Here is a 57,671-nt window from a genome sequence, read left to right as displayed (position 1 = left end):
TAAAATGGGACCCAGTAAACGAACTAAAGCAGAAAATTTAGAAGTGCCGATTATTTCAGAGCAAGATTTTTTAAATATGGTTTAAGCCAACTAAAATCAATTCAATAATTCTAGTTTCTGGCTTCTAACCATTTATCGACTCTTCGCTTTGCGTTCAACTTAATATTCATGTAATAAAAATTAATATCAGCAATATGGTAGTTTTTTGTTCTTAATAAAAAACTCCAAGGAAATGTTGGTTTGTTGGCCCATAATACGCCATTGTGAATTTGTGCATCCACACGGCGTGGTAAAACTTTATCAAAATTGCGTAATACGGCTCCCTTATTTCTAACTTTAGAAACATAGGTTGTATCAAGTGTCCAGTTCAATGGATTGGTAACTAAAATATCATCTCCGATTGGCCTATCATCAGGAATATATCCACTTTTGAATGTACGCCACGAAATGATACAATTTAGACCCTCAGGATCTTCACATGGCCAGATTCGCTCAAAATAATTTTTGGGAACCGGTATCCCAATTAAATATGCGGCAACTAATTGTTGTTGCAAAGGCGTGCCATCAAAGAACTCTTTAATTAAAGGCCCGCCATGTGTTGTTCCTTGGCTATGACTAGCTATTATTATGGGTCTACCATTGTTGTAATATTTTAAGTAATGCTCGAAGGCATTTTTTACATCGGAATAGGCTAAAGCGAATGCTTTCTTCGCTGATGCTTTATCATCAGTTGTATAACTAACTAAATGTGCCTGCCTATAGCGTGGAGCAAATACTCTGCCAGCGGCATTAAATGCACTTGCCTGAAATTTGATAGTTGAGTTATCCACTCGATTATTTAACACGGAATCGGAAATACTTGGATTCCATGCCAAATTCTTCCCTTTGTTATTATAAATAGTTGGGTGAATAAAAAAAACATCAGCGGCTAAATTAAGAGCTGGTGCCGCATCTGAACCTGGAATTAAATCAGAATTATCTCTTTTATCAGGATGGGCGGCCCAATGCGCTAGATTACCATAGTCAATACCTTCTGGAGCTGTGTTTTCAAAGGTAGTAGTAGGTCCGTATGATTTACAGGACGACAAGCAAATGATTAAAAACAAAAAAACAAATAGGAGGTATTTATTCATAATGTCTAATTTAGAAAAAGATATGATAACGAACACTACAAGACGGTTTTGGTTTTTATTCTTATCGAGTTTTGCCTTCTTAGTGCGCCATCGGTATTTTAAAAAATGGTTTTGGATACCACTAGTGATTATAATCATTGGTTTTTTTATTCCACAAAACATGATTATTCCGGTTCAAGGCGCAACAGTTAATGATTGGGCAAAAGACTCTTTTTGGGCGTATCCGTGGGGTAGTTCAATAACCCATAAGGGTATTGATATTTTTGCTGATCGAAGTACACCAGTTTTGGCCTCAACAAACGGAATAGTAATCTATACTTCTGAAGGTGGAAAAGGAGGGAAGTCCGTTATGGTGCTTGGCCCTAAATGGCGTTTTCATTATTATGCTCATTTAAACGAAGTACAAGCCTTCACTTTTCAACCATTAAAAAGAGGAACTGTTTTAGGCACAGTAGGTGATACCGGAAATGCCAAAGGAAAACCACCACATTTACATTATGCAATTACCACTCCGTTTCCATACTTGGGTTTAAAGGATAAAGAAGCTGTTCAAGGTTGGAAAAAAATGTTTTACTTAAATCCAGATTCTTGGCTTAGACTATAACCTCATATGATGATTCCTAGCAATTTTGATGCATTTAAAACTACCTTAAACAATCGTAAACCAGCAATGGATTGGCCACTTTGGTTAAAATCATTATGGTATGCAGCAAAACAAGAATGGGATGCTTCTCATGATATAGCTCAAGACTTAGATACTACAGAAGGTAGTTGGATTCATGCTCATTTACACCGAGTAGAAGGTGATAAGTTCAATGCACAATATTGGTATTCACAGGCCAGAAAACCATATTGTGATGACTCAATTGAAAATGAAATTAGACAAATCTTTGAAGATTTGTCAACTACTTCTTAAAACGACCTAGTTTTTATTGAAATGCCATTTGCAATTTTTCTTTACCTCCAATAATTGGTAATTCCAAATGTGTTTTATCCAAATCTAGAGTCAGTTCGGTACCTGGTTCAGGATGCAGGGTAAACTCTTTGTCACTACTAAAAACAAGCAGCCCTATTTGTTGACCTAAAGGTATAATTTGATCATCTGGCATTAGTTCAAAAGTCATTTGATAAAACTCTCCAGGTTTTAAAGGTTCGCTTTCAGTCAATGATTTATAGTTTTGGAGGTCAGCCCAACCACGAGTAATGATATTATCTGTTATTTTGGCTTTAGAATCTTCGTTCCATGGCAAAGATACCAACCAAACAGATAAATTTGCAGCTGGTTTATTACTTGATATATTAACCGTTATTTTCGGAACACCGGAAATATGAAGTTCTTGTTTTAATTTTGGGCTAACATATAGTAAACGATTTTCCGAACTCGCAAGCTGCGCCAAATCCTCTCCTGCAATTGTATAATTATCAATTAAGGTTTCATTTCCTTGGGCATTTTTTTTATCAAAATTTAGTATGCCGCTTGAGTTACCTCCTTTAGTCAAATTAAGCTGAACGAAATCAGCCTCTGGATTAGGAAAGTCAGGATAAGAAGTTGGATTACTTTGCGTATCGTTTTCGCGAACAATCCATGATTTTGGGTCTTTTTCTACCCCATTCTCTATACCGTGAAGGTACCTAGTAAACCATCGATTCATTAGAGTAATAGGTGGCGGTCCACCATGTCCGTTTTGATGATAATATGTTTGCACGGATAAGCCTTTCTCTTTCGCAGCTTTATAAATACGGTAACTATGCTCAGGCATTACATTCCAATCATTAAAACCGTGAGACATTAAAAGGGCTGCTTTCATAGGTTTCATATCATTTAAGTAATCACGACCAGCCCAGAAATCATTGTAATCCCCAGTAATTCTATCCATACCATTTTTCATCTCGGTATCGCGAACTGTTTTATTGTTGTAGGGTCTTTTGTCTTCAGCCCCACTGTGAATAAAATCATATAGAACATCAATATCTTCTCCTAAATACCCACCCGGAGAACGAACCAATCCATTAGAACGATAATAGTGATAATAAGATGTATTTGGTGCAATGGGTATAATTGCTTCAAGGCCATCAACACCAGTTGTGGCCGCAGCCAGCGGTATTGTACCGTTATAAGATGTGCCGGTCATGCCGACTTTACCAGTGGACCAATATGCTTCAATAGTTTCACTACCATAAGGTTCTGTATACCCTTTTGCTCTACCATTCAGCCAATCGATAACTGCTTTTGGAGCAAGCGATTCATTATCACCACCTACTGTTGGCGACCCTTGCGATAGGCCTGTACCAGGTGATGAGGAGTGCACAACAATATAACCTCTTGGCACCCATTTTTTAATATGTGAGTTCGAAATAATTGGGCGTTCACCACGTCGAGTAACCTCCGCATGAACTCTTGGTTTAGGCATTTCACCTAGTTCATGATTAACATCCCAAAACAAGCCTTCAATATTCGGGGCAACTCCAGCGAAATAAGGACTAGAAACGTATATTATTGGAAGCTTTAATCCTTCAGATTCGGTTTGTTCAGGTCTAGTGACAGAAACATGCATTCTATCTAACTTACCATCGCCATCTGTATCAAATTCTGTTTCTACAAATAAATCATGACGCAACCAACTTGAAGGATTTGAAAAGGCTTCCACTATTTGTGCTTCACCATCTTTAAAAATTGGAGTTGCTGTTGATGTTTGCCCTAGAATCAGAAAAAAGGGACTAAGCAATAGGATAAATAAAAAGAGATTTTTTTTCATGTTTAATTATTGAATTAAATAAAAATAATGAAAACTAGGGTGTCAACTAAAAATATTACCATCAATAAGATAAAAACTCATCGTTCAAACCAAATTTATGCATTGAAGATATAAACCTAACCCTAATTACTGAAGTTGCGAGATTTAAGTGGAGCGTGCCATTGTTTGGTTTAAACCATGGTATTCATGGTTTAGATTAAATCTGAAACTAGACAGAGACGCTTATTCCGTCTGCAGTTATATTTTTATTTTGGTCAAAATAGAAATCAATTCTTCCTAAATTGAGACCATAACAACCTACTTGGTTCACCAAAACGGGCATTCCATCAGCATTGGTTTTAACGGTTGGTTTATCTAAAAATGTATGGGTATGCCCTCCAATTATTAAATTGGTGTAGCTTGTTTTTGTTGCTAAAGTTACGTCATCAGGTCTATTTGCATTACCCTGATAATCATAGCCTAAATGCGATAAACATATAATAATATCACATTGTTCATCTTCCTTAAGCAAACGTTCCATATCTAAAGCCACATCATATGGCTGTTCGTATTCAGTTTCTTTGTATAACTTTTTAGTAACCAAACCATCTAAGGCAATACCAAGTCCGTAAACACCAATTTTAATATCGTCAACCAAATAGGTTTGGTATGGCTTTACAAAACCATCCATAACGGTATTCTTAAAGTTGTAGTTTGCAGAAAGCAATTCAAATTTAGCATGTGGTGTTTGAGCTAAAAGACCATCTATCCCATTATCAAAATCATGATTACCGATGGTAGCAGCATCATATTTTAACATGCTCATTAATTTGAATTCAAGTTCACCACCATAAAAATTAAAATATGGAGTACCTTGAAATATATCACCAGCATCGAATAGAAGGGTATTCGGATTTTCATTTCTGATCTGTTCTACCAGATTAGCTCTTCTTGCTAAGCCACCTAAATTAGCAAACCTTGCATGGTCACTCGGAAAAGGGTCAATATGGCTATGAACATCGTTAGTGTGTAGAATGGTTATTTGCTTTGAACTATTGCCCTTGCAAGAACTCAAGCTTAAACCGCCAAGGCCGAGAAAAGCTCCGGTTGCTGTTGTTTTAGAAATAAAAGAACGTCTTTTCATTTTAATTTAATTGTATGAAACGGTCGTCAACAGATACGGAAATAGTATCCATTTTTTTAAAATAATCAATTATAGAATTACGAACCAAATAATCTAGGTTAGTGACTGAAGACCGATTCTTGAAGAACCCCATATCATCTCCACCCTGAACTAAGTAATCATTCGTTGCTACATAATAGGTTTGATTTTCGTTAAATCGAGCACCATTTATTTCAATCTTCAAATAGTTATATTGATTGTCAAGCTTCAATTTAGTGTTAGCAACCGGATGAGCTCTGCCAGATTTCGCAAGAAAAGTAAGTAAATGTTTGACTGAAGTGCCACTCATTTCAACAACGACAATACTATTTTCAAAAGGCATAATTTGATAAGCAGTTCGTGCATTGACCTTACCTTTAGAAATTATTGATCGGATTCCTCCATGATTAAGAACAACAAAATCTATTTCTTGGCCAGTTCTTGTTTTGAAAATTGGATTAGCTTGTGCTAATACTGCATCAGCCATAAAATTACCTGCTGATGTATTTCTTTTACCATCATCTTTTACTAAATCACTGGTGACATAAGATAAAGTACTGTCTAAAACGGTATTTATGCGTTCCCGATACGGAGCTATAAAATTGGCAATTGAATCGTTGGTAGTTATTGAGGGGGTAATAGGGAGTTCTTTGGCAACTATTTGATGAGGATTCTCAACATTATCTACACATGAAGAAAACACAATTGTTATAATTATAACAAAATGTTGAATTTTTAAATTCATATTCTAATTTATCTTCGTTACCTAGTAAGTTAGGATATTAATTACATTTGCAAAAATGCATATTAGTAAATGATATTTCGAGCTATACAAGATAAATTTAAAGTTAAGTCTAGTCTTAAATACTTGGAAGACGAACTGGCAAAACCAAAGGTTCCAGCCAATCGCGAAAAAGGTATAAAGACAATTGCTTGTATTGTTGATATGGATAACTTTCCAAATGCAGATCATTTTAATGAGCTAAGGAAAGATTTTGGGTTACCACCCAATGCTATTCAAATTATAGGCTACAAGCGGGGCCACGATAAAAATACTCCATTTTCAATTCAGTTTTTTACTGATAAAGATATGGGTTGGAACGGTTCGATTGAGAACAGTCATGTAGCTGAATTTGTAAGTAGAGAATATGATTTATTAATCAATTACTACAAAGAAGACAGATTAATGCTGAAGTTACTAACAGCAAAGATTTATGCAAGACTTCGTGTTGGATTTACTGGAGTAGACAGTAAAATTAACGACTTGATGTTCAGTACAGATTTGAAAGACTTTAAAATGTTTAAATCAGAATTAAACAAGTATTTAAAGGTATTTAAAGAAATAGCATAATGGATAGTTTTATTGGTACTGGGGTTGCTCTTGTTACCCCTTTTGATAGCAGAGGAAATGTAGACGTTAGTTCATTGACTAACCTGGTGGAATATCAAATTGCAAATGGTATTGATTATTTGGTGGTATTAGGCACAACTGCCGAGGCCGCAACACTTTCTACAAAAGAAAAGAATCTTGTTATGAAAACGGTTTCTTTGGTAAATGCTGGTAGGTTGCCATTAGTTGTTGGTCATGGAGGTAATAATACTCATGATTTAGTACAACAGTTTAAAGAAATAGATTTTTTAGACTATGAAGCTGTATTATCAGTATCACCTGCATATAGTAAACCCACACAAGAGGGAATTTATCAACATTTTAAAGCTCTGTCTTTGGCGACACCCCTGCCAATAATTATGTACAATGTGCCCTCTAGAACAGGAAGTAATATGCTCCCAGAAACAACATTACGTTTAGCAAATGACTTTAATAATATCATTGGCATTAAAGAGGCCTGCGGAGATATGTTGCAATTAGATGAAATATTGAAGCATAAAAATCCAGATTTTCATGTTATTTCTGGTGATGATTTTACGGCCTTAGCTACAGTATTGGCTGGTGGTTCAGGGGTAATATCAGTGCTTGGCCAAGGATTGCCAAAAGAGTTTTCTAAGATGATTGCCTTGGGTTTAAGAGGAGATTCTGAACCGGCATATGAAATTCATCAAACTCTTTTAAATGGAATGCATTTAATTTTTGAAGAAGGAAATCCTGCAGGCATTAAAACTGTTTTACAACTATTAAATATCGCTGACAATAAAGTACGATTACCATTGGTTAAAGCAAGTGAAGATTTGACTAAAAGAATAGTGACTTTTATGAAGACTAAATCTATAGTAAATGCTTAATTGCGTTAAACTTTGCCTAAAATGATTGTTTGTACCCGCTGACTAGGCTAATTTTATTTCTTGTAATAATTTTGAAATCCACTGATAATCACTAATTTTGCAGGATGTTTTTGAAAATGAGGTCTCTTTTTGTAATAGTTATATTCTCTCTCTTCTTTTTAGTTTCATGTAATGAGTATCAAAAGGTGCTTAAAAACACTGACGTAAAGGCGAAATATGATTTAGCTGAAAAGTATTATAATGAAGGCGATTACAAGCGTGCGAAGCGTTTATTTGAACAAATAGCTCCAAAGTATGTTGGAAAGCCTCAAGGTGAAAGGGTAATGTTCTTTTTTGCGAATTCTTATTTTCAATCCGGTGACTATTATCTATCTGGTTATCAATTTGAAAGATTCATCAAGTCTTATTCGCAAAGTGATAAGCTTCAAGAAGCTGTTTATTTAGAAGCCAAAAGTTATTATGAACTATCTCCTAAATATTCTTTAGATCAAACAGATACAGATAAAGCTTTAAGTCGTTTGCAAAACTTTATTAATACTTATCCTGAATCAGAATTTTTTGAAGATGCCAATGCGATGGCTCAAGAGTTAACCATTAAAAAGCAAAAAAAGGAAATTGAAATAGCGAAACAATTCGATAAACTTGGAGAATTTAATTTCCCTATTCTCGTTTCAGCAATAGCAGCTTTAGATAATTTCATTGGTGATAACCCAGGTTCAGTGTACCGTGAAGATGCATTTTTTTACCGTTTGAAGGCGGCAATGAATCTTGCACAGAATAGTATCACAAGCAGACAGCCGGAACGTTACCAAGAGGCAAGAGAGTATTACAACGCGCTTATGAAATCGTATCCTGAAACAAAGTTTTTAAAGAAAGCTGAGAGTTTCAATGACAAAATTAAAAAGGAACTTAATGAGGTTGAAGAGACCTTAACAAAATAATATTAGTAATCTAACGATATGAACGATTTAAAAAACACCAAGGCTTCAGTATCTACTGTAACTCATAACAAAAATGAGTTTGATGAAAAGACTGACAATATTTATGAAGCAATTTCTATTGCTTCTAAAAGAGCTATTCAAATTAACTCTGAAATTAAAAAAGAGCTGTTAGAAAAATTAGAAGAGTTTGCTACTTATAGCGATAGCTTAGAAGAGGTTTTCGAAAACAAAGAACAAATAGAGGTTTCTAAATTTTACGAAAAACTTCCTAAACCTCATGCGCTTGCCGTTCATGAATGGTTAGAAGATAAAATATATTATAGAAATACAGAGAAAGACGCATAAATGTTGAGCGGAAAAAACATCCTTTTGGGTATTACCGGGGGGATTGCTGCTTACAAAACCACCTTTCTTGTTCGTTTATTGATAAAAGCTGGTGCTGAGGTCAAAATTGTTATGACCCAAAGCGCCAGCTCTTTTGTTTCTCCACTCACATTAGCTACGCTTTCCAAGAATCCAGTATTGATGGATTTTATAAATAAAGATGACGGTAGCCTTTCATGGAATAATCATGTTGAGTTAGGTCTTTGGGCTGATGTTATGTTAATTGCGCCAGCGACCGCTAATTCATTATCTAAAATGGCCAACGGCATTTGTGATAATCTCTTGATGGCAACATATCTATCTGCAAAATGTTCTGTTTATTTTGCTCCGGCAATGGACTTAGATATGTATAGGCATCCATCCACTAAAGCATCCTTTGAAAAGCTAAAAACCTTTAAAAATATTATGATTCCTGCTGAATCAGGGGAACTTGCCAGTGGATTAGAGGGTGAAGGACGTATGGCTGAACCAGAAAATATTGTTTCTTTTCTAAAAAACCATCTGGCAACTGGTCTCCCATTATCTAAAAAAAAGGTTTTAATTACAGCTGGTCCTACGCATGAAGCAATAGACCCAGTCAGGTTTCTCGGCAATAGGGCAACCGGGTCTATGGGTTTTGAGCTTGCAGAAAGAGCAGCTGATTTGGGTGCTGAAGTAATTTTAATAACAGGCCCTACAACCTTAGAACTGGCTAACAAAACAATAGCGCTAATACGAGTAACTTCAGCTGAAGAAATGTATTTAGCAGTACATACTCATTTTGAAAAGATGCATGTGGTTATTAGTGCAGCTGCAGTTGCTGATTATAGGCCAAAGACGGTTGCAGAACAAAAAATAAAGAAAAAAGGTGATGGAGATTTAAATCTGGAACTTGAGAGAACAAAAGATATTTTAAAATCTATGGGTGAGATCAAAACCAATCAGTTTTTAGTTGGCTTTGCTCTAGAAACCGAAAATGAGTTAGATAACGCCAAGAATAAACTTCAAAAGAAAAATCTGGACGCTATTGTTTTAAACTCGCTCCAAGATAAGGGAGCAGGTTTTGGTCAAGGAACTAATAAAGTCACTTTCATAGACAAGAATTTAAATGTAAATGCGTTTGACTTAAAGACCAAGAGTGAAGTAGCAATAGATATTTGGCAAGAAATTATTTCTTTAAGCAATGCATAGGTTATTAACGTTTATCATTTTTATCTTTTTTTCTGCGACTATAGCGTCACAAGAATTGAACACGACTATAACTGTAAACTCTGATCAAGTAGGTCAAACGAATCAACAAGTATTTAAAACTCTTGAGCGATCATTAAATGATTTTGTAAATAAAAACAAATGGACGGATAGAGTTTATAAGGAGAATGAGAGACTTAACGCCAGAATGTTCATTACAGTTACCAAATATGAGTCTGACCGTTTTGAAGCCAACATTCAATTGCAATCTTCCAGACCAGTATTTAATACTTCATACGAAACCCCAGTTTTTAATTATAAGGACAATTCATTTAATTTTCAATATCAAGAATTTGAACCCTTGGTTTATAACCCGAATTCTTTTGATTCAAATTTAGTTGGTGTTATTTCTTACTACGTTTATATCATGCTTGGTCTAGACGCAGATACCTTTTCTCTTCAAGGTGGTGACGAATATTATCGGAAAGCCCAAAATATAGTTACTCAAGCTCAAGGTACTAACTTTAGTGGCTGGAGTCAAAGTGTAACTGATAATAGAACTCGATTTGATATTGTCGATGATTTGTTATCAAATACTTTTCGTGAATATCGTATTGCCATGTATAATTATCATAGAAAAGGTATGGATGTTCTTGGAGATAATAATAGTACAGGCAAACAAGTTATTGCTGGCAGCATTCGGTTATTTGAAACTTTAATTAAGAGACGTCCAAATGCATTTTTAATTCAAACATTTTTTGATGCCAAGTCTGAAGAAATTCAAAATATATTTTCAGATGGTCCAAAAGTTGATATTGTTAAGTTAAAAGAAAGCCTTAATAGAGTAGCCCCATTTTATTCCAGTACATGGAATGATATAAAGTATTGATGATATAGCAATAGAACCTATATCTTTGCGATTCTAAATTGATTGCATTGCTTACGCACCTTTCCATTAAAAATTACGCATTAATTGACGAATTAAATGTTTCGTTTACTTCTGGTTTTACGACAATAACTGGTGAAACTGGTGCAGGAAAGTCTATACTTCTTGGAGGACTTTCTTTGGTTTTAGGAAAAAGAGCTGATTTGTCTTCTTTAAAAAATAAAGAAGCAAAATGTATTATAGAGGCTGAATTTGCAATTTCAAATTATGGATTGAAATCTTATTTTGAAATTAATGACCTTGACTATGCTGCAACAACTTGGTTACGGAGAGAGATTTTACCAAGTGGTAAATCAAGAGCTTTTGTTAATGACACACCAGTTACGTTAGATATTTTATCTGGGTTAGGTGCACAATTGGTAGATATTCATTCTCAGCATCAAACATTAAGACTTACCGAAAATGATTTTCAATTTAGGGTTATAGACGCGTTAGCTGAAAATCAAAAGCTAATAGAAAAATATACCGTCATATTAGCTAAATATAAAGGGTTTATTAAAGATTTAGAAGAACTTAGAGACTTTGAACGAAATGCTTCTAAAGAGTTAGATTATAATAGTTTTCTTTTAGAAGAATTAGAAAAAGCAACTTTAAAAGATGGTATTCTAGAAGCACTTGAAGAAGAATATGATCAACTTTCGAATGTAGAACGTATTATAGAGTTACTCTCTCAAAGCGGTAAAATTTTGAATGATGAACAAATAGGTTTATTGAGCAGTTCTACTATTTTACAACAGGCTTCACAAAAGCTGAGTGATTATGGTAAACAATTTACCAGTCTTAATGAAAGAGTACAATCAATAGCTATTGAATTGACTGATATTGCTTCAGAACTAGAAAGTCTGCAAGAAGATGTTGAAGCTAATCCAAATCGCTTAGAAGAGGTGAATGGTCAACTACAGTTATTACATGATTTATTTAAAAAACATCAAGTTTCCACGGTTATCGAACTTGAAGAAATTAAAATTGAATTATCAGAAAAGGTTGATAGTTCTTTAAATATTGATGCAAAAATTAAAGAGAAAGAAAATTTACTAGCTAGTGTAACCATTGATTTGAACAAGTTGGCATCTGCTATTCATAGTAATAGAAATAGAGTAATTCCACAACTAAAAGAGCTCTTAACAAACAGTCTAAGCAATTTAGGAATGCCTTCTGCTAGCTTTAAAATAGAAATAGAACCCACAGAAAGTTTTAAAGTAAATGGAAAGGATAATCTTATCTTTTTATTTTCTGCAAATAAAGGTTATGATTATGGGGAGTTAAAGAAAGTTGCGTCAGGCGGTGAATTATCACGCATTATGTTGACAATCAAGTCTGTTTTAGCTAATTATGAGCAATTACCTACATTGATGTTTGATGAAATTGATACTGGAGTATCCGGAGAAATATCTTCTAAAATGGGAGATATAATGCAAAAAATGGGAAGTAGCATGCAGGTTTTTTCAATTACGCACCTACCGCAAGTGGCGTCAAAAGGCGCTTCACAATTTAAGGTGTTTAAGGAAGAAACCGGTGAATCAACCAGAACAGACATGCGAAAGCTTACAAATGATGAGAGAGTGAACGAATTAGCTGAAATGTTAGGTGGTAAAAATCTTTCTGATTCTGCGTTAGCACATGCTCGACAGTTATTACAATAATTAATAAAGGTGACTAAATTTAAATATCTTTGTCATAGAAACCAACACTATATTAAATGGCTTATAATTTATTAAAAGGTAAAAGAGGAATCATTTTTGGGGCATTAGACCCAAATTCTATTGCTTGGAAGACTGCTGAACGTGTTCATGAAGAAGGTGGAACCTTTGTTTTGACAAATGCACCAATAGCAATGCGTATGGGGCAGATTAATGCCCTTGCAGAAAAAACTGGTTCAGAAATTATACCTGCTGATGCAACAAATGAAGAAGATTTGGCCAATTTAGTTGCTAAATCAACTGAGATACTTGGAGGTAAACTAGATTTTGTTTTGCACTCAATTGGTATGTCTGTTAACGTTAGAAAAGGTCGTGCATATACTGACGAAAAATATGACTTTACAACAAAAGGTTGGGATGTTTCTGCTTTATCATTTCATAAAGTAATGCAATCACTCTATAAAGCTGATGCTATGAGTGAATGGGGTAGTATTGTAGCATTAACTTATATGGCTGCCCAACGAACTTTTCCCGATTATAATGATATGGCAGATAATAAAGCCTATTTAGAATCCGTAGCCCGTAGTTTTGGTTATTTCTTTGGTAAAGAAAAAAAGGTTAGAGTTAATACCATCTCGCAATCACCAACGCCAACCACAGCTGGTCAGGGTGTAAAGGGATTTGATGGTTTTATTTCTTATGCTGAGAAAATGTCCCCACTGGGCAATGCCACAGCTTTAGATTGCGCGGACTATACAGTTTCTTTGTTTTCTGATTTGACCAGAAAAGTAACCATGCAGAATTTATTTCATGATGGAGGCTTCAGTAATACAGGAGTAAGTCAAGAAGTAATTGACGAGTTTACCGAGTAAATTAATCACAAAATAATTAAGCCATCCTCATCAGGATGGCTTTTGTATTTATAGTAATGAGGGAACCTTTTTTTTCATTTGTAATACCAGTTTTTAATCGGCCTGAAGAGGTTCGAGAATTGTTGGAGAGTTTGACTTCACAGCAATATAATAAACCTTTTGAGGTGGTTTTGGTTGAAGATGGTTCTGCACAAAGTTCTAAAGAAGTGGTTCTCGATTACAAAGAGAAACTTCAGATTTCTTATTACTTCAAAGAAAATTCTGGGCCTGGAGATTCTCGTAATTATGGTATGCGACGAGCAAAAGGTGATTATTTCCTTATTCTTGACTCTGATTGTATCATACCACCTGAGTATTTAATCGAAGTAGAAAAAGAGTTGACAAGTGAGTTTGTTCATTGTTTTGGAGGTCCAGATAACGCTCATGCCTCCTTTAGTGATGTACAAAAGAGTATTAATTATGCAATGACCTCGTTGATAACGACTGGAGGAATTCGTGGAAATAAGAAATCTTTGAATAAATTTCAGCCAAGAAGTTTTAATCTAGGTCTCTCCAAAGAGATATTTGAAAAAACCAATGGTTTTGGTAATATACATCCTGGTGAAGATCCCGATTTAACATTTAGAATTTGGCAAGCTGGTTATTCAACCAGATTATTTTCTAAGGCTTATGTTTATCATAAAAGACGAATAGATTGGAGTAAGTTCTACAAACAGGTTAATAAGTTTGGTTCTGTACGACCAATTTTGAACAAATGGCACCCTGAGACTAAAAAAATGACTTATTGGTTTCCAACAATCTTTTTAGTTGGTTTTGTCATGAGTATAATATTATCCGCATTTGGTTTTACTCAACTTATTATTTGTTACGGACTATACTTTTTAGTTCTTTTTATAGATTCATTTATCAAAAATAAGAACTTAAAAATAGCTTTATTATCAATATATGCCGTCTGCATTCAGTTTTTAGGCTACGGCGTTGGTTTTTTAAAGTCAACCATCTTGCTTAACTTTAACAGAAAACCTGCCGAAGAGTTATTTCCTAATTTATTCTTCTCAAAATAATAGTCGTGTTAAAAAAGTTAGTCACAAACTTAAATCAGCGGAAAGTAAAGGTCTTTTTACTTTTTTTGATATGTTCTTTTTTGGCATGGTCGTTAAGTAAGTTATCAGAATCGTACGAGTCACGAGCAGCTTTTGAAATTGATTACATAAATTTTCCTGACACCTTACTACTAAATACTGCTGAGAAACAATTTGTGAATACAAAACTTAGAACCAGTGGATTTCAGTTTTTAAGTTATGGCATCAGTCCTAAAAAGCTGAAGATTGATTTAAATAATGTTTCTTTTTCCAATGGACGTTATTATATGTCTGCAAATACAATTAAACCACAATTTGAAAAACAATTGTCCAATACAATTTCAATTATTGAGTTTGAAGAACAACAGGTTTTTATTGATTTATATCAAGTCATCAAAAAAGAAGTGCCTATTGAACCTGATGTCTCCATTGAATTAGCGCAGAATCATCTTTTAGAAGGGGATTTGAAAATTGAGCCAAATATTATTGTTTTAAAAGGACCTTCAAATGAAGTCAAATCCATTACTAAAATTAAGACCGAACAATTAATTTTTAATGAACTCAAAGAAGATTTTTCAAAATCAGTAGGCATTGTCATACCGGATGGTTTGGTGAACGGAGAAATCTCAACAAATTCAGTTAAAGTATCTGGTAAAGTAGTACGTTTTTCTGAAAAGGAATATACTATAAGTATTGAAGCCAAAAATGTGCCTGTTGGCTTTCGAATTAGAATGTTTCCCAATCAAGTTAGTTTAGTATGTAAGGCAAGTATAGATACCTTGAAAGATATTTCTAATGATGATTTTGAGGTTGTTGTTGATTGTTCAAATATTGATAAAACAAAAAGTCAACTCCTCATAGAAGTTTCAAAATCACCAGAAAATATTTATGCGGTACAATTATTGAATAACCAGATTGAATTCGTTTTAGAAAAGTTATGAAAATAGTTGGACTTACAGGTGGGATTGGCAGCGGTAAAAGTACAGTTGCCAAAATCTTTGAATCATTAGGTGTTCCTGTTTATAATTCTGATAAGGAGGCAAAGCATTTAATGACCTCGTCCCAATCATTAAAAAATGAGCTCGTTCGGCTTTTTGGTAAAAAAGCTTTTGAGCATAAAAAGTTAAACAAAAACTATATTTCGAGTAAAGTTTTCAAAAATCCAGACTTACTTCAAAAGTTAAACGAAATTGTTCATCCGGCTGTGAAGAATCATTTTTTGGAATGGATAACTAAACAAAATTCTGAATATGTTATTCAAGAAACCGCATTGATTTTTGAGAATAGAAGTCAAGATTTTTATGATGTAGTTATTTTGGTGACAGCTCCAAAAAGGGAAAGAATTCAACGTGTTATGGAAAGAGATGGTGTTCAAGAAATTAAAGTTCTAGAACGAATGTCTAATCAATTGGATGATTCCGATAAAATTGAATTAAGTGATTTTGTTGTTGAAAACCTCGATTTAGAATACACACATCAACAAGTGTATAAAATTCATAATCAACTACGTAGTAAGTCCACATAGGCTCAATATTTTAACATTTTTGTTAAGGTTAGGTTAAACGGTAAATGGGCTAAATGTTAAATTTCTAATTTTACTTTAATGAACAAGAAGCGATTTGTTCTTCTAGTCATTTTGATGAGTCTCTCACTTATCGGAATCATTTCAGTTCAAGTGTATTGGATACAGAAATCGGTCGATGATAAAAAGGAGCAATTTTCAAATGCGGTTGAAGATGTTTTGGATAAGGTTGCAGAGCGAGTTGAAAGTAGGGAGCGAAAAGAATATTCAGATCGTATTGCCGCTTTAGTAGACAGTGTAGGTAGTCCAAAGTCATCACAAATAAGTAATATCTTTTTTGTTGACCGGGATTTGAATTCTGATGAACTAAAATTTTATCAGCATGGTATTTTAGAGGAAGATTACGGTATCTCCTCAATGTTCTTTGACAATGATAGTGGTGATGATATTACCACAATAAAAAATTTCACTAGTAAACGTACGACTACAATTTTTAAAGAAGATTATGGTCTAGATGGACAACGTTATGCGCTAACACCTATTCAAAAGATTGAAAAACTTGGAAACCTTTCTGCTATGCAAAAAGCCCAATTTGACGATTTATTTATGGAAATGGCCAAACAAAATCCGATTCATAAAAGGGTGTCAAAACAAGAGTTAGAACTTTTGTTAGATCGTGAGCTTAAAAATAGAGGTATAAACATTGATTATGAGTACGGTCTATACAGTCGTGGTTTTCCAACGAAAGTAAAATCAAAACGATTCAAGTTTACTAATAACACGCTTTATGAAACTCCAATTTTTAGAGATAGTGAAGGTAAAACGGATTTTGCTTTATTGATGACCTTTCCAAGTAAGAAGAAATTTTTATTGAGTAGTATCATGACAATGGCAATTTTGTCTTTGTTATTTACATTGGTAATAGTTGTAGCCTATTCTAGTGCTATTTATCAATTAATACAACAAAAGCAAATTTCTGAAATCAAATCAGATTTCATTAATAATATGACCCATGAGTTCAAAACGCCAATAGCCACAATAAATTTAGCAGTTGAGGCTATAAGAAATCCTAAATCTTTAGAAGATAGGGAAAAGGTTTTACGATACTTGGGGATGATTAGAGATGAAAATAAACGTATGCACGCTCAGGTAGAGAATGTTTTACGGATTTCTAAGCTTGAAAAAAACCAATTAGATATTAGTAAGGATAGGGTGGATGCTCACGACATTATTAATGATGCAACAGCACACGTAGAACTTATTGTTGAAGATAGAGGTGGTTATATTAATACGCATTTAGATGCATCTAGATCAGAAGTTCTGGCAAATGAGATGCATTTTACCAATGTAATTGTGAATATTTTAGATAATGCAGTAAAGTATTCGCCGGAAGCACCAAAAATTGATGTTTTTACAGAGCTGGCAAAAAATAATATTATTATTAAAGTACAAGATCAAGGTGCTGGAATGAGTAAGGCTGTGCTTAAAAAGGTCTTCGAGAAGTTTTATCGGGAGCATACTGGTAATATACATAATGTAAAAGGTCACGGTTTAGGCCTGGCCTACGTTAAAAAAATAGTGGATGATCACCAAGGTGAGGTATATGTTGAAAGTGAAAAAGGAAAAGGAAGTACTTTTTACATTAAGCTGCCTTTAATTTAAAAAATTATGGAATTAGAAAACAAAAAAATACTTTTAGTAGAAGACGATCCAAATTTTGGAATCGTACTTAAAGATTACTTACAAATGAATGATTTCGATGTTGTTCTTGCTAAGAATGGAATGGAAGGCTTCGAGAAATTTAAGAAAGACAACTATGATGTTTGTATTCTTGATGTAATGATGCCTTATAAAGATGGTTTTACTTTAGCTAAGGAGATTAGAGAAAAGAACGAGAATGTTCCTATTATTTTTTTAACCGCCAAAACAATGAAAGAAGATGTTTTGAAAGGTTATAAGGCTGGAGCAGATGATTATTTGAATAAACCATTCGACTCTGAGGTTCTTTTAATGAAATTAAAGGCACTCATGCAGCGAAAAGCATCAAATACTCTTGCAGATAGTAAACAATTCGAATTTAAAATAGGAAATTTCCATTTAAATTCTAAGTTGCGTTTTCTTAAATATTTAGAAGAAGAGCCTATTAAGCTTTCTCCAAAAGAAAATGAATTGTTACGTTTATTGGCTTTACATGAAAATGATTTAATGCCTAGAGAATTAGCCCTAACTAAAATATGGAGAGATGATAATTATTTTACCTCTCGTAGTATGGATGTTTATATTGCTAAGTTGAGAAAATATTTAAAGAAAGACGACGTCGTTGAAATTCTTAATATTCACGGTGAAGGCTTTAGATTAGTGGTTAAAACTGAAGGTGAAACTTCGGTCTAAAGTCATAAACAAGGTTTTAAAAACGCTTCAATTGTATTGAAGCGTTTTTTGTTTAAATAAGATTTAATTAATTGAGTTTATACTGGTCTTTTATCTTTGCTACAATGTCTTGCGGAGTTGCCTGTATTGAAACAACTATTGCATCAATTGGCTCTTCTAAGGTATCAAATTGTGATTTTAGTAGTACAGAAGACATAAAGTGACCTTTACGTTGTTCTAATCGCCTTTTCACTTGTTCAAAAGTGCCTTTTAGATACACGAACACCATTTGTTTCTCTATATTATTTTGTAGAATTAGGCGATATTTTTCTTTTAATGCTGAACAGGCTATTATTGCCCCTGATTTTGCTTGTTCAATGGCTAGTTTGTTTAAACTTTCTAACCAACCCTGTCTATCATTATCATCAAGAGCTTCACCCGAGCTCATTTTCACAATATTCTCTTTAGGATGATAATCATCGCCATCAAAAAAAGGCACATCATAAGATTTGCTTAAAAGCTGACCAATTGTAGTTTTGCCAGTGCCAGAAACACCCATTACAATAAAAATTGGTTTATTCATTGCTTTAGTTTATTCCTTTTTATTTTATTTATTAATATTGAGATATCTTCGCCAAAATCGGTCCAAATAATTTCATTATTCTTTCGATTCCATGTTAATTGACGTTTAGCAAATCGCCTTGTATTTTTTTTAATTTCTTCTACGGCAAAATTTAAATCTTCTTTACCATCAAAAAAAGCAAAAAGTTCTTTGTAACCAACAGTTTGAAGAGCGTTTAAACTTTTGTGCTTATATAAATCTTTAGCTTCGTTCAATAATCCATTTTCCATCATCACATCAACACGTCTATTAATTCTCTCATAAATAATTTCTCGATCAGCTTTAATTCCAACATAAATTGTTCTAAAAATACGTTCTTTTCTTTTTTGATTTAAAAAACTTGAATAAGGTTGTCCAGATATTCTACAAATTTCTAAGGCTCGAATAACTCGGTGCGGATTTTCAATATCGACTTGCTTGAAATAGAATGGGTCCTTTTTTTTCAATTCGTTCTGTAAATACGAAAGACCTTTTTCTTTTTCGAGTTGTATGAGTTCTTCACGAATTTGGATAGGTACTTTTGGAAAACTATCTAAACCCTTAACCACAGCATCAACATAAAGACCACTACCACCAACAAGTATAGCAATGTTCTTTTCTTTAAAAATATGATCTAGTTTTAAAATAGCTTCTTTTTCAAAATCTCCAACTGAGTAAGTGTCAAATATGCTTTTGTGTTGTATGAAATGATGAGGTGCCATCTTTAACTCCCTATGAGAAGGGACAGCTGTACCAATAGTCATTTCTTTATAAAATTGACGAGAATCAGCCGAGAGAATTTCGGTTTGAAAATGATTTGCAAGGCGAATGGCTAAGTCTGTTTTGCCAATAGCTGTAGGTCCAATTACGGCAATGAGGGTTTTAGTAATCATAGGTGATATCCGCAACTATAACAATGCTTAGCATTGTCACGATGACCTTCCGCTGAGCACGATGGACAGGCCTGCGTGTTACTATGAACAACGCTTCTTCCTTTATTGTTTTTTCCATGACGTGAAAATTCTACAGTTACAATACCCGTTGGCACTGCAATAATACCATACCCTAGAACCATAATGATTGTAGCTATAAACTGTCCAAGATTTGTTTGAGGCGCAATATCACCATAACCTACAGTGGTTAGGGTTACGATTGTCCAATAAATACTTCGTGGTATGCTTGTAAAACCAGCCTCATCACTCTCTATTAAGTACATTATGGTACCCATTATAACTGATAAAATCAAAACCACATAAATGAATACTGCAATCTTGGCTCTACTAGCTTTTAATGCCGCTTTTAGTTGTGAAGCTTCACCTAAAAACTTCACCAATTTTAATATTCTAAATATTCGAAGTAATCGAAAAGCTCTTACAGCTAATAAAACTTGGGACCCTGCAAAAAGATATGATAGATATAATGGTATGGTAGATACAAAATCAATAATACCGTAAAAGCTAAAAATATACTTAAATGGCTTTTTTAAGCTAATAATTCGTGCAAAGTATTCAACTGTAAAAAAAATGGTGACCACCCATTCTAAGGTTAATAGTAAATCGTGATAGTTTTGATCAACTTCTTTCACACTTTCAAGCATGACTAATACGACACTCACAATTATCAGAAATACGAGCGCAATATCAAAAAAACGCCCTAGGGGAGTGTCTGCTTCATAAATAATTTCATGAAGACGATGTTTCCAACCAGAATGTACTTCTTCTCTCAAGTAGATGGATTTAATTCTAAAATCTTAATTCTATTCTTTTTACGAAGGTATGATTCCATGATTAAAGTTGAATTTGAATCACCTTCTATTGGCGTAATCAATGATTCTAATATATGAATATTATTTAGTTGGTGGTTGAGTTCAACATATCCGAAGCCTTTTAGGTGTCCTTCTTTTATAAGAATGACACTCTGTTCTCCAATGGATCTTCCTTTGTCAACTAAAGCAATATTGCGGTTATCAAGGCTATATTTGTTAAATATAGTTTCAAGAGTTTCTGAATTGTCTTCTAATGATTTAATACTATCAAGGCCAAACTCTTCTTCTAATTTTGATAAAAATAAAGCACTGCTTTTGGCACTTGTGAAACTACTTAATCGAGTGAATTGAACATTAACTTTTTCCGTTTCAAATTTTAGAGCCCCATTGTTATCCTTAGTTAAATAAAGCCCAAATGAAAACCCTTTTTTTCTTATCTTTTGATTGTATTTGGGATTTGTTTTTTTGATTTCGTGATACTCTTTTAATAGCGCAATTAATTCACTACCAGTTTCTTGATAGGTTACTTTTTTAGTTTCTTTTTGTAATTTTCTTGCTAAATCACCAACATTAGTAAAATGTTGATTGACTCTTTTTTTCATGTTTTTGGTTTTACCCAAAAAAATAATTTCTCCGTCTTTGTTATGCAAATAATAAACTCCAGTTTCAGTTGGTAATTCCTCCACCATATCTAATTGTCGTGTCGAAAGTTCTCCTAAAGTTTCTTCTCTTATTACAGTTTTAATTATGGATTTATCTGAGTCTTTAATCAATAAAAGTTTAAATAATTTAAGAGTGGCTTGGGCGTCACCGTCCGCTCTATGTCTATCACTTACTGCAATGCCTAATGATCTGACTAGTTTTCCAAGACTATGAGACTCTGCATCGGGTATTAGTTGTTTAGAGAGTTCCACGGTGCATAAAGTTTTGCGCTGAAAATCGTACCCTAGTCTTCTAAATTCAGTTCTTAAAATACGATAATCGAATTGTGCGTTATGAGCAACGAGCGTAGCACCTTCTGTGATTTCAATAATTCTTTTGGCGACCTCATGAAATTTAGGAGCACTTTTCAACATCGAATTATTGATGCCAGTTAATTTAACAACAAAGGGTTGTATATCTCTTTCAGGGTTAATTAAACCAGCAAACTTATCTACAACATCTTGACCATCGAAGCGATAGATTGAAATTTCCATGATACCCTCTTCATTGTATTTACCGCCGGTACTCTCAATATCTAAAATGGCATACATCAATCTACTCCTGAATTTTATGAATAATTTCTAGCTCCAAAGATACTACTTCCGATACGCACCATAGTACTACCTTCTTCAATGGCTATTTGATAATCTCCGCTCATACCCATTGACAATACTTTTACATCTGCAAGCATACTCAGGGTAGTCTCGAATAGTACTTTTAAATTTTTAAATTCTTTTCTAATTTGATTTATGTCTTTGGTGAAGGTGGCCATTCCCATAAGACCAACAATTTTTATATTTTCTAAAGATTTAAATTCTTCAGATTCCAATAAGTGTAGAAGTTCTTTCTCATCAAAACCAAATTTACTTTCCTCATTAGCTATATGAATTTGTAAAAGACAAGAGATTACACGATTATTTTTTTTTGCTTGTTTGTCAATTTCCTTTAATAGTTTTAAACTATCAACCCCATGTATTAGACTTACGTATTCAGCCATATATTTTACTTTATTACGCTGAACATGGCCAATCATATGCCACTCAATATCTTTAGGCAAGACTTCCCATTTTATGGTCATTTCTTGGACTTTATTTTCGCCAAAAATTCTTTGTCCAAATTCATAGGCTTCCAAAATAGATTCGGTTGGTTTGGTTTTTGAAACCGCAACAAGTGTTACGCCTTCAGGGATGGTCTCATTTATATTTTTAAGATTTGTTGCAATAGCCATTCTTATCTATGTTTTATATTTCGTAGATAGCAAGTCCACTTCTTAATTTAGGTTCAATATAAGTGCTTTTGGGCGGCATCACTAAGCCCGCATCTGCAATTGCTTTTATTTCATCAATACAAATAGGTACCAAACTAAAACCTACTTTAAAATGGCCTTCATCAATATGATCTTTCATTTTAATAAGATTGTATTTACCATAACCATATGCTATTCTTTTATCATTTCTTAAATCTTGAATACCCAATATAGGTTCTAAAATTGTTTTATAAAGAATTTGTGTATCTAAGGAACTCAAAGGATCGGTAAATTCATAAACCTTTTTTCTCAAATAAAGAGAATAAAATTCTCCATCTAAATACATGCTAAAATGATGTTTTTTCTCAGGTTTGTATATGCCATCATTTCTTTTTTCAATTCTATAAAGCGTATCTAAAGCTATTAAAAATGCTTCTTTTGAAAGCCCGTTTAAGTCTTTTACCATTCGATTGAACTCAAAAATTTTAATTTCTGATTCAGGTATTAAATAGCTCATAAAAAAATTATAAGCTTCTTGACCACCATGCTTAGTGTTTTTTTCTTTGGACATTTCAGCCAGTAAGGCAGACGATGCACTTCTATGGTGCCCATCTGCAATATAAAGGGCATTTACATCACCAAATAATTTCTGTAATTTTTCAATAGTGTCAATGTTCGAAATTTTCCAAAGTTTATGTCTTACTTTATCCGTAGTGGTAAAATCATAGACTGCAACTTTTGTAATTTCAATTTCTAGAATATTAGAAATTTCATCGTCATCTTTATAAGTCATTAATACAGGTTCCGCATTAAACCCTACAGTATTCAAATATTCAGAAAAAAGTACTTCTCTTTCTTCAAGAGTGTCTTCATGTTTTTTGATGATATCATTATTGTAATCAGTTACACTAGTTGCACAAAAAAGGCCTAAACTTTTAAAGCTATTTTTACTTAATTGATATAGGTAGAAACAAGGAGTCTCATCTTTTTCGAATACAGCATCTTCTAAAAATTCTAGGTATCTGTTTTGAACTAGTTTAAAACGTTCTTTACCTGAAATATTTTTATGAAATTTAAAACCAGGATTAATGATATGTAAGAAGGAAAATGGATTGTATTCTAAAATGCTATTGAGCTCATTTTTGTCATACTCTTCATAAGACTTAGATGCAACATAGGCAACTTTATCTTTTGTTGGTCGTATAGCTTTAAATGGTTTTACTATTGCCATACTAGTTAAATTGTGCGGCGACTTTTTCAGCTTTCTTTGAAGCCGAATAATCGTAAAAACCTTCATCCGATTTAACACCTAATTTACCGGCCATCACCATATTTACAAGTAAAGGACAAGGAGCATATTTTGGATTTTTAAAACCATCATACATCACTTTCAGAATAGAAAGACAAACATCTAAACCTATAAAATCGGCAAGTTGTAATGGTCCCATTGGGTGGGCCATTCCTAATTTCATAACAGTATCGATTTCTTCAACCCCTGCAACTTTGTTATATAAAGTTTCAATTGCCTCATTAATCATTGGCATTAAAATACGATTGGCCACAAAGCCAGGGTAATCGTTAACCTCTGTGGGAGTTTTGCCAAGCTTTTTCGAAAGCTCCATAATTGAATTAGTAACTTCATCGGAAGTGCTATATCCCCTAATAATTTCTACCAATTTCATTATAGGTACTGGATTCATAAAGTGCATTCCAATGACCTTTTCAGGTCTATTGGTAACGGCTCCTATTTGAGTTATAGAAATTGAAGAAGTATTTGAGGCTAAAATTGTTTTATAAGCGCATACTTCATCGAGCTCTCTAAAAATATTTAGTTTTATGTCTAAATTCTCTGTTGCAGCTTCAACAACTAAATCAACATTATTAACACCTTCTTTTAATAATGTAAACGTGGAAATATTATTAAGAGTAGTTTTTTTATTCTCCGTTGTAATACGTCCTTTAGACAGCATTCTATCAAGATTCTTAGTAATTGTCGCTATCCCTTTATCTAATGAGTCTTGAGCAATATCAATGAGATGAACTTTGTATCCGTTTTGGGCAAAAACATGAGCTATACCATTACCCATAGTACCTGCTCCGATTACAGCAATTATATTCATGGTTTTTAATTTTCAAATGCTTCAATGATTTGTAAAGCAACTCTAAGCGCTGCTGTACCCTGATTTAGTGAGACAATAGGTGTCGTATTATTATTTATTGCATCAGCAAATGTTTCTAATTCATCTAAAATTGCATTATTAGCTTCAACTTCAGGGTTTTCAAAGTAAATCTGTTTTTTAATACCCTCAGCATTTTGCAGAATCATATCAAAATCACCAAGAACTTCTGGAGCATCTTTCATTTTTACTACTTCTACTTTTTTCTCTAAAAAATCAACAGAGATGTAGGCATCTTTCTGAAAAAAACGAGACTTGCGCATATTTTTCAAAGAAATTCTACTAGCCGTTAAGTTGGCAACACAGCCGTTTTCGAATTCAATTCTGGCATTGGCTATGTCAGGTGACTTACTAATGACAGAAACTCCACTTGCATTAATCAACTTTACTTCTGAATGTACGACACTTAAAATAGCGTCAATATCATGTATCATTAAATCTAAAACAACCGGCACATCAGTCCCTCTTGGATTAAATTCTGCCAAGCGATGCGTTTCAATAAACATTGGGTTTTGAATACTATCGTTAACAGCAATAAATGCAGGATTAAAACGCTCTACATGACCAACCTGACCTTTTACCTTAAATTTTGATTCTAATTCTATTAATTCTTCAGCTTCTTCAAGTGTATTCGTGATTGGCTTTTCTATAAAAATATGTTTCCCTTTTTCAATAGCTTTTTTAGCGCAATTATAATGAGAAAGAGTAGGGGTGACTATATCAATAACATCAACAGCATCAATTAATGCATTAATGTTTTCGTAAGAGGTATATCCAAACTCATCCGCTACTTTTTTAGCATTTATTTCATCCGGATCATAAAAACCGATAAGTTCATATTTAGCGGATTGATTTAATAAACGCAGATGGATTTTACCCAAATGACCAGCACCTAAAACACCAACTTTTAACATAGTCTTTGTTATTTCTTCAAAAATAGGAATAACAACAGAAAATGCTTCTATCGATACTCGAAGTTCACTAAGAACTTTTTAATTTAGTAAGCCAAACTAAATTATGCGAGATACAATAAAACATAGGGGAATGCGAAATAACTTAGCAGAAGTGCTCGCAAACAAAGGTATAATCGATGAAAAAGTATTAGATGCTATTCGCGAAGTACCAAGGCACCTATTTTTAGATAGTAGTTTTGAAGCACATGCTTATCAAGACAAAGCTTTTCCTATTGGTGCGGATCAAACAATTTCTCAGCCCTATACAGTTGCCTTTCAAACAGAATTATTACAGGTTTCACCAGGTCAAAAAATATTAGAGATTGGCACAGGAAGTGGTTATCAGACAGCAGTGTTATTGACTTTAAGGACAAAGGTTTACACCATCGAGCGTCAACAAGAGTTATTCAAAAAAACAAAATTGTTCTTTGGAAAGATGGGCTACAGACCAAGAAAGCTTGTGTTTGGTGATGGCTATAAGGGTTTGCCAGACGAAGCTCCTTTTGAACGGATTATCGTAACAGCAGGTGCACCTGAGGTACCTAAACCTCTTTTAGCTCAGCTAAGTATTGGAGGTAGGTTGGTAATCCCAGTTGGAATAGAAGATCAAATAATGACCCTCTTTATTAGAAAATCTGAAAAGGAATTTGAAAAAAAGGAATTGGGAAATTTTAGATTTGTGCCTTTATTAGAGAATAAAAATTAAAATTGTAAGCCTACATTAATTCCATTTTCAGTAATTCCGTTAAAATGCCTTTGAACATATCCAAATCTTAAAAATCTAAATTTATTCCAACCTAAATTACCTAATGCAATTCCAAATTCTGAATAAGGTTGGTTTGCAGTTGTTGCTAGTATTTTACCACTTAGAATGAGGTGAGCGTTAAGCTTATTTAACAACGGTATTTTTTGCATTATAAAGCCTTTAAAGTTATGTTCTAAATGTCCTTCAAAATAGTTTTTGTTTGTGCTAAAATTATAATAGGGTAACAAAAAAAACGAGTTTAAATAATTGCCTCTTGTAATTCTTGTTCTATTTCCATTAAAATGTTGATAATCAATAAATGATATATTTTCCCCATTTAAAAAGGTCCCCGCACGAAAATTATAAGCAAATCGCCCTTTATTGGCAACATCAAAATTTTGATAAAGTCTAATTTTGAATTGATCAAAATTATTTGAAGAGGTATTGCTAGCAAACCCCTTTTCATAGCCTAACAATAAAGTCGGATACCTATCTTCTGAATAATTAAATTTTCCATCGGGGTAATTCAAATATTTTTGATTAAACCGAATTCTGGTTGTAAATGAGAACTTAAAAATATTATGAGCTTCGACAGCAGAATTCTCAAAGTCGTCTGGGTTTAAAGGATTATTTGAGGTATACTCACTGTTGTCACTACCAAATAAGACATAGTCTGTAGTATTGAATAAAGCTTGTCTATCTTCGAAACCTAAGTTTAAGAAAGCGTAGATACCATTAGTAATCTCTTGAGAGTAAAATACTTCTGAAAAATTACGTTCGTAGAATTTTGCAAAGTTTTTTTCAAAAAGAAGAGAAACAAAGGTATTGCCAAATGGTGTAATAGGGTTGGTGTTATTAAATTGTTTGGCTTCACTACCTGCACTAAAACTCAAAAATGGCCTTGAGAAATTATTAAAACGATATGATAAGGAACCCTTAGGCCTAAATCGTTTTTCCGAAAGACCATAATTGAAAGAGGTTGCAAGGTTTAGTCGAGTTCCTTTTTCTTTATTTAATTTTAAATAATCAAAACCAAAACCTCCATTCCACCCTTGTACTGTATTAAATTGTGTGTTAGCGAATGGTGTGGTTAGGGTAAAGAACTTTTCTTTAAAAGTGTTACTGTAGGTGTAGCCAAATAATAATGAGCCCAAATTTAATTTATTACCAACGGCATCAACTGAGTCTAAATATTTTTGAGATTTTCTTATAACCTCCAAACTGTCTTTTATTTGATAATCATTCTGTTCTTCTAATGTAAGCGGCACCGCGCGTACCTTATTCCAATAAAGAGAATCTTTTTTATTTGCATTATCGGCAAAGGAGAGTACTTCATTTGTGAAATCCTTTTTTTCAAATTCAGGATTAAGTTTATAGTTTTTATACCCTGCGGTAAAACGACCATTTCCTTTAAAACCAAATATTCCATACTGAAAATCAATGCTTTGAAGTACTTTTAAATAAGTGTCATCAACCTTTGAATAAATAAAGTCTTGTGTTAAAGAAATGGTGTCTGCAGGTAATATTTGAGTTTGAAGCCCCGTTACTTTAAAATCGGCCGCATAAATTGACCACTTATTTTCTACAATGTAAATATCACCTGTAAAAACACGGTCTTTTGACCTTTTAGGGATAACCTTAATTTGATTAATTAAATTATTATGATCGTCGTAAAAAGTTCCAATAAGGCGATAGCGATAATAGTTAAAAGCATTATCAGCGATAGGGGAAATAAGTTGGTTGCCAAACTCAACGGTATTGCCATAAAACGAAAAGTTCACATCCGAAGCATTATTAAAACTAAAGCCATTATCATCACCACTAACTTTTGAAGCAACAATCTTTTCTTTAAATTCATTTTTAGATTTAGCAATTTTAGAAATTGTCTCTGACAAATAAATAATACCTGAACGAGTTGAATCTAAGCCACCACCATAATCCCCTAAATCTTGGCCTAAAATCTTCTTTGGAGCATCTTTAATGCGAATCAACCCTTTAGAGTAAAAATCAGCTGTAAAATCTTCAAGTTTCTTTCGGTTTTCTGCTCGTTGCTTAATCGCATTCTTAATTACTCTAATTGCCGGATTTTCTTTAGCAGTAACAGCGACCTCATTAAGTTGTAATGTTTCTTCTTGAAGAACAACATCTAAGATAAAAGGTAGTTGAGCTATAGATGGAGTTATTTTTTTAGTTGTATATCCAAGATATTTGTAAACAATAGTAACATCAAGAGAATCGTTTAATTCTAATTCATAAATCCCATTATCATTTGTAGTGGTGCCATTGATTGTTCCTTCAAAATAGATGTTAACAAATGGTAATGGAGTACCATCTTTATCCGTTACTTTTCCTTTAATTTGAGAGAAAAGATGGTATTGAAATACCATAAAAAAAATAAAACAAAAGAGTAGTTTAACTTTCATGAATAGTTTTATTAAATCCAAGATTAACTAAATTCTCTTTTTATAAATGTTGTCTCTTTGTTAAATATGTAGAAAATTGGGAATTTTTAATATTTGATGAAGTTAGTTGTCATTCATCTTAGTCGCTTTATAGTCATAGATACATTTAAGAATACAAATGTGTATGCTAATTGAAGTTAACTTCAATGAAGGAATTAGGCAAAGTAAGATCAATTGAAAAACTAAGTATTGAAGTTCTTTTTTATACGTGATAAATCTCGTTTGTTATCACGGTCTTTAATTGATTCTCTTTTATCATAGTTTTTCTTTCCTTTAGCAAGGCCAACATTAATTTTAGCTAGCCCTCTTTCATTTAAAAAAAGATTTAACGGAACTATTGTCAAACCGGAAGCAGTAACTTCTTTTTGTAGTTTTTTCAGCTCTCTTTTATTAAGTAAGAGTTTTCTTTGTGCCTTGGGTTGATGATTGTAATGCCCACCATAGGTGTATTCATCAATTTGCATATTTATTACAAATAGTTCACCAGCCTCGTTGAATTCGCAAAAACTTTGAGATATTGAGGCTTTACCAAGTCTTATTGATTTAATTTCAGTGCCGCCCAGAACAATTCCTGCTGTATATTTATCCAAGATTTCATAATCGAACTTGGCGCGCTTATTTTTTATGTTGATATTTTTCTGCATCGAGTGCAAAAATAAGTTTAATTGCTAAAAATGTAATGATTTATAGCTTTTTACGATTATGGTTAAAACTATTATAATGAAAAAGACATTCTTGATTCTTTTAATACTATTGGTGAGCTCATGTAAAAAAGCGAATAAGAAAGAATTAGATGCACAGCAGATTATTGATAAAACTATTGAAGTTAGTGGAGGTATCCATTATAAGAATAGTACTGTTTCGTTTGACTTTAGAGATATACATTACATTTCCGACCAAATTGATGGAAAAAAATTATTAAAGAGGATTACTACCACGGACTCTTTGGTAATCACTGATATTAAAGCGCATAATAGTTTTCAACGTTTTTTTAATGATAGTTTATTAATTCTTTCAGATTCTATTTCAAATAGATATGCTAATTCCGTTAATTCTGTTCACTATTTTGCACGTTTACCATATGGCTTAAATGATTCGGCAGTCAATAAGGAACTAATAGGTGAGGTGATGATAAATGGTAACAATTATTATAAAATAAAGGTTACATTCAATCAGAATGATGGAGGTGAAGATTTTGATGATGTATACATATATTGGGTAAATAAGATTACCTTAAAACCTGATTTTCTAGCCTATGAATTTCATGTTGATGGTGGAGGAATTCGTTTCAGAGAAGCTTATAATGAAAGGTATATCAACAAAATTAGATTTGTGGATTACAAAAACTACAAGGCCAATAACAAGGTTGTTGATATTTTTGAAATAGACAGTTTGTTCAATACTGAATCATTAGAATTGCTTTCAAAAATTGAATTGAAAAATATACGAGTTGAAGCTTTGAACTAGTTTATTTTTAATCGAATGTCTGTGGCAGTACTATCGATTATTCTTACAATAAATAAGCTGGCGTTATCATCTTCTTCCATTCCTTCATATTTTTCATAACCTAAAAGCTGATTTGTCAAATTTGGAGTTGTATTACTATGACCTACTATTAAAACACTTTTGCCTTCATTGTCAGCCATTAGGGCTTGAATATCAATGTCTCTTGGGTCATAATATTGGACATCTATATTCTTTTTAACAGATGTGGGCGCAGCTGTCATTAGGGTTCGTTCGTAATTGGTAGAATAAATTGCGTCTAAAGAAATAGGATCAAATACTTCAGCCCATCTGATAGCGCGATCAAGCCCATCCTGAATTAATTCAGGATCTACATTGTTGGGGTTACTAGTGTCTTTTTCTGCATGCCTAATTAAATAAAAAGTAGATACTATTGGTTCTTTACTAATTTCTTTATCTTTAGCCTCTTGTTTACAGCTTAAAAATCCCACTAGAAGTAGTAAACAACTCAAATATTTTACGTAATTTATTTTTGCTGAAGGGCTATTCATAGTCATATTTAAAAAATTGAATTAAGTTAAAAATAGCACTAAATTTTCAATTAGTTCCATGGGTAGGTTTCTCAAAATCGTAATCATCTTTCTTTTCACTATTTATTCTTTTGCACAAGAAAGTAGTTTACCTGATGACTTAAGACAGCATAACTTGACTCAATTCAATTCGAGTTTGTTCAATCCTACATTCTCTTTTGATAGAAATCAGCCTAGATCTTTATCATTATGGTCGCGTTGGCAATGGCAAACTGTGGATGCAGACCCCACCACACTATTCGTTAATTATACTCAAAAAATTGACGCCCAATCTTCAGCAGGGATTGGTTTTTTTCAACATAACACGGGTTTATTTTTAAATACTGGAGGTATTTTAAACTATGCTTATGCTATTTCACTTGGAGAGGAGTCCAATTTAATTTTTGGAACAAATATTAATTTCTACAATCAAAAGTTAGCGGATGATCGTTTAATTAACGGTGATCAAGTAGATATTGCCCAGCTTTCCACAGAAAATAGTTTTGTTGCAGAATTTGCCCCTGGTCTTCGAATTCAGGTTAAAGATTTTGATATGGCCATGACTATTGAAAATGCATTAGACTATAATTTTTCAGATAACGAAAGGGGTGAGACATCAAGAATTTTTTCTGCTTCTATAGGTAATAGATTTCCTATTTTTTTGCTTGACGAGGTAAGTTATTTGAGACCCTTGGCTTATGTTAGAGCCGTACCAAATGAAGATACTCAATACGGTTTAACCGCTTTATTCTCTAACCCTAAATTTTGGGTTCAAGGCGGGTATAATAGTTTTTATGGAGTTTCTGGTGGGGCAGGGGCTACACTTTTTGAAAAATTTTCAATCGGAGCCCTCGTTGAATTCGGATTAGATAATACGATTAGCGCTGAGGATCCCACGTTTGAAATTGTTGCTTCATATTATTTTGGAAAACAGACTTTTGCCGCAAAGGAGAAAAAAGAAAAGAAATCTGTTGAGGAACGTATGGATGAAGTTGAAGAGCGCAGAAGACTCGCACAAGAGGAACGTGAGCGTCAACGTTTAGAAAAAGAAAGACTAATAGCTGAGGCTAGGCAAGATTCGCTAAATAAAGCTCGAGAGATTGAACTTGCGGCGGTTAAAGAACAAAATCGACTAGATAGTATTGCTAGAGTTCAAAGAGAACAAGAGGTTGAAATACAACCTAACGAAAAATATGAAGAAGTAGTAACCTCAGACGGCCTTGAACCCGGCTTTTATTTAATTGCAAATGTCTTTGGTACTCAAAAATATTTTGAAAACTTCATGACTACTTTGCAAGCACAAGGTTTAAAACCTAAATCATTCTTAAGAAGTTTAAATGGATACAATTATGTTTACTTAGAAAGATTTGATACTATAGAAGAAGCTCGAGCAGCTAGAGATAGCAATTTTAATGGAAGATACAGCGAAGCACTTTGGATTTTTAGAGTAAGAGGAGAATAATTATTTTTTTATTTCACGGTCTACGAGTTGCTCTAAATAGGCCATAGTATTCATTAAGTATTTTCTGTCACGAGTCATTGTTCCCATAGCAACAGCACCTTGTAAAATAGTATATAACTGTTTTGCGAATTGTAGTGGCGGAACAGCTATTTTTAGTTCATTTGAATTAATTCCGTTTTCTATAACCAGTGCAATTTTCCCTTCAATTTCCTTTATAGTCTCTTTGTTGGCTGCTGCTAATAAAGTATTATTATGCTGGGCATCAACCCCTATATTTAAAATTGGACAACCACCCATGGAAAGAGTAAAAACATCATATTGTCTATAAAAACTAATTAGAGAATGAATTTTGTCTAAGGCATTGCCCTTTATAGCCAAAAGCTCTTCAATTTTTAGAAGTAGAATATTTCTGTTGTGCTCAAAAGAAGCTAAGGCCAAAGCTTCTTTATTTTCAAAATTACCGTAAATAGCTCCTTTTGTTAGGCCGGTCGCTTCAGTCAGGTGGCTCATACTTGTGCCCACATAGCCATGTTTGTTAAAAATTGGAGCAACTGTTTCTACGATATATTTAGTAGTTCTTTCAGCTTTGGTAGACATAATAGTTCAGATTGGATACAGCTAATATAGAAAAAAATTATACTGTATGGTATATCGAAAAAAAAGAGGCATTAATTATAATCACCTCTTTTTCTACTCGCTATTTATTGATTTTATTCTGACATTTCTTTCTGATTTCGAAAGACTAATGCTTCATCAAAGGAATCTAATAATATGATACTTTCATTTTTTATATTACCAGATAAAAGTTCTTTTGATAATTTATTTAGCACCTCTTTTTGAATGATACGTTTAATCGGTCTAGCTCCGTATTGAGGGTCATAGCCCTTATAAGCTAGATGATTAATAGCCTCTTCCGTGGCGTCTAATGTTATGTGCTGGTTCAGTAATAACTTTTTAAGTTGTTCAAGTTGTAATTGAACTATCTCCATGATATTGGACTTGTCCAGCGGTGTAAACATAATGATGTCATCAATTCTATTCACAAACTCTGGACGAACCATTTTTTTCAATAATGTCATGACTTCAATTTTTGCCGTTTCAGTCGCTGACTCCAAATTTGAGTTTTTTTCAAACTGATCTTGAATAACATGACTGCCCATATTACTTGTCATAATAATAATCGAGTTTTTAAAATCAGCTATTCTTCCTTTGTTGTCTGTAAGCCTTCCTTCATCTAATACTTGTAATAGAATATTAAAGGTATCTGGGTGAGCTTTTTCAATTTCGTCCAACAAAATTACAGAATATGGTCTACGACGTACAGCTTCTGTTAATTGCCCGCCCTCATCATAACCAACATATCCAGGGGGTGCTCCTACTAATCTACTTACTGAATGTCGTTCTTGATATTCACTCATATCGATTCTGGTCATAGCATTTTCATCATCAAACAAATACGCCGCTAAGGTTTTTGCAAGTTCTGTTTTACCTACTCCGGTTGTGCCCAAGAATAAAAATGAACCAATGGGTTTTTTAGAATCTTGTAGACCAGTTCTACTTCTTCTAATAGCATCAGAAACAGCTTCAATAGCTTCTTCTTGACCAACTACCCTTTTATGTAAAACTTCCTCCAATTGTAATAATTTTTGACGCTCACTTTGGAGCATTTTGGTTACCGGTATTCCCGTCCATTTGGCTACAACTTCTGCAATATCTTCATTAGTTACTTCTTCTTTAATTAGAGTCGTTCTCTTTTGTTGCTCTTGAAGTTCTTTGTTTAAAACTTCAAGGGACTCTTGAGCATCTTTAATTTTTCCATATCGTAATTCGGCTACTTTGCCGTAGTCACCGTTACGTTCGGCCTTTTCAGCTTCAAGTTTGTAATTTTCAATATCTTGTTTAGTTTTTTGTATATTGTCAACTACTGATTTTTCACTTTCCCATTTGGCAAATATTTCATTACGCTCTTCCTTAATATTCGCCAGTTCAAGATTTAAAGTCTTTACCTTTTGAGTATCATTCTCACGTTTTATGGCTTCAATTTCAATTTCTAACTGCATTATTTTTCTGTCTAAAACATCTAATTCTTCAGGTTTAGAATTGATTTCCATACGTAACTTTGAAGCAGCCTCGTCAATTAAGTCTATGGCTTTATCTGGTAAAAACCTATTAGTAATGTAGCGCTGTGAAAGCTCAACGGCTGAAATAATTGCTTCATCCTTTATTCTCACTTTATGGTGAGCCTCATACTTATCTTTGATACCTCGAAGTATTGAAATAGCACTCTCGGTATCAGGCTCATCTACAATCACTTTCTGAAAGCGCCTCTCTAGGGCTTTATCTTTTTCAAAGTACTTTTGATACTCATCTAGCGTAGTGGCGCCTATCGCTCTTAGTTCACCACGCGCCAACGCAGGTTTAAGTATGTTGGCCGCATCCATTGCTCCCTGTCCACCACCCGCACCAACGAGCGTATGAATTTCATCAATAAACAAAACAATATCTCCATCGGAAGAGGTTACCTCTTTAATAACAGCTTTAAGCCGCTCTTCAAATTCTCCTTTGTATTTAGCACCTGCAATTAAGGCTCCCATATCTAATGAGTATATGATTTTCTCTTTCAGATTTTCGGGGATATCTCCTTGAACTATTCGATGCGCTAAACCCTCAGCAATAGCCGTTTTACCGACGCCTGGCTCTCCTACTAACATGGGGTTGTTTTTGGTTCTACGAGATAGAATCTGTAGAATCCTTCTAATTTCTTCATCACGACCAATGACAGGGTCTAACTTTCCAGAATCTGCTAAATCATTTAGATTTTTTGCATACTTCCCTAATGAGTTATAAGTTTCTTCGACACTTTGCGAAGTGACCTTATTTCCTTTTCTAAGCTCTTCAATCGCGGTCTGTAAATCTTTTTCAGTAACACTATTATCTTTTAAAATTTGAGCAATCTTGCTGTTAGATTTTAAAATTGCTAGTAATAAATGTTCTATGGAAACAAATTCGTCTCCCATTTTCTTTGCAAATGTATTTGCTTCAGTCAATGTTTTTGAAGCCTCTCTGGAGAGCATAATATCTGTGCCTGATACTTTTGAAAAACTTAGCAGCTCATTATCTAAAACTTTATTTAGTAATTGAGTGTTTACATTGAGCTTTTTTAAAAGAAATGGAAGAACGTTTTCATCAACCTCGTTAATGGCCTTAAAAAGATGCTCATTTTCAATTTGTTGATGGCCATAACCATGCGCAATTTGTTGCGCCTGTTGAAGGGCTTCTTGTGATTTTATAGTAAAATTATTAAAGTTCATTTCAATTATTTTAAATGTTATTTTCAATAATCTTACCAGATAATTGAATCAGTCAAAATGTCGCTAAAGGGCTGATTTTTAAAGACATTTCGTCAGTTTTGTAAGTATTGAGGAATTGTTCGACATATCCCGTAAATTTGTACTATGGGAATATTTAATGATTTATTCGGGAAGAGCTCAGAAATGAAAAAAGAGAAGAAAAGTCTCCCTTGGATTCCTTTAAACTCTGTAGAACAGCTTAAAGAAATAGAACAGAAATCTGCAACGAAAACTCAGGTTATATTTAAACATTCCACTTCATGTGGTATCAGTAGAATGGTACTTAATATGTTTACAGATAAATATGATATAGCTAGTAATCAAATGGATATCTATTTTTTGGACTTGCTTGCAAATCGAGATGTATCAAATGAAACAGGGATTCACTTTCAGGTTCTTCACCAATCACCTCAATTATTAATTATAAAAAATGGTGTTACGGTATTTCACACCTCACATGGAGCAATTTCTGAAGTACAATTAGAACAATATATATAAAAAAAAGCCCAGATAATATCTGGGCTTTTTCCTATTTTAATTGAAGTTATTCCTTCGCACAATATCTTTTAATCGGGCTTTTAAATCTTCACCAGCATCATAAACCATTTGTTCATTGGATGGGAATGGAACGGCTGCCAAATCCAACAATGCAACTAGACTATTATCTAATGCTCTTCTATCTCCTTGGTAATTGGCATAGATATGTTCAAATATAAACTCACTTGATAAAGGATATGAATTAACAACTTGCCCACTCTGTAAATCTTTAAAATTGACTTTGGCCCCAATTTGAGCTGTCTTCAATTGTGTAAATCTGTAAAAATCACAAGTTACTTTTTTGAATTTATCAACTTTAATATCGTTACCTAAACTATCTTTCGCGACATTTCCATTATCATCAAGTACATACTCAAAACCATCTTTGATTAATTTTTCTTTGATTATTTGAGTTTCATTTACTTGTTCAGGTGAAATATTGATTTGATTAAAATCAAGTTCAAGAGCATAATCGTATGCTACATTTTCCATTGGACTGGAATGAAAAGTTGCCCAAAAGTTATTAATACCATAAGTATTAAAATCTAATAGTTCTTCTTCTAATCTCTTTGGAATTATTTGTTCTGTATCGTTTGTGACTTCCACCTTCACATAATCTAGGCCTTTTTGATAGGCTTCATCCATTTTCTTGGCTGTATCAAAATACCCAGGATTAATATCATTAAGGTATTTTAATTCGTCATAGGCTTGTCTATAATCTAACTTGTTGGAAGCATTCTCAAGTAAATCTGTTGCATTGGCATATAAATATTCTGATAAGGAAGATTTTGTATTTAAAATCTTGGTATCATAATTATTCATCTTAAAATTAGCTTCTCTATTTTCTTCATAAATAGGTAAAGGCAGTAAAGAACCGATTCTACCTTGAATATCTTTTAATTGTAGATAGCCATTATACACTTTTTCAAGATTAGCAGGATTGCCTTCTTTTTCTAAAAAAGTAATTTTTTCAAGTTCCCTTGTGGTATTCTTATCAAATGCCTCTTCTAGCATTAGAACAAATTTTTGATTTCCCTTTTTTGTTTTATTGTTTTTAAGCTCTTTAAGGGCTTTATTTATGGCAGTGGTATAATTACCGCTATTAATAGCCTCTTGAGTTTTCTTGGCACCACCGCAGGCTGCCAGTACAAATGCAATACTAATAAGTAATAATTTTTTCATGGCTTTTGATTTTATGGTTTTATAGTAGGTTTTCAATTGCCGTGCCAAAAACCTTATTTTGATTAACGAAAAAGAATAAAAACTAGTATAAATGTTCTTAATTAATTGATTTATAGTGACTTTGCTAGGTTTTTTAATTGTTGATTTTTATTTAATAAAATGACCGAATAATGTATTTATAAGTATATAATTGCGCTTTTCAATTTGTATTTTTGCGTCTTAATTTATAGTGAAAATGCAAAGAGATACGCTAATTTTTGACCTTATTCAAAAAGAAAAACAACGACAGACAGAAGGTATTGAACTAATTGCTTCTGAGAATTTTACTAGTCCACAAGTAATGGAAGCTGCTGGTTCCGTCCTTACTAATAAATATGCTGAAGGTTATCCTGGTAAAAGATATTATGGTGGGTGCGAAGTCGTTGATGAAGTTGAGCAACTTGCTATTGATAGAGCCAAAGAATTATTTGGAGCAGCCTATGCTAATGTACAACCCCATTCTGGTTCACAAGCTAATGCATCTGTTTATCATGCATGTCTTAAGCCTGGTGATACGATTTTGGGTTTTGATTTGGCTCATGGAGGTCATTTAACACATGGTTCACCAGTCAATTTTTCTGGTAGGTTGTATAATCCTGTGTTTTATGGAGTTGATGAAGAAACAGGAACTTTGAATTATGATAAAATTCAAGAAATAGCAGAAAAGGTGCAACCCAAATTAATCATTGCAGGTGCATCAGCTTATTCTCGCGATATGGATTTTAAAAGATTTAGAGAAATAGCGGATAGTGTTAATGCTCTTTTATTGGCAGATATTTCACATCCATCTGGTTTGATCGCTAAAGGTATTTTAAATGACCCTATACCGCATTGCCATATAGTAACAACCACAACTCATAAAACATTGCGAGGGCCGCGTGGTGGCTTGATACTTATGGGAGAGAATTTTGAGAACCCTTTCGGGATTCGATTAAAAAATGGTAAGCTAAGAAAAATGTCTGCTTTGTTAGATTTAGCTGTTTTTCCTGGTAACCAAGGTGGACCTTTAGAACACATTATAGCGGCTAAAGCGGTTGCCTTTGGTGAGGCACTGTCAGACGACTTTTTACATTATATGATTCAAGTAAAGAAAAATGCAGCTGCAATGGCAAAAGCATTTATGGATAAAGATTATAAAGTAATCTCTGGTGGCACCGATAATCATATGATGCTTATAGACCTTAGAAATAAAAATATTACAGGAAAAGATGCCGAGAAGGTTCTTGAAATGGCAGATATCACCGCTAACAAAAACATGGTGCCATTTGATACGCAATCTCCGTTTATAACTTCCGGTATTCGTTTTGGCACGCCAGCTATCACAACAAGAGGTCTTGTTGAGTCAGATATGTCAGTTATTGTTGATTATATTGATGAAATTATAATGAACTCAGAAAACGAGAGTACTATTACAAAAGTGAAGGAAAAAGTAAATGTATTAATGGGGGAACGGCCGTTATTTAATTAAAAGGCTTCTTTACTTATTGATTTAAAAGGAAAAAATCACTTTCATCAATTATTGTTTTGTTTTTAAGATCATAAATTGATGAATCTGGTGAAGATTCAAAATAGAGTCCCCAGAAATCAAAATAGTCCGTTTTAGATTTTTTAGTGCTTTTTACGTCTTGAAGTGCACTTGGTTCATTTTCTTGTTCTTCAAAAACTGGAACAAAAATTTCATAAGGCATTTCTGATAGACCCTTTGTAAAATGGACAAAATTTTCACTAATAGAGCATAAAATGGTACCCAATTCATCAGGAATACTATTTGTAAATATTTTGGTCACAATAATGGAAGTATCTTTTAAATTGATAGTAAGCTCAGCAATGTCAATGTTAACCTGATTCTCTTCAGATAAATTAAAAAGGGCGGTTTGAAAAGGCGACGCTTCAGACTGATTTGCTTTTGAAGTATAAAAACTACCCCAATTTCCATTATTAAGATAAAATAGACTTTCAGTTAGACTAAAGTTGCAATTAAGTTCAACTATTAAATCAACTTGTTCATTCTCAAGTGTAATTTCTTGGATGGTTGCGTCGGCAAAAAAATCACGCTCCAAATGATTTTTAAAAGTACGAAGTCCAAGTAAACCATTTAGCTCTTTTCGTTGCTGAAATGGATGTTGATTGTTTTGGTTTTGGTCTGACATAAAATGGTTCTAAACATTAGTTACTCGAAGTTAGAATGAAAATGAACCAAATCATTGCATGAAAACCATAAAAAAACTGGGGTTTATCTTGTTTTTAATCATAATTATGTTAAAATTATGTTAAAATCAAAACTCTTCTTGAAATGTCATTAAAATAAGGTGAATTGTATAATAGTAAACTTGAAATGTTCCTACTAAATGAAGCCTCTGTTTTTTGCAGCAACAATTAGGGCTAAATCGTTCTCTTTTTCAGTTCCAAAAAGAGACTTTAAATGTCTTTTTCTATTTTCAATAGATGAAGACGAAAGTTCAATATGTTGCTCTAAATCTTTTGTTTTCGTTCCTATAGATAAATGATATAATATTTTTTTATCATTAGAATCTAAGGTAATATCACAAGACATTTTTTTACGAATCGCTCCTAATGCTTTTGATGAATAGTATGGAGGTTCAAATATTACCGTTTTAACCGCTTGTTCTAATGATTTAGGATCAATATCTGTTTTTACCATATAACCATCAGGATCAACTGATTTTAGAATGCTATTAATCCTATAGTTGTCACTAAATGACGACATAAAAATGATTTTAGACTCCGGAACAAGTTTGCGAGCCAATATTCCTAAATCTTCACCGTTGTGAGGTTGCTCTTCATTTGGTGGAAATAATTGAACATCTAAAAAAATAATATCGTACTTAAAAGAATGTAAAGAGTCTTCTATCTTCTGTTTGCCAGCGTCAAAAGAATTGGCGGTGTCAACTATGATATTATAGCTGTCAAAAACAATACGTTCAAGAATAAATTTATAACCCAGCATGGTCATTTCATGATCATCTACTGCTAAAATCCGAAGGGTTTTCATAAAATACTGTTTTAAAATTATAATACTTCTTCAATTGCTTTACCAGTGATAAATGGTTTCAGATTTTTTTGAATATTTGAATCCAAAGGAAAAGTCATTAGCACTTTTGTGTATTTGCTAGTTTTACTGTCAATTTTTAGTAACCCTTTCATTTTTTTAACACGAGAAATGATATTCTTTAATCCAATTCCTTTTTTTGCCTTAGTATTGTCAAATCCAATACCATCATCAATGATATTTAAATTTAACACTTTTTCTGAGGTTTCAAAACTTACAGTTATGTTTTTACACTTTGAATGCTTGATACAATTTTGTAGGCATTCTTGAATAATTCTATAAATATTAATTTTCATTTCACTATTCAAACTATCCCAATTGTAGTCTTTCGTATAGTGAAGATTAACTTCAATATTAGTTGAATCTTTAGTTTTATCAATTAAATCTTGAATTGAAACCATAAAATTGTGCACCTTTTCATAAGCCGATGCATTCAATTCATGTGATATTGTTCTAACCTCTTCTTCTAGCTCTTGTAATTTCTGTATGAGTTCAGCTCGCTGCTCAATGGCGTCTTGGTCAGAACGTTCATTAAGTCCGCTTAAAATTAGTCGTATACCTAACATTTGACCCAGTATACCGTCATGTAACTCTTCAGAAATACGTTTCTTTTCAGATTTTTTGCCTTCTTCTAACTTGCCGTGTTGTGACAACATCAAGTTGTAAATTTCTTGATTACTATTTTGTTGCTTTTGCTTGAATTTTAGTTTCTGATTATTAATTTGTTGCGATATAATAGTAAATATACCGAGACCAAGGACCAATAATATAAGGGCTGCACCGGCATACAGTTCTTTTTGCTTTGCTAATTCTACATTTTCTTCGAGGATATCATCAGTTTCCATACGAATACGAGCAAATTTATCTTGTATGATGCGCTCTTTTTGTAGCAACTCATTATTTAATGCTATATGAGATAATGCATATTGGGCACTATTTTTTTTATCCAAAGTAATAAGCTCTTTGTATATTTTTAGTAGACGGTCATAATTTTTGGTTTTCTCAGCTATTTGTTGTCCAATTTTTATTTGTTGAATGGCTTCTAGAGTATCTCCTTTTTTAGCCAATACTTGACCAAGAAAGTACTGATTTCGAGCTTTGATATATTCATTGTTAATACTATCAAGTATTTTGTTAGATTTGATTAGCGCAGTTTCAAAATCTTCAATATTTAGTGCTCCACCTTTTAAACCACTATGCGCCCAACTCCCAAGAACTCTAGCGTAAAGTGTAGGGTATTTTTTTAATAGTTTTTCCTTTGTTAGGAGGTTTTCAAACATCGAATATGCTTTTTCGTAGGAATGACTTTTTAAGTAAACAGCATAAATATTATTTTCATTAGATAGGTACGCCCTTTCTTGGCCGGCTTTATCCTTTCGATATGGAATAAATTCTTTGGCTTTTTCATAATACTCAATAGCCTTGTCGAATTTATTCAAGGCTCCTTGAGAAATAGCCAAACCATTGTATGCTCCATAAAGCTTATCTTTTCTACTTGATTTTTCAAGTGACTGGATAGCTTTGGTATGACTAATTTCGGCCCCTACATAATCTTTAATGTTGTCCTGTAAATTTCCAATCTGCACTAAAAGCTGCCCAGGATAATAATTATTGGAACTATCTAATTCCATCGAACTAAAAACACTATAAGCTTCCTGGTAATGGTAAAAAGCACTATCTGGAGCTTTTGTTTTGAAAAAGTCGGCCAAATCCCAATGGGCAAAGGCATGTACTTTATTTTCACCTAGTTCTGTGGCTAAAAGAATAACCTTCTTGTTATACTTTCTAAATAAGCTAGAATCTCTGGTTTTTAAGGCAGTAGTCGAAATTTTATCTAGCGAATCGGGATTTGATTTTGACAATGCTCGTAAGGCTCTTTCAAGATAAAGGTCTTTTTGTTCTGCGGTTAGGTTATGATTAGTCTTAACATTTTCAAGCCAAATAGTAGTGCTGTCTATGGGGTCTGTATTTTGGAAGCCAAAACCTTTAAAAAAAATCAAATTCAATAAAAGGACAACCCCAAACCTCATAAATGTAGTTTACACGCTTTTGTAACGTTTTACCTACAGACAAGATACAAAAAAACCCCAAATGTTAACATTTGGGGTTTTAGAGTTTTTTAAAGAGAAATTTAATCTCTACTACCAGGTTCATTGTCTTCGTCATCTGTTGCGTTTACAAACAATTCTTCTTGATCTGCAGTACTTTCAGTTTCGCATGAAACAAAACCCAATGTCATTACAGCTATGGCTACTATACTTAATACTTTTTTCATGATGTTCAATTTTTAGATTATGTGATTTGATTTAAATTCTTTATTGTTACTGCAATGTAAAGAGAGCCTTTAAGGATGATGGTTCAATTTTTAAAAGAAAAGTAACCGAAAGAGAAGTATTAGTAATTGACCTAATTTTATTAGAATTAGTTTATTTGATAATGTCAATTGCGTTTTTAGAAAGAAGAGTTTTCAAACTATCAATACGTTCTTTGTATGATTTTGAAAACGGTAACTGATTTTCAATATTTTTTAGAGTACAGGTGCTTTTACCAAAGTTTATTCTTGAAACGTATTTTATATTAAGAATATAGCTTTGATGTATACGTATAAAATTTTCTGGCAAAGTTGCTTCAAAAGCCTTTAAGGTTTTAAAAGCACTTATTTTTGTACCATCTTTCATGAAAAAATCTGTAGCATTATTATCTGCTTTTAAATACAGAATTTCATTGGTGTCTATATAATGGTAGTCACGATAAGTTTTTAAACATAAGGTTGTTGGAACTGCTTCTTGAGGTACTTGTTTTCTAAGTTTTAAAATTGTCTTTCTAATTTCAAACTCATTGTTGGGTAACAACCAATAATCAAAAAACCCACTTTTAAGTGCAGTGTAGGCGTGAGACTTTGTAGATGATACCCCTACCAATAAAGGAGTTTTTTGAAGGTATTGATACATTTCATTCACCATCTGAAAACACTCATTCGCATTTTCATGAAGTTTTATAATAACAAGGTCAGGTAAAAACTTTAGTATTTGATTTAATCCGTCGGTTGTATTTGAAGCAGTACCTGAGCAAATAAAATCGGGATATTCGTGCAGTTGTGCCTGCAGCTGAAGACTAGCTGTAGCATTTGCATCAATAATTGTATATGTATAATCCATACCCCCGAATAGATTAAAACCAAGATACAATTGCATTTTTAATCTATGTTGCGTTTTAACCTTAAAAAAACTAGGGGTTCTGTCTAAATTGACTTGAAATGATTGATTTATTGGGGTGTTATGAACTCATAGGCTCCTAAATCTGGCGTCATTACTCTAGAATTACCTAAAATATCAATGGGTGCTGAGAGCGCTGTTTCCAAATCTCCTAGATCTAGTATTTCAGAAGATATCAAGGGAAAGAAAAAATTATTTCGCGCATCTTCAAAATCCGTATTAGAATTTAAAATGATATTTTGATAACTGGTTAGATTTTCAAAGTCAAATAAAGGGTTTTGAACAAAATCATTATTAATATCATTGAATTGAATGGAACAGTTCAAAAAACTAAATTGAAAGCTATTCAATTCATTTGTAGCAAGCAGTAGTTCTATGTTTCTATTTCCGTCAATAATGCAGTTGGAAAACGTAGCTTGTTCTAAATCTGCGCTGAATATGGAACCGTCATTTAAATTGACAAAATTATCTATAGATAGGGCAGGGGCATTTCTAAAACCATTTACCCAATAATTGGCTATTGTACAATGCTTAAAATCATAGTTACCACCAAGATTACAGTACAATGAGGTTGACCCAGAACCGCCAAAAACTGAATTCTCAGCAGTGATTCTAGCTGTTCGTCCCCATAAATTACTAGTGTTATTGTTGTATAGTTGGCTGTTATTTATGGCTAGTGTTGTGTTATTGTCTTCTGGTAAGCCATCTACTAATAAACCTACAGTGCCATTCTTTAATGTCAAGTATTCAATTTGATTATTACTGCTTCCTGCGGTTATCCAAATAGTTCCCCACTGTCCAGGCACATCGGCAAATTCAGGCTCTAAACGGTCGCCTTCAAAAATCACTTCATTTTCTAATAAGGTTTGGTTTTCACTTAATGATCCATTAATTTCAATACTTGCGTTTGGACTCACTAAAATTCCTGAATCTTTATGAAAATGTACCCTAGTACCTTCAGAAATAATTAATCTTTGTCCTTCCGGAACAGCCGCATAGCCATAAATAACATAAGGTTTTTCATTATTAAAATTAAGCTCGTCTTCTTCTAAAAAAAATCCCTCTATTCTTATTTCGTTTTGCTCTTCATCTAAACCCAATAATAATGTTTCTTTTAAACCATTGTCAAGTCTTTGCGGATATAGAAAAATAGCATCCCTAACAAGCGTAACTAATTCAACTGATTTAGTTTCATTAGTGTTTTCAAATGTTATGGCATCAGTATATAAAAATTCATTCTGGCCTTGGTCTTCAATAGACTCAGTGGTTTCAATAAATATAAACAAGCTATCTTTTGCCAAAAGACTAATGTTATTAAACTCTTTACCCGCTATACCATCAACATTCAACCGATAGTTGCTTTCTTGTCCATTTCTTAACCCAATAAACGGTATAGATACATCTTCATTTTCTTTATTGTAAACTTTTAGGGTATAAGTACTACTACCTATATTACTAAAAATAGTATCTAAAAAAACAGTGTCTTTTGAAAATTCCAAATTTCCTGAAGACGTTTTAAAATCAAAGTCTTTTCGGCAAGAAGATAAGCCTACAATAATGCAAAGAGCAGCTAATATTTTGAATATTTTATTATTACCTATCACTAATTCAAGAATAAGTTATTAACCTTTTCAGGTATTCTTACTGGCCTCAAATTGGATGGGTTAATAAGGCACCATTCTGTCTCAGAAGTTACTACTAGTTTATTTGTTAGATTATTTTTAATACGGACTTGTCTAGTTGAAATTGCTCCTTTAGAGCTTGCAATATTGGTCTCTAATAATAAATTATCATTGATTTGAGCAGAACTATGATAGGTAATTATATGTTTTCTTACCACCCAAATAAATTCTTTTTGAAGATGTTTATCAGCTTTTAACTTCCAGTGTTCTTTGGATATTTGTTGAATCCAATCTAAATATCTGACATTGTTAACATGATGTAAATCATCCAAATCATCATCAGTCACCTTTATATTTATGGAGTATTTTGACATCCTTATTTCTTTAGAATTTCTACTTCAAATAGTTTATTCCAATTTTTACCCGTGACAAAGAAGGTTTTCTTTTCAGGGTGATAAGCAACACCATTTAGTACAGAGTTTTGCTCATCCCATTCTTCTCCCTTATCTGAAAGTTTTTTAAGTCCTCCAAAATTTATTACACCTTCTATTGCACCAGATTGAGCATCAATTATCATCATACTTTCCTTGCCATAAACGTTGGCATATATTTTTCCATCAACATATTCAAGCTCATTTGCACGATTAAAAATAGACTTATTGGTAACGATTTCTAGATGACCGGTTTCGACCAAAGTTTCTGGTTCTAAATACCAAATTTTTTCAGTCCCATCACTTTTAAAAATTTTTGTCCCGTCATTACATAGTCCCCAGCCTTCTTTACTTTTTCCATAAGTGAAACTTTCAGTTTTTTCAAAATTCTCTAAGTCATAAACATAACCAAAACCACTCTGCCAGGTAAGTTGATATATTTTATCGTTCATGATCGTAATTCCCTCTCCAAAAACTGAATTATCTAGATTAATATTTTTTAAGACTTCTCCGGTTTCATAATTAACCTTACGTAGTGTAGATTTCCCTTTCTTACCAGTACTTTCATATAAAACACCACCACTAAATTCTAAACCCTGTGTATAGGCCTTAGGGTCATGCGGATATGTATTTAAAATTTTATAGGTATAAATTTCTGGAGGTTTATCTGCTAAGACTTTTATCGTCTTAAACACTTCGACTTTGATGTCGTCATAAGTAATTTTAGCTACCAATTTTTTACTTCCTAAACTTTCAATATTTAGCGTAATTTTCCCATCATTTACAGGTAGTGCTATACCGTCAATACTATATTCAATAGCACCTATGGTTTCTTCTTTTTTATTGTCTATGGCAATACCTATAGTCTGATTTTTTTGAAACTGATTTTTATTACCTTCTAGCTGAATCGCAAAGAGCTCTTCGGGTTTTGAATTATTACCACAGGCCTCAACTAAAACTAGGGCTAGTATTAACAAATAAGTTTTCATTTTTTGCATAGCTTTTTTTACCAATTACAATACCAAATTAAGAATGTAAACCGATTGCAACAAATTTAAAAGGTCGTATATTTGCCTTTGGCAAGTCCTACACGACCAGCTCCTGCAAAATCCCCCAGGGTGGGAACGCAGCAAGGGTATGCGGTCGTAGCGGTGCGATGTAGGTAGCTTGCCTTTTTTTGTACCTAAAAGTGAAGGTTTATTCTTTTACTTTTTAATTGTTTTTTAAGAACTATGAGTAACAAAGTTGTCTTAATAACGGGAGGATCTTCAGGTATTGGTAAAGCCACAGGTATATTTTTAAAGCAAAAAGGGTTTATTGTTTATGGAACAACAAGAAGCCTAGACAAGTATTCTGATTTTAAAGATTTTTCTCTTTTAGAGCTTGACGTGAAGAAGGAAGAAACCATAAAAAAAGCCATAAGTGACATTATTGAAAAAGAAGGTAAGCTTGATATCTTGATTAATAATGCTGGTGTTGGTATTACTGGGCCAATTGAAGAAACTCCAATCTACGAAATTGAAAAGGCTTTCGATACAAATTTTAATGGTCCTATTCGAATGCTTCAAGCTGTTCTTCCCGAAATGCGTAAACAAAATTCTGGACTTGTAATTAACATCACATCAATTGCAGGTTATATGGGTTTGCCTTATCGAGGAATTTACTCAGCTACAAAAGGTGCTTTGGAACTTGTAACCGAAGCTTTAAGGATGGAAGCCAAAGAATTTGGCGTTCACATTACTAATCTTGCTCCGGGTGATTTCGCTACTAATATCGCTGCTGGTCGTTTTCATTCACCTGTAGACGATAATTCGCCATATAAGGCTTATGGGCGTACTCTAGAATTAATTAACGATGATGTAAGTAATGCAAGTAATCCTATTAAAGTAGCTGAAAAAGTACTAAAAATTATAAATACGGTAAACCCAAAAGGCCATTATAAGGTTGGGAGTTTTATGCAAAAGTTTTCGTTGATTTTGAAGAGAGTATTACCCGATAAAGTATATGAAAGACTACTTTTGAATCATTATAAATTGTAGTTTTATAACACATTAAGAACATTAAAAAGAGAAACGTACTATGAAGTTTTTTATTGATACTGCCAACTTAGAACAAATTAAAGAAGCTGAAGCATTAGGAGTTTTGGATGGTGTAACTACTAATCCGTCTTTAATGGCTAAAGAAGGTATTACGGGACAAGAGAATATTCTCAAACATTACGTTGATATCTGTACTATTGTTGAAGGTGATGTTTCTGCTGAAGTGGTTTCAACAGATTTTGACGGAATGGTGAAAGAAGGTGAGGCTTTAGCCAAACTTCATGAGCAGATTGTTGTAAAAATACCTATGATTAAAGAAGGTGTTAAAGCTTTGAAGTACTTTTCGGATAAAGGTATTAGAACCAATTGTACACTTGTTTTTTCAGCTGGACAGGCATTATTGGCTGCTAAAGCTGGGGCTACCTATGTTTCTCCTTTTCTTGGTAGATTGGATGATATTTCAACGGATGGTTTAAATCTTATCTCAGAAATAAGATTAATTTATGATAATTACGCTTTTGACACTCAAATACTTGCAGCATCAATTCGTCATACCATGCATGTTATAGATTGTGCTAAACTTGGAGCTGATGTCATGACAGGACCACTTTCATCTATTGAAGGCTTATTGAAACATCCACTAACGGATATTGGTTTAGCTAAGTTTTTAGCTGATTATAAGAAAGGAAATTCTTAGAAAACAAAAGAAAAGATTCTGAAGTAATATTAAATGCCGTGGTTTTATTTAGAGACCATGGCATTTTTATTTGGACTAAAAGACTTGTAGAGATGAGCAAAAGCATCTTCAATTCGTCCATCTTTTGTAATTACACATTTATTCAATCCATCAACAATCAATGATTCTTGAATATTCTGAAAATCACTACCCCAATATTGATTGGCTAAATCTAGCTCATAATCCTTTATCATTGCTAACCATTGTGATTTACCTGTTTTCAAGTTAATGCCTACATAGTTATATTCTGGGTGACTTTGCTGTAGTCTTTTAACATGTTTGATCACGTTTTTAAAATGCCTTTTTTGTGTGGCTGTCCAAAAATAGAAAACGGTATTTTCTATTTCAGCTATTTCCTTCAATGACATTTCTACACCATTACTGTTCTCTATTAATAGTTCAGGAACTTGCTGATTGGCTTGTAAGTTTTGGATGCCTTGATAAAGACTTGTAATTTCTTCCTTGTGGTATTGGTTTTCAGAAAGATTTTTAAAATCACTAATAAAAGTATCACAGTCCTTAGATACCTCATGAACCTTTAGAAGATAATCCATAGTAACGTTTCTAAATAGATTGTCGCGCAAGTTCTTTTCTTGAACCATACTATCTATCAAAATCATTTTATGGCGATTTAAATGTAGATGATTCTTTTTTGCCAAATGAGAATCCATGCCGCATTTTTTCATGCAGGTCATATATGATAGATTTCCAAAATGATGAATCATAAAATCATAATATGGTCTAAAATAAACCATATCCTTATTGTTAATATCTAAATTATTTCGATAATCATAAAATGATACATCTAACTTGTGAAAGGCATCTTCACCAGTTTTCTTTTTATGATAAAAAGGGTATTTTTCTTTGTATAAATAACTATTATAATCTATTGAAGCTTTAGCCATTGCAAAAGCTTTATTAGAAAGCCCTTCTTCTAAACTCAAGGTATTAAGTTCAACTAGTTTTTGATTTCTTAAAGAATCTATTTTAACACTGAAAGTTTCTGGAGCAAGCTTATAATAAGAATTAATTAAATGCTCTTCGTCTTCATAATTCAGGAACATTTCAATCATGAAATTATTAACATCTTCATTAGACCCTGAAAATACTAAAGACTCATCAAATGCCATAGTATTCAATCGAATCAGGATACTATCGCCTTGTTCTAAATATATATATTGCAATTCAGGTGCGTGGTCAAAATGGTGCAAGCCTTCTTCCACATTTTCAATTGTAAATGAAAAAAGATTGTCTTTATCTAATTTTGCAGAATCAACAACTACTTCATTTTTATAAAGAACAATATAATCACTTGTTGGATTTACAATCTCGCCAGCAAAGTATACAACATCAGGTGTTTTAGATTGTTCAGCACAACCTATAAAAATTACAGTAATGTATAAAAGTAAAATTTTATGCATAAACCAATTTAGTCTAACAAAATTAAGAATCGATTAAAACCTTGGCTGTTAATGGCTAGTTAAATGTTGTGAAAGACTTTGTATACCTGTTTATTGCTAGTGTTCTTGTTGGGAACAGCTGTAATTTTTAGCTACTTTTGCAAAAAAATTAATTACATACTATGCTTTCAGTATCAAATCTATCAGTTCAGTTTGGAAAAAGAGTTTTGTTTGATGAGGTCAATGTGGCCTTTACTGACGGCAATTGTTATGGCATTATTGGAGCTAATGGCGCAGGTAAATCTACTTTCTTAAAGATATTAGCAAAAAAACAAGATCCAACTTCAGGTCATGTCCATTTAGAGCCTGGTAAGCGTATGTCCATACTAGAGCAGAATCATAATGAATATGATGATTACTCGGCCTTAGAATCAGTTGTTATGGGTAACAAACCTCTATTTCAAATCAAACAACAAATTGATGCGCTATATGCTGATTATACTGATGCTAATGCAGAGAAAATAGGAGAGCTTCAGGTACAATTTGAAGAGATGAATGGCTGGAATGCTGATAGTGATGCAGCAGCTCTTTTATCAAACTTGGGTGTTGCGGAGGCTTTTCATTATACAGCAATGGCTGATTTAGACTCAAAACTTAAAGTAAGGGTATTATTAGCGCAAGCTTTGTTCGGTAATCCTGATGTTCTAATTATGGATGAGCCAACGAATGATTTAGATTATGAAACCATCAATTGGTTAGAACATTTTCTTGCCAATTATGAAAATACCGTGATAGTGGTTTCTCACGATAGACACTTTTTAGATGCAGTATGCACACATATTGCAGATATTGATTTTGGTAAAATGAATTTGTACTCTGGTAACTATTCCTTTTGGTATGAAAGTAGTCAATTAGCGCTCCGTCAAAGAGCACAACAAAACAAAAAGGCTGAAGAGAAAGCAAAAGAACTTCAGGAGTTCATCATGCGTTTTAGTGCGAATGTTGCGAAAAGTAAACAAGCGACCTCACGTAAAAAAATGCTGGATAAGCTTAAAATAGATGATATAAAACCATCTAGTAGAAGATATCCTGCTATTATTTTTGATAGGGAAAGAGAAGCGGGTGATCAGATATTGAATATTGATAAATTATCCGCTCATTCAGAAGATGGTGATCTTCTTTTTGATAATGTAGCTATCAATCTTGCGAAAGGTGACAAAGTGGCTATTATATCAAAAGATTCAAGGGCTACAACTGCTTTTTATGAAATCATTTCAGGTAATAAACCATCCAATGGTGGTTCTATTCAATGGGGAGTAACCACAAGTCAGTCATACTTGCCCGTGGATAATGATAAATACTTTGATGAAAATATGAATTTGGTTGATTGGTTGCGCCAATGGACAAAAACAGAAGAAGAACGCGAAGAGGTTTATGTAAGAGGGTTTTTAGGTAAAATGTTATTTAGTGGTGAAGAGGCACTTAAAAAGTCAACCGTACTATCTGGTGGTGAAAAAGTACGTTGTATGCTAAGTCGAATGATGTTATTACGAGCTAATGTTTTAATGTTAGATGAGCCAACAAATCACTTAGATTTAGAAAGTATAACAGCATTTAATAATTCACTAAAGAACTTTAAAGGTACGGTGCTATTGACAACTCATGACCACGAGTTTGTGCATACCGTTGCGAATAGAATTATTGAATTAACACCAAAAGGAACGATTGACCGATACCTAACTTTTGATGAGTATATGTCAGACAAATCCATCAAAGCACAACGTGAAAAAATGTATGCAATACCTGCTTAATTAAGCATTAAAGTATTTGCTGTTCCAAATCGCAGGATTGAAATTTTTGCCTAAAGCAAAGCCATAGAATATGACAACAGCAGCAATGGATTTAAACATAAAAAAGAAAATCACCCAAAATTCTGCTCCAGAGTAAGACTTTGAAAAAAGACCATTTGGCACTAGCAAGGTAATTAGGTAACTAATAACTAATGTGGTTATAGTTAAGTTTATCATGCCTTTAAATGGCCATACCAAAGCTTTACGCAATGGATGTAAATCATTACCCCATTTGTGGATTAAATAATAATATCCATTGCCGATAGGGGCAAAAAGTAAAGGATCATCCTTATCTTCTAATTTAAAAAGTTTTGAAGGTGCCATTATTTTAAAACCCTCTAATTCAAGATTATGTTCTTTATCAAGGTTTTCAATTTTAGAGATGGCAGTTTTTGGTATTTGTCCTTTAAATAATCTAGTATCTAGAAAACGCAATCTGTAGTCCGTACAAATTGTTTTAATTTGGTCAATATGAAAAATTCTCGAAGTTTCTAACAAATCAATATCAAAACCATTACTTTGAACTATTGATTTCTTTTTCAATCTCTCATTAACCGATGTCTTTTCAGTAATGTGTTTTTCTAAAATTTGATGTACTTGGTTAAGAATAAATTCAGAAGTAGAATTTTTGGACTTAACCCGAGAAAGCTCACGCTCAATATTTGTTTTTTGTAAGAACATTTTTTTCTTTTTTAGCATTTTTCTCAAAGTTAATTAAATTCGATTTTTTCGTTCTTGAAGCCTTAGGCTCATTATGTTAAAAAAATGTTAAATTCTTTGAACAGCAGACTCGAACATTTTGGAGTATTGTTCAAAATGTTATCTTACCGATGTTTTTAGGCTATTTATCGATGAGAACCGTAAAATGTCCTGTATTGCTCCAAACAAACTGAATATACACTAATGAAAAGTCCCCTATTAAAGCTATGTGTTATAGCTTTTTGTCTCTTGTCTACTATTAGTTTTGCTCAAAACCAGAGTTTAACAGCTTTGCCCTCGGTATTATATCTTGCTAAGGATAAGAATATAGTGGAAACCACTGGAGATTCTGATAACCATAAAATTTTAATGGCTGCTGTAAAAGCTACAGATTTAGAAGACGTTTTGGGTCAAAGTGGTCCTTTTACTGTTTTTGCTCCATCCGATAATGCCTTTGCTAAATTTTCAAAAGAAGAATTACAAAAGCTGTTTCTTCTAGAAAATAGAAAGGAATTAAAATCTCTATTGACTTATCACATTGTCGCAGGTAATCTTAGCGCTTCAAAAATACTAAGAGCTTTATGCAGTGGAAAAGGTAAGACCACTTTTAGAACGGTTCAGGGAACTAAAATTAACGCTAGTTTTGTCGGAACGGACATCGTATTGACGGACAGTTTTGGTAATACTGCAAAGATAACCGAAGCAGATGCTAAACAAAGTAATGGGGTAATTCATGAAATTGATAGCGTAATTCTACCTTCAAAACTTTAAGAAACTATCTTAATTGGGCTTCTAATTTGGCTTCATAAACACTCTGTAGTTTCAACATTATTTTGTCTATTTGTTTATCTGTAAGTGTCTTGCTAGAATCTTGCAATGTGTAACTTAAGGCGTACGACTTCTTGCCTTCTTTTAGTTTTTCTCCAATATAAACATCAAAAAGATTTACACTTTTTAGAAAGTTTCTTTCCGTTTGAAAGGCCAAATCGTAAACCTCTTTATAAGAGATATGCTCATCTAATAGAAGGGCTAAATCTCTATTAACTTCAGGAAATTTAGATATTTCTTTAAAAATGATATTTGATGAATTCAAAACTTTGCAAATGGCATCCCAATTAAAATCAGCATAAAATACTGAATTTTTAACATCAAATTTTTTCACTATGCTTTTATGAACTAATCCAATTTCTATTATTTTGATTTTACCAGAGAATACAGCGATTGCTTCTGAATATAGATTTGTTTTTAAAGGTTTTTCTTTAAGGTTATTAACACCTAACCTATCTAAAATGGCTTTTACCATTCCCTTTAAATAAAAGAAATCTGAAGGTTGTGAATTAACCTTCCAGTTATCTTCAACTTGATTACCACAAACCAATAAACTTAAATGAGTTTGTTCTTGAAATTCACTTTCACTTGTTTTTAAATAGGTTTTGCCGAATTCAAAGAATTTTAGATTTTGTTTTCTTCTATTCTGATTGTAAACCAAAGTTTCAAGTCCGGAAAAAAGCATAGATTCTCGAAGCACAGAAAGATCAGCACTAAGCGGATTTAACATGCCTACCGAGCTGTCTAGGTTTTCTTTCAAAATACTGTTATGCTCTTTTGGAACAAGACTATTGGTCATTATCTCATAAAAACCTCTAGAAGCTAAAAGATCACCAACTTTATTTTGTAGTTTATGATTTTCAAACCTACCTGAACTTGCTACAGAAGCGGTAAATTTTTGATTAAACCCTATTTTATTGTAACCATAAATTCGAAGAATTTCTTCAATAACATCGACTTCTCTCGTTACATCCGTTCTGTAAGATGGAATAGTTAATCCAAGACCAGATTCGGTAACGTTATTTAATTTAATTTCTAAAGATGCGAGAATAGATTTTATTGAATCGTGAGGTATTTCATGTCCGATCAATCTGTTGATTTTATCAAAAGTCAAAAAGACCTGAAAATCTTCTTTTTTGTTTGGATAAAGGTCAACAATATCTGAACTAATTTCACCACCAGCTATTTCTTTTATCAACAGTGCTGCTCTCATTAAAGCATATTCAGTAAGATTTATATCTATCCCTCGTTCAAAACGAAAAGAAGCATCAGTGTTCAAGCCATGTCTTTTGGCTGTTTTACGGATAGAGACTGGATTAAAATATGCGCTTTCAAGAAAAATGGCAGTTGTATGATCTGTTACTCCAGAGTAAATTCCGCCAAAAACACCTGCTATGCACATCGGTTTTTCGCTATCACAAATCATTAAATCATCTTCGTGTAATTCTCTTTCCGCACCGTCTAAAGTGACAAATTTTGTGCCTTTCGGAAGTGTCTTAACCTCAATTTTACTTCCTCTAATTTTAGTTGCATCAAATGCATGTAGCGGTTGTCCAAGTTCATGTAAAACATAGTTTGTAACATCTACTACATTGTTAATTGGAGCTAAACCAATTGCTTTTAATCTGTTTTTTAACCAATTTGGTGATTCTTGAACCAGAATGTTATTAATAGTTACACCACAATAACGAGGGGCTAAAGTATTGTCTTCAACGTCAACATCAATTTTCAAAGACCTACTATCAACTGAAAAATTACTAGTTGATGGTGTAATCAGTTCTAATGAAAGTTCCTGTTGCTCAAGCCCAGCTTTTAAATCACGTGCTACACCAAAATGGCTCATAGCATCTGACCTATTTGGTGTAAGCCCAATTTCAAAAACTTTATCAGTTTCAATGCTAAATACCTCATTTACTGGAGTACCTGGTTTTAAAATTTCATCTAAAATCATTATGCCGTCATGATTTTCTCCGAGGCCAAGCTCGTCTTCCGCACAAATCATTCCATGACTTTCTTCGCCTCTAATTTTGCCCTTCTTAATCTTCCAGGCCTCACCCTCATTTGTATATAATGTGGTTCCAATTGTGGCAACAGGAACTTTCTGTCCGACTCCTACATTTGGTGCTCCACAAACAATTTGAAGAGAAGTATCAAGACCAACATCTACAGTGGTCAATTTTAAGCGATCAGCATTAGGGTGCTGTACGCAAGTAAGAACTTCGCCAACAACGATTCCACTTAAACTACCTTTGACAGATTCAAAATCCATAATACCTTCAACCTCTAACCCTAAATCAGTTAAAAGTTCTCCAGTTTTTTCTGCTTCCCAATCTAGTTGTAAAAATTGTTTTAACCAGTTGTATGAAATCTTCATTGCTCAAATTTAAAGTCAGCAAAGATAAAACATTGCTAACTGACATTCAACGTGAATTAATCCCAAAGAATAAAGATAAAAATGTAAGGAACTTCAATTTTTTCTATATAATTGAATAAATTTTAAGTTATGAAGAAAGGGGTCTCCAAAATATTAATTCTTTTAGCAATTGTAATTGTTTCAAATAGTTGTCAAGAAAGGGTTGAAAATCAATTAGTACTAGGGGAGTGGTGGGCGAATTTAGAAGTTACAGAAAGCGAAATTTTACCATTTAATTTTAGTTTGACTTCATCAGAAAATGGAGATTACAAAATGGTAATACGCAATTCAGATGAACTTATTACGGTAGACGATATTGAAGTGTTTAACGATTCAATTCTAATTAAAATGCCAGTTTTTGAAGGTTATATAGCTGGAAACTATACAGATGAAACCATAACAGGAAGTTTTGTTAAAGAAAGTCTAGATAGAATAGTTCCCTTTAATGCTGAATTTGGTGAAAAATCTAGATTTGAAGTGAAGGAAGTTGCTAGTATTAATGTTTCGGGAATATGGGAAGCAGATTTTAATATTGATGGTGAAAAGCCTTATATCGCCAAAGGAATCTTTTATCAGAATGATGATATTGTTACCGGTACTATACGGACTACCACTGGTGATTATAGATTTTTGGAGGGAGTAGTTGATGGGTCACAATTAAAATTATCAACTTTTGATGGGGCTCATGCTTTTCTTTTTACTGCCAATGTTACTGATAGCACTTTAAATGGATTGTTTTATTCAGGTAATCATTCTGTTGAGAAATTCACAGCAAAACGTAATGATGCATATGAATTACCGGATGCAAATTCTTTGACTTTTTTAAATGAAGGATATGAAAAGTTTGATTTTACTTTTCCCGATGTTAATGGTAATATGATAAGCCTTTCAGATGAAGAATTTCAAGATAAGGTTGTTCTAGTGCAAATTATGGGTACTTGGTGTCCAAATTGCTTGGATGAGACAAAGTTCTATGTGGAGTATTTAAATAAAAACCCAAATCCAAATTTGAAAATGGTTGCTCTTGCTTTCGAATATGCCCGCACGGAAGAAAAGGCTTTTCAAGGAATTCAACGGTTAAAAGATAGAGTTGGAGTTGATTACCCAATTTTATTGGCGCAAGTAGGTACTGACAGTAAAACCAAAGCCAATGAAAAATTACCAATGTTAAATCACGTATTATCATATCCTACAACAGTTTATATTGATAAGAAGGGCGGCGTACACAAAATTCATACTGGTTTTAATGGCCCAGCAACCGGAGAAAAATATGAGGAATTTAAAGTCGAGTTTGAAAAAACGCTCCAAGAACTATTAGTAGAATAATTGTCCTAGGTCATAAATTATAATTATTGATTAGATAGTACAGTTCTTTTAAGCTTCAAAGAGTTTATATTGATTTTTACGCTAAGCTTGCCAAATTGACATTGCTAGTCTCAATAATTTCATGAATGTCTTTATCCCCAATTTCTTTTTTTCTGTCGGCAAAAAGGAGGAAATTTTCGTAAACCTTGTCTAACTGAAGCTTGGTTAGTTCATAGCCAACGTTCTTTGCTCTGTAAGCTAAAGCAGCTCTACCGCTTCTAGCCGTAAGTACTATAGATGATTCGCTGACTCCAACATCATTAGGGTCAATGATTTCATAAGTCTCTCTATTTTTGATAACACCATCTTGATGTATACCTGAACTGTGCGCAAATGCATTAGAACCAACAATTGCCTTGTTTGGTTGCACTGGCATACCCATTTTATCAGATACCATTAAACTAGTATCATATAAGAGTTTACTATTTACATTAGTATCTAAGTTTAAATTTGGATGCTGACGAAGAATCATAACTACTTCTTCCAAAGAGGTGTTACCAGCTCTTTCTCCAATACCATTTATGGTACATTCAATTTGTCTGGCACCTCCAATT

The 57,671-nt window shown here is 33.1% G+C and carries 56 protein-coding genes and 1 other RNA gene (2 of these 57 running past the window's edge); 27 read left to right on the top strand and 30 right to left on the bottom strand.

The window, feature by feature from the left end; genetic code table 11:
* Positions 1–85, top strand: the 3' end of a protein-coding gene (gene ligA, locus RM520_RS09235; RefSeq protein ID WP_311387809.1) for an NAD-dependent DNA ligase LigA. It extends 1,910 nt beyond the left edge of the window; 85 of the gene's 1,995 nt are visible here — the last part of the coding sequence; its start codon lies beyond the left edge, outside the window; the stop codon is at positions 83–85.
* Positions 86–110: 25 nt separating this feature from the next.
* On the opposite strand, the gene RM520_RS09230 is transcribed toward ligA, so the two are convergent.
* Positions 111–1,133, bottom strand: a complete 1,023-nt coding sequence (locus tag RM520_RS09230) for a DUF3089 domain-containing protein (RefSeq protein WP_311387808.1) — start codon at positions 1,131–1,133, stop codon at positions 111–113.
* A 22-nt stretch (positions 1,134–1,155) separates the two neighbouring features.
* Here RM520_RS09230 and RM520_RS09225 point away from each other — a divergent pair, with 22 nt between their 5' ends.
* The gene (locus tag RM520_RS09225) at positions 1,156–1,737 is read left to right on the top strand and encodes a M23 family metallopeptidase (protein ID WP_311387807.1); all 582 of its coding nucleotides are present in this window, start codon (positions 1,156–1,158) and stop codon (positions 1,735–1,737) included.
* Between the two features lie 9 nt (positions 1,738–1,746).
* The gene (locus RM520_RS09220) at positions 1,747–2,049 is read left to right on the top strand and encodes a hypothetical protein (protein WP_311387806.1); all 303 of its coding nucleotides are present in this window, start codon (positions 1,747–1,749) and stop codon (positions 2,047–2,049) included.
* A gap of 13 nt (positions 2,050–2,062) precedes the next feature.
* Here RM520_RS09220 and RM520_RS09215 read toward each other — a convergent pair whose 3' ends face one another.
* The 3 genes from RM520_RS09215 to RM520_RS09205 form a co-directional block, all read right to left on the bottom strand.
* A complete protein-coding gene (locus tag RM520_RS09215) occupies positions 2,063–3,889 on the bottom strand; it encodes a Xaa-Pro dipeptidyl-peptidase (protein WP_311387805.1) in 1,827 nt (608 codons plus the stop codon).
* 208 nt (positions 3,890–4,097) lie between these two features.
* Positions 4,098–5,012: a metallophosphatase gene (locus tag RM520_RS09210; protein ID WP_311385417.1), complete on the bottom strand. Its 915-nt coding sequence runs from the start codon at positions 5,010–5,012 to the stop codon at positions 4,098–4,100.
* A 1-nt stretch (position 5,013) separates the two neighbouring features.
* Complete coding sequence (locus tag RM520_RS09205; RefSeq protein ID WP_311385416.1) at positions 5,014–5,775, bottom strand: 5'-nucleotidase C-terminal domain-containing protein; 762 nt, start codon at positions 5,773–5,775, stop codon at positions 5,014–5,016.
* 69 nt (positions 5,776–5,844) lie between these two features.
* Between RM520_RS09205 and RM520_RS09200 the strand changes: the two genes are divergently transcribed.
* The 13 genes from RM520_RS09200 (at position 5,845) to RM520_RS09140 (ending at position 18,216) form a co-directional block, all read left to right on the top strand.
* The gene (locus tag RM520_RS09200) at positions 5,845–6,381 is read left to right on the top strand and encodes a DUF6913 domain-containing protein (RefSeq protein ID WP_311387804.1); all 537 of its coding nucleotides are present in this window, start codon (positions 5,845–5,847) and stop codon (positions 6,379–6,381) included.
* A complete protein-coding gene (gene dapA, locus RM520_RS09195) occupies positions 6,381–7,271 on the top strand; it encodes a 4-hydroxy-tetrahydrodipicolinate synthase (RefSeq protein WP_311387803.1) in 891 nt (296 codons plus the stop codon). The genes RM520_RS09200 and dapA overlap by 1 nt, the downstream gene beginning before the upstream one ends.
* A 104-nt stretch (positions 7,272–7,375) precedes the next feature.
* The gene (locus RM520_RS09190; protein ID WP_311387802.1) at positions 7,376–8,212 is read left to right on the top strand and encodes an outer membrane protein assembly factor BamD; all 837 of its coding nucleotides are present in this window, start codon (positions 7,376–7,378) and stop codon (positions 8,210–8,212) included.
* An 18-nt stretch (positions 8,213–8,230) separates the two neighbouring features.
* Entirely contained in the window at positions 8,231–8,557 is a 327-nt protein-coding gene (locus tag RM520_RS09185; RefSeq protein WP_311385412.1) for a DNA-directed RNA polymerase subunit omega, read from the top strand.
* Positions 8,558–9,766 (top strand): bifunctional phosphopantothenoylcysteine decarboxylase/phosphopantothenate--cysteine ligase CoaBC, encoded by a 1,209-nt coding sequence (coaBC, locus tag RM520_RS09180; RefSeq protein WP_311387801.1) that lies wholly within the window; start codon positions 8,558–8,560, stop codon positions 9,764–9,766.
* Positions 9,759–10,652, top strand: coding sequence for a type IX secretion system protein PorD (gene porD, locus RM520_RS09175; RefSeq protein ID WP_311387800.1), 894 nt, complete (start codon positions 9,759–9,761; stop codon positions 10,650–10,652). Before coaBC ends, porD begins: the two co-directional genes overlap by 8 nt.
* Positions 10,653–10,699: 47 nt before the next feature.
* Positions 10,700–12,352: a DNA repair protein RecN gene (gene recN, locus RM520_RS09170; protein WP_311385409.1), complete on the top strand. Its 1,653-nt coding sequence runs from the start codon at positions 10,700–10,702 to the stop codon at positions 12,350–12,352.
* Positions 12,353–12,408: 56 nt separating this feature from the next.
* On the top strand, positions 12,409–13,221 hold the full coding sequence (locus RM520_RS09165; protein WP_311387799.1) for an enoyl-ACP reductase FabI: 813 nt from the start codon (positions 12,409–12,411) through the stop codon (positions 13,219–13,221).
* Between the two features lie 56 nt (positions 13,222–13,277).
* A complete protein-coding gene (locus RM520_RS09160) occupies positions 13,278–14,285 on the top strand; it encodes a glycosyltransferase family 2 protein (RefSeq protein WP_311387798.1) in 1,008 nt (335 codons plus the stop codon).
* Positions 14,286–14,290: 5 nt separating this feature from the next.
* Positions 14,291–15,244 (top strand): CdaR family protein, encoded by a 954-nt coding sequence (locus RM520_RS09155; protein WP_311387797.1) that lies wholly within the window; start codon positions 14,291–14,293, stop codon positions 15,242–15,244.
* On the top strand, positions 15,241–15,828 hold the full coding sequence (gene coaE, locus RM520_RS09150; RefSeq protein ID WP_311387796.1) for a dephospho-CoA kinase: 588 nt from the start codon (positions 15,241–15,243) through the stop codon (positions 15,826–15,828). The genes RM520_RS09155 and coaE overlap by 4 nt, the downstream gene beginning before the upstream one ends.
* A 78-nt stretch (positions 15,829–15,906) precedes the next feature.
* A complete protein-coding gene (locus RM520_RS09145; protein WP_311385404.1) occupies positions 15,907–17,487 on the top strand; it encodes a sensor histidine kinase in 1,581 nt (526 codons plus the stop codon).
* Positions 17,488–17,493: 6 nt separating this feature from the next.
* Complete coding sequence (locus tag RM520_RS09140) at positions 17,494–18,216, top strand: response regulator transcription factor (RefSeq protein ID WP_311385403.1); 723 nt, start codon at positions 17,494–17,496, stop codon at positions 18,214–18,216.
* Positions 18,217–18,283: 67 nt separating this feature from the next.
* Here the strand turns inward: RM520_RS09140 and RM520_RS09135 are convergent, their stop codons facing one another.
* Genes RM520_RS09135 through RM520_RS09100 form a run of 8 tightly spaced genes read right to left on the bottom strand, consistent with a single transcriptional unit; the run spans position 18,284 to position 25,600 of the window.
* On the bottom strand, positions 18,284–18,778 hold the full coding sequence (locus RM520_RS09135; RefSeq protein ID WP_311387795.1) for a gluconokinase: 495 nt from the start codon (positions 18,776–18,778) through the stop codon (positions 18,284–18,286).
* A complete protein-coding gene (gene miaA / locus RM520_RS09130; RefSeq protein ID WP_311387794.1) occupies positions 18,775–19,689 on the bottom strand; it encodes a tRNA (adenosine(37)-N6)-dimethylallyltransferase MiaA in 915 nt (304 codons plus the stop codon). Before miaA ends, RM520_RS09135 begins: the two co-directional genes overlap by 4 nt.
* Complete coding sequence (locus tag RM520_RS09125; protein WP_311385400.1) at positions 19,686–20,522, bottom strand: ion transporter; 837 nt, start codon at positions 20,520–20,522, stop codon at positions 19,686–19,688. The genes miaA and RM520_RS09125 overlap by 4 nt, the downstream gene beginning before the upstream one ends.
* The gene (locus tag RM520_RS09120; protein WP_311387793.1) at positions 20,519–21,814 is read right to left on the bottom strand and encodes an exonuclease domain-containing protein; all 1,296 of its coding nucleotides are present in this window, start codon (positions 21,812–21,814) and stop codon (positions 20,519–20,521) included. The genes RM520_RS09125 and RM520_RS09120 overlap by 4 nt, the downstream gene beginning before the upstream one ends.
* 17 nt (positions 21,815–21,831) lie before the next feature.
* Positions 21,832–22,491 carry a YggS family pyridoxal phosphate-dependent enzyme gene (locus RM520_RS09115; protein WP_311387792.1) on the bottom strand — a complete coding sequence of 220 codons (660 nt, stop codon included), beginning with the start codon at positions 22,489–22,491 and terminating at the stop codon, positions 21,832–21,834.
* Between the two features lie 13 nt (positions 22,492–22,504).
* Complete coding sequence (locus RM520_RS09110; protein ID WP_311387791.1) at positions 22,505–23,740, bottom strand: DUF1015 domain-containing protein; 1,236 nt, start codon at positions 23,738–23,740, stop codon at positions 22,505–22,507.
* A 1-nt stretch (position 23,741) separates the two neighbouring features.
* Positions 23,742–24,629 carry a 3-hydroxyacyl-CoA dehydrogenase family protein gene (locus RM520_RS09105; protein WP_311385396.1) on the bottom strand — a complete coding sequence of 296 codons (888 nt, stop codon included), beginning with the start codon at positions 24,627–24,629 and terminating at the stop codon, positions 23,742–23,744.
* A 5-nt stretch (positions 24,630–24,634) separates the two neighbouring features.
* Entirely contained in the window at positions 24,635–25,600 is a 966-nt protein-coding gene (locus RM520_RS09100; RefSeq protein ID WP_311385395.1) for a Gfo/Idh/MocA family protein, read from the bottom strand.
* Positions 25,601–25,703: 103 nt separating this feature from the next.
* Between RM520_RS09100 and RM520_RS09095 the strand changes: the two genes are divergently transcribed.
* Positions 25,704–26,345 (top strand): protein-L-isoaspartate(D-aspartate) O-methyltransferase, encoded by a 642-nt coding sequence (locus RM520_RS09095; protein WP_311385394.1) that lies wholly within the window; start codon positions 25,704–25,706, stop codon positions 26,343–26,345.
* On the opposite strand, the gene RM520_RS09090 is transcribed toward RM520_RS09095, so the two are convergent.
* Both RM520_RS09090 and smpB read right to left on the bottom strand, forming a co-directional pair.
* Positions 26,342–28,807, bottom strand: a complete 2,466-nt coding sequence (locus tag RM520_RS09090) for a DUF5686 and carboxypeptidase regulatory-like domain-containing protein (protein WP_311387790.1) — start codon at positions 28,805–28,807, stop codon at positions 26,342–26,344. The two genes, RM520_RS09095 and RM520_RS09090, sit on opposite strands and share 4 nt — an antisense overlap.
* A 221-nt stretch (positions 28,808–29,028) precedes the next feature.
* Positions 29,029–29,490, bottom strand: coding sequence for an SsrA-binding protein SmpB (gene smpB / locus RM520_RS09085; protein ID WP_311385392.1), 462 nt, complete (start codon positions 29,488–29,490; stop codon positions 29,029–29,031).
* Between the two features lie 76 nt (positions 29,491–29,566).
* Between smpB and RM520_RS09080 the strand changes: the two genes are divergently transcribed.
* Positions 29,567–30,313: a DUF6503 family protein gene (locus RM520_RS09080; protein ID WP_311385391.1), complete on the top strand. Its 747-nt coding sequence runs from the start codon at positions 29,567–29,569 to the stop codon at positions 30,311–30,313.
* On the opposite strand, the gene RM520_RS09075 is transcribed toward RM520_RS09080, so the two are convergent.
* Positions 30,310–30,861 carry a SixA phosphatase family protein gene (locus tag RM520_RS09075; protein ID WP_311385390.1) on the bottom strand — a complete coding sequence of 184 codons (552 nt, stop codon included), beginning with the start codon at positions 30,859–30,861 and terminating at the stop codon, positions 30,310–30,312. The two genes, RM520_RS09080 and RM520_RS09075, sit on opposite strands and share 4 nt — an antisense overlap.
* A gap of 58 nt (positions 30,862–30,919) precedes the next feature.
* On the opposite strand from RM520_RS09075, the gene RM520_RS09070 reads away from it, so the two are divergent.
* Positions 30,920–32,341: a PorP/SprF family type IX secretion system membrane protein gene (locus RM520_RS09070; protein WP_311387789.1), complete on the top strand. Its 1,422-nt coding sequence runs from the start codon at positions 30,920–30,922 to the stop codon at positions 32,339–32,341.
* Here RM520_RS09070 and RM520_RS09065 read toward each other — a convergent pair whose 3' ends face one another.
* Together RM520_RS09065 and clpB are read right to left on the bottom strand one after the other, a co-directional pair.
* Positions 32,342–32,938, bottom strand: a complete 597-nt coding sequence (locus RM520_RS09065) for a TetR/AcrR family transcriptional regulator (RefSeq protein WP_311387788.1) — start codon at positions 32,936–32,938, stop codon at positions 32,342–32,344.
* Positions 32,939–33,051: 113 nt separating this feature from the next.
* Positions 33,052–35,652, bottom strand: coding sequence for an ATP-dependent chaperone ClpB (clpB, locus tag RM520_RS09060; protein WP_311387787.1), 2,601 nt, complete (start codon positions 35,650–35,652; stop codon positions 33,052–33,054).
* A 144-nt stretch (positions 35,653–35,796) separates the two neighbouring features.
* Here clpB and ytxJ point away from each other — a divergent pair, with 144 nt between their 5' ends.
* The gene (ytxJ, locus tag RM520_RS09055; protein WP_311385386.1) at positions 35,797–36,189 is read left to right on the top strand and encodes a bacillithiol system redox-active protein YtxJ; all 393 of its coding nucleotides are present in this window, start codon (positions 35,797–35,799) and stop codon (positions 36,187–36,189) included.
* A 36-nt stretch (positions 36,190–36,225) separates the two neighbouring features.
* Here the strand turns inward: ytxJ and RM520_RS09050 are convergent, their stop codons facing one another.
* Positions 36,226–37,410, bottom strand: a complete 1,185-nt coding sequence (locus RM520_RS09050) for a hypothetical protein (RefSeq protein WP_311385385.1) — start codon at positions 37,408–37,410, stop codon at positions 36,226–36,228.
* Between the two features lie 235 nt (positions 37,411–37,645).
* Here RM520_RS09050 and glyA point away from each other — a divergent pair, with 235 nt between their 5' ends.
* The gene (glyA, locus tag RM520_RS09045) at positions 37,646–38,917 is read left to right on the top strand and encodes a serine hydroxymethyltransferase (RefSeq protein ID WP_311387786.1); all 1,272 of its coding nucleotides are present in this window, start codon (positions 37,646–37,648) and stop codon (positions 38,915–38,917) included.
* Positions 38,918–38,930: 13 nt separating this feature from the next.
* Here the strand turns inward: glyA and RM520_RS09040 are convergent, their stop codons facing one another.
* The 8 genes from RM520_RS09040 to RM520_RS09005 all read right to left on the bottom strand — a co-directional run bounded on the left by RM520_RS09040 (position 38,931) and on the right by RM520_RS09005 (position 46,776).
* The gene (locus tag RM520_RS09040; RefSeq protein WP_311385383.1) at positions 38,931–39,599 is read right to left on the bottom strand and encodes a hypothetical protein; all 669 of its coding nucleotides are present in this window, start codon (positions 39,597–39,599) and stop codon (positions 38,931–38,933) included.
* Positions 39,600–39,793: 194 nt separating this feature from the next.
* Positions 39,794–40,462: a response regulator gene (locus RM520_RS09035; RefSeq protein WP_311387785.1), complete on the bottom strand. Its 669-nt coding sequence runs from the start codon at positions 40,460–40,462 to the stop codon at positions 39,794–39,796.
* A gap of 17 nt (positions 40,463–40,479) precedes the next feature.
* A complete protein-coding gene (locus RM520_RS09030) occupies positions 40,480–42,549 on the bottom strand; it encodes a tetratricopeptide repeat-containing sensor histidine kinase (protein ID WP_311387784.1) in 2,070 nt (689 codons plus the stop codon).
* Between the two features lie 101 nt (positions 42,550–42,650).
* Positions 42,651–42,794, bottom strand: coding sequence for a hypothetical protein (locus RM520_RS09025; RefSeq protein ID WP_311385380.1), 144 nt, complete (start codon positions 42,792–42,794; stop codon positions 42,651–42,653).
* A gap of 151 nt (positions 42,795–42,945) precedes the next feature.
* Entirely contained in the window at positions 42,946–43,713 is a 768-nt protein-coding gene (locus tag RM520_RS09020; RefSeq protein WP_311387783.1) for a LytR/AlgR family response regulator transcription factor, read from the bottom strand.
* Positions 43,714–43,784: 71 nt separating this feature from the next.
* Positions 43,785–45,233: a hypothetical protein gene (locus tag RM520_RS09015; protein ID WP_311387782.1), complete on the bottom strand. Its 1,449-nt coding sequence runs from the start codon at positions 45,231–45,233 to the stop codon at positions 43,785–43,787.
* 104 nt (positions 45,234–45,337) lie between these two features.
* Entirely contained in the window at positions 45,338–45,730 is a 393-nt protein-coding gene (locus RM520_RS09010; RefSeq protein ID WP_311385377.1) for an acyl-CoA thioesterase, read from the bottom strand.
* Between the two features lie 2 nt (positions 45,731–45,732).
* Positions 45,733–46,776, bottom strand: a complete 1,044-nt coding sequence (locus RM520_RS09005) for a glutaminyl-peptide cyclotransferase (RefSeq protein WP_311385376.1) — start codon at positions 46,774–46,776, stop codon at positions 45,733–45,735.
* 88 nt (positions 46,777–46,864) lie between these two features.
* Here RM520_RS09005 and ffs point away from each other — a divergent pair.
* From ffs to fsa, 3 genes are all read left to right on the top strand, one after another.
* Positions 46,865–46,963, top strand: an RNA gene (ffs, locus tag RM520_RS09000) — signal recognition particle sRNA small type.
* Positions 46,964–47,019: 56 nt separating this feature from the next.
* Entirely contained in the window at positions 47,020–47,826 is an 807-nt protein-coding gene (locus RM520_RS08995) for an SDR family oxidoreductase (protein WP_311387781.1), read from the top strand.
* Positions 47,827–47,866: 40 nt separating this feature from the next.
* Positions 47,867–48,523, top strand: coding sequence for a fructose-6-phosphate aldolase (gene fsa / locus RM520_RS08990; protein ID WP_311385374.1), 657 nt, complete (start codon positions 47,867–47,869; stop codon positions 48,521–48,523).
* A gap of 44 nt (positions 48,524–48,567) precedes the next feature.
* Here fsa and RM520_RS08985 read toward each other — a convergent pair whose 3' ends face one another.
* The gene (locus tag RM520_RS08985) at positions 48,568–49,983 is read right to left on the bottom strand and encodes a transaldolase (protein WP_311387780.1); all 1,416 of its coding nucleotides are present in this window, start codon (positions 49,981–49,983) and stop codon (positions 48,568–48,570) included.
* 161 nt (positions 49,984–50,144) lie between these two features.
* Between RM520_RS08985 and RM520_RS08980 the strand changes: the two genes are divergently transcribed.
* The gene (locus RM520_RS08980; RefSeq protein ID WP_311385372.1) at positions 50,145–51,773 is read left to right on the top strand and encodes an ABC-F family ATP-binding cassette domain-containing protein; all 1,629 of its coding nucleotides are present in this window, start codon (positions 50,145–50,147) and stop codon (positions 51,771–51,773) included.
* On the opposite strand, the gene RM520_RS08975 is transcribed toward RM520_RS08980, so the two are convergent.
* Complete coding sequence (locus tag RM520_RS08975; RefSeq protein WP_311387779.1) at positions 51,774–52,493, bottom strand: hypothetical protein; 720 nt, start codon at positions 52,491–52,493, stop codon at positions 51,774–51,776.
* 222 nt (positions 52,494–52,715) lie between these two features.
* On the opposite strand from RM520_RS08975, the gene RM520_RS08970 reads away from it, so the two are divergent.
* Entirely contained in the window at positions 52,716–53,282 is a 567-nt protein-coding gene (locus RM520_RS08970) for a fasciclin domain-containing protein (protein WP_311387778.1), read from the top strand.
* 4 nt (positions 53,283–53,286) lie between these two features.
* On the opposite strand, the gene pheT is transcribed toward RM520_RS08970, so the two are convergent.
* Complete coding sequence (gene pheT / locus RM520_RS08965) at positions 53,287–55,713, bottom strand: phenylalanine--tRNA ligase subunit beta (RefSeq protein WP_311387777.1); 2,427 nt, start codon at positions 55,711–55,713, stop codon at positions 53,287–53,289.
* Between the two features lie 129 nt (positions 55,714–55,842).
* On the opposite strand from pheT, the gene RM520_RS08960 reads away from it, so the two are divergent.
* Complete coding sequence (locus tag RM520_RS08960; RefSeq protein ID WP_311387776.1) at positions 55,843–57,078, top strand: peroxiredoxin family protein; 1,236 nt, start codon at positions 55,843–55,845, stop codon at positions 57,076–57,078.
* A gap of 76 nt (positions 57,079–57,154) precedes the next feature.
* On the opposite strand, the gene RM520_RS08955 is transcribed toward RM520_RS08960, so the two are convergent.
* Positions 57,155–57,671, bottom strand: the final stretch of a protein-coding gene (locus tag RM520_RS08955; RefSeq protein WP_311387775.1) for a 2-isopropylmalate synthase. Its footprint extends 656 nt past the window's final position; 517 of the gene's 1,173 nt are visible here — the last part of the coding sequence; its start codon lies beyond the right edge, outside the window; the stop codon is at positions 57,155–57,157.

The sequence above is a fragment of the Croceitalea vernalis genome (assembly GCF_031846405.1).
GTDB lineage: Bacteria > Bacteroidota > Bacteroidia > Flavobacteriales > Flavobacteriaceae > Croceitalea > Croceitalea vernalis.
This window is presented reverse-complemented; position numbering and strand designations above follow the sequence as displayed.

Coding starts and splice junctions, on each gene's coding strand:
- RM520_RS09200 (WP_311387804.1), top strand. CDS start 5,845: ATGATATTTCGAGCTATACAAGATAAATTTAAAGTTAAGTCTAGTCTT.
- ytxJ (WP_311385386.1), top strand. CDS start 35,797: ATGGGAATATTTAATGATTTATTCGGGAAGAGCTCAGAAATGAAAAAA.
- RM520_RS08995 (WP_311387781.1), top strand. CDS start 47,020: ATGAGTAACAAAGTTGTCTTAATAACGGGAGGATCTTCAGGTATTGGT.
- RM520_RS09220 (WP_311387806.1), top strand. CDS start 1,747: ATGATTCCTAGCAATTTTGATGCATTTAAAACTACCTTAAACAATCGT.
- clpB (WP_311387787.1), bottom strand. CDS start 35,652: ATGAACTTTAATAATTTTACTATAAAATCACAAGAAGCCCTTCAACAG.
- RM520_RS09120 (WP_311387793.1), bottom strand. CDS start 21,814: ATGTATGCCATTTTAGATATTGAGAGTACCGGCGGTAAATACAATGAA.
- RM520_RS09185 (WP_311385412.1), top strand. CDS start 8,231: ATGAACGATTTAAAAAACACCAAGGCTTCAGTATCTACTGTAACTCAT.
- RM520_RS08960 (WP_311387776.1), top strand. CDS start 55,843: ATGAAGAAAGGGGTCTCCAAAATATTAATTCTTTTAGCAATTGTAATT.
- RM520_RS09205 (WP_311385416.1), bottom strand. CDS start 5,775: ATGAATTTAAAAATTCAACATTTTGTTATAATTATAACAATTGTGTTT.
- RM520_RS08975 (WP_311387779.1), bottom strand. CDS start 52,493: ATGTTCTTACAAAAAACAAATATTGAGCGTGAGCTTTCTCGGGTTAAG.
- RM520_RS09115 (WP_311387792.1), bottom strand. CDS start 22,491: ATGGCTATTGCAACAAATCTTAAAAATATAAATGAGACCATCCCTGAA.
- RM520_RS09215 (WP_311387805.1), bottom strand. CDS start 3,889: ATGAAAAAAAATCTCTTTTTATTTATCCTATTGCTTAGTCCCTTTTTT.
- RM520_RS09100 (WP_311385395.1), bottom strand. CDS start 25,600: ATGTTAAAAGTTGGTGTTTTAGGTGCTGGTCATTTGGGTAAAATCCAT.
- RM520_RS08970 (WP_311387778.1), top strand. CDS start 52,716: ATGAAAAGTCCCCTATTAAAGCTATGTGTTATAGCTTTTTGTCTCTTG.
- RM520_RS09010 (WP_311385377.1), bottom strand. CDS start 45,730: ATGTCAAAATACTCCATAAATATAAAGGTGACTGATGATGATTTGGAT.
- RM520_RS09165 (WP_311387799.1), top strand. CDS start 12,409: ATGGCTTATAATTTATTAAAAGGTAAAAGAGGAATCATTTTTGGGGCA.
- pheT (WP_311387777.1), bottom strand. CDS start 55,713: ATGAAGATTTCATACAACTGGTTAAAACAATTTTTACAACTAGATTGG.
- RM520_RS09095 (WP_311385394.1), top strand. CDS start 25,704: ATGCGAGATACAATAAAACATAGGGGAATGCGAAATAACTTAGCAGAA.
- glyA (WP_311387786.1), top strand. CDS start 37,646: ATGCAAAGAGATACGCTAATTTTTGACCTTATTCAAAAAGAAAAACAA.
- RM520_RS09225 (WP_311387807.1), top strand. CDS start 1,156: ATGATAACGAACACTACAAGACGGTTTTGGTTTTTATTCTTATCGAGT.
- RM520_RS09030 (WP_311387784.1), bottom strand. CDS start 42,549: ATGAGGTTTGGGGTTGTCCTTTTATTGAATTTGATTTTTTTTAAAGGT.
- RM520_RS08980 (WP_311385372.1), top strand. CDS start 50,145: ATGCTTTCAGTATCAAATCTATCAGTTCAGTTTGGAAAAAGAGTTTTG.
- RM520_RS09210 (WP_311385417.1), bottom strand. CDS start 5,012: ATGAAAAGACGTTCTTTTATTTCTAAAACAACAGCAACCGGAGCTTTT.
- RM520_RS09070 (WP_311387789.1), top strand. CDS start 30,920: ATGGGTAGGTTTCTCAAAATCGTAATCATCTTTCTTTTCACTATTTAT.
- smpB (WP_311385392.1), bottom strand. CDS start 29,490: ATGCAGAAAAATATCAACATAAAAAATAAGCGCGCCAAGTTCGATTAT.
- RM520_RS09040 (WP_311385383.1), bottom strand. CDS start 39,599: ATGTCAGACCAAAACCAAAACAATCAACATCCATTTCAGCAACGAAAA.
- RM520_RS09105 (WP_311385396.1), bottom strand. CDS start 24,629: ATGAATATAATTGCTGTAATCGGAGCAGGTACTATGGGTAATGGTATA.
- RM520_RS09090 (WP_311387790.1), bottom strand. CDS start 28,807: ATGAAAGTTAAACTACTCTTTTGTTTTATTTTTTTTATGGTATTTCAA.
- fsa (WP_311385374.1), top strand. CDS start 47,867: ATGAAGTTTTTTATTGATACTGCCAACTTAGAACAAATTAAAGAAGCT.
- coaE (WP_311387796.1), top strand. CDS start 15,241: ATGAAAATAGTTGGACTTACAGGTGGGATTGGCAGCGGTAAAAGTACA.
- dapA (WP_311387803.1), top strand. CDS start 6,381: ATGGATAGTTTTATTGGTACTGGGGTTGCTCTTGTTACCCCTTTTGAT.
- porD (WP_311387800.1), top strand. CDS start 9,759: ATGCATAGGTTATTAACGTTTATCATTTTTATCTTTTTTTCTGCGACT.
- RM520_RS09080 (WP_311385391.1), top strand. CDS start 29,567: ATGAAAAAGACATTCTTGATTCTTTTAATACTATTGGTGAGCTCATGT.
- RM520_RS09145 (WP_311385404.1), top strand. CDS start 15,907: ATGAACAAGAAGCGATTTGTTCTTCTAGTCATTTTGATGAGTCTCTCA.
- RM520_RS09020 (WP_311387783.1), bottom strand. CDS start 43,713: ATGCAATTGTATCTTGGTTTTAATCTATTCGGGGGTATGGATTATACA.
- RM520_RS09050 (WP_311385385.1), bottom strand. CDS start 37,410: ATGAAAAAATTATTACTTATTAGTATTGCATTTGTACTGGCAGCCTGC.
- RM520_RS09230 (WP_311387808.1), bottom strand. CDS start 1,133: ATGAATAAATACCTCCTATTTGTTTTTTTGTTTTTAATCATTTGCTTG.
- RM520_RS09035 (WP_311387785.1), bottom strand. CDS start 40,462: ATGAAAACCCTTCGGATTTTAGCAGTAGATGATCATGAAATGACCATG.
- RM520_RS09190 (WP_311387802.1), top strand. CDS start 7,376: ATGTTTTTGAAAATGAGGTCTCTTTTTGTAATAGTTATATTCTCTCTC.
- RM520_RS09110 (WP_311387791.1), bottom strand. CDS start 23,740: ATGGCAATAGTAAAACCATTTAAAGCTATACGACCAACAAAAGATAAA.
- coaBC (WP_311387801.1), top strand. CDS start 8,558: ATGTTGAGCGGAAAAAACATCCTTTTGGGTATTACCGGGGGGATTGCT.
- RM520_RS09160 (WP_311387798.1), top strand. CDS start 13,278: ATGAGGGAACCTTTTTTTTCATTTGTAATACCAGTTTTTAATCGGCCT.
- RM520_RS09065 (WP_311387788.1), bottom strand. CDS start 32,938: ATGTCTACCAAAGCTGAAAGAACTACTAAATATATCGTAGAAACAGTT.
- RM520_RS09140 (WP_311385403.1), top strand. CDS start 17,494: ATGGAATTAGAAAACAAAAAAATACTTTTAGTAGAAGACGATCCAAAT.
- RM520_RS09005 (WP_311385376.1), bottom strand. CDS start 46,776: ATGAAAACTTATTTGTTAATACTAGCCCTAGTTTTAGTTGAGGCCTGT.
- RM520_RS09135 (WP_311387795.1), bottom strand. CDS start 18,778: ATGAATAAACCAATTTTTATTGTAATGGGTGTTTCTGGCACTGGCAAA.
- RM520_RS09075 (WP_311385390.1), bottom strand. CDS start 30,861: ATGAATAGCCCTTCAGCAAAAATAAATTACGTAAAATATTTGAGTTGT.
- miaA (WP_311387794.1), bottom strand. CDS start 19,689: ATGATTACTAAAACCCTCATTGCCGTAATTGGACCTACAGCTATTGGC.
- RM520_RS08985 (WP_311387780.1), bottom strand. CDS start 49,983: ATGCATAAAATTTTACTTTTATACATTACTGTAATTTTTATAGGTTGT.
- RM520_RS09025 (WP_311385380.1), bottom strand. CDS start 42,794: ATGAAAAAAGTATTAAGTATAGTAGCCATAGCTGTAATGACATTGGGT.